Raw genomic sequence first — 57671 nt, 5'->3', positions numbered from 1 at the left:
CCGAAGGGCGGGCCATGGAACACTGGCATCGCGCCGAAAACGAACTGCGCCGGAGAGTGATTGAGCGAATGGCAGCAGCCACTGCTTCGCCAAACCCACCGGCGATACAAGGTCTCTCCTGAGCCCATCTCTTCGTTTCAGGCAGTCGGCGAGCCCCGCTAAAGCAGGCCAGGGCCGGGTAGCCCGCTACGCGCGAACATCCTTGCCATCAGCGGCGAAGAATGGGCCACCGCGGCCGCTTGCTAAATCGCGGTTCCAATTGCACACACGCACCGGATGAACTTGGCGGTGTCAGGCGCATGACCGTTGTATCTCCATTGTACCGCTGACAGGATCGACATCCAGGCTGGCGCAGAAGTCGCCGGATTCCGCAAACCGGAGGGTGAAATGAACCTTGCGGTCCGTAGAAACGGAACTGGTGAGCTGTAGGCCAAACCGCTTGAGCTTGCGATTTTCCAATCGGCTAATCGCCAGACGAAATTGCTCAGAGCTTAATTGCCCACCCGAAAGCCACCGCGCCATGTCGCTCAGTTCCCCCGATATTTCGTGGCAAACTTGGTCAGGTGAAGCTTTATCTTGCATGGCGGTCAAAGAGTTTCCCTTCTGAATCGCCCAGTTGTTCCCGGTCGGTCTTGCTTCACGCCACGAGCGTCATTGGAATTCCTCGTAAGTTTCCTCCGCACATGAACAGCTTCCTTTCTTCGAGGAAAATGAATCAATGGCGGCAAGTGGGAACACCACGACCGCAAACACGCTAACCGGGTGAGTATTCAAGATAATTGGATCGGCGACTCTCGTGTACCCTCTTTGTCCGGCGCTTCCAGGCGGCCCGGAGTGATTGCCAGCCCGCGCTCATCCCTTGACGTGCCGACGGTCCACCCCAAGCTGCCGATACCACTCGCATTGCCCCCGCATGCCTCGCTGAACGAGGGCGACTCCTGCGGCAACCAAGAGCAATTTACCAATCCTGCCGCCGACAAGGGCCACACCAACCAAGATCGCACCGACGAGGCCGGAGACGATCCGTTCATTATCAGAGATGTTCATATCGAGGTCTTTTCTCAGTTCCTGGACAACTGGAGCGTCGGCGAATGGCTGGTAGGTGAGAGACATAGAATTGTACTTAAGCTTCGCGTGAAGGCCGGTGACTGGGCGTGTTCTCGGTTCCGGCGACAGGCCACAGAAATGAAAAACGCCCCCCCATTTCGGGAGACAGAGGTCAGTCAACAAATTGACTGACCTCCATCTCCTTTTGTCCCGTGCGCCGCCAGTCGCGGGTGATTTGGTTCTCTTCCCGAGTCCTCCCGAAAACACCGCAATTTCGCCACGAGGTTACGAAAACGGGTTAAGAATCGAGAACCGGCGCCATGTCCGCACGTTCGAATGCACGCGGAATTATTTAGGAAGATCGACCGAAAAAATTCGTTTGGCGCGGGTGATTGTCAGCGTGTCCACCCCTTCACTGTCGACGCGCTTAAGTTCAAGGCGAATTTGGGTTCCTGGGGCGCCCTGCAAGGCATGAATCAGTTCGAACGGGGTCTTCATTCCCGCGGTGGATTTCCCGTCTACGGATATAATATAGCCGCCGGATTTGATACCGGCATCTGCGGCGGGGCTTTTTAGAATGACGCTGAGAATGCTGCGAAAGTCCCCGCCTGGCACTTGCTTCGTAGTTCCAATAACCACTCCGACAAACCCGCGCTCCTCGAAGCCTATCAACGGAGCCGCGCCTGCAGACTTCTCAATCACTTTCGCGGATTTCAGGTCCACCTGCATTTGGTGCGGCAGATGCGAATAGATAGCGGGGTCGAGCCCGAGACCAATCACCAACATGCCGCTCTCCTTTCCGAGGCAAGTAATCCCTGTAGCATTGACCAAACATATCGGACCTGGGAATAGCCCCGCATGAGGATTCTGGGGGCGAATATCGATCCATATGTCATCCGCTATCAATTCGCCTCCGATAGTCGAGAAAGTAGTCGGAGCGCTATAGTGGACGTTCAGGAATGAGTCTTTCCTGATTTCCGCGACAGGACGCAGAACCGACGCATCGAACCCTTCGGGGTGATTCAGAGAATTGAAATTCGCGCTTCGCACGATAGCTTCAATCTTTTGAATAACTCTTTGAGACTCTTCCGCATCGAGAGGGATCGCCTGGCCGCTTCGTTGGAACGTCAGAGATGCCTCTGCGGCAAAACAGGCACTGCCGAAGAAAGCCATCGCTAAAGCGACATAGAGATTCACCGCGTCTCGTGTGAACATGTTGAACGCATTTCGTCCAGCCTCGGAATGGAGTCAAGCAAACCGGGATGATGGTTGGTTCGGTCATCTTGATGTATGGCACGGCTATCCTGACATTATTGCGGATGAAGCGCCGGCGGCGGAAAAGCGGGCTCGCCTGCCTCTCGTGCAGCAAACCGCTCACTCTCGTCCCCGCCCAGATCGCCGTGGCAACGGGCATCTGCTGTCACTGCGGCGGAAGCATCTTTTCCGGCAAGTCGACCGTTGCACCTCAAAGCCGACCTCAGGGCGCCTTCTCTGTGGATCGGGAAGCTTGAAAGAGAGTCTTCGGGGTACCGTCAAACTCCGGCTTAAAGCACCAGTAGTGCCCATCATCCGACTTTATATGGAGGCGGCCGCATTCCGGGCACTGATACATCGTTCGTTGCCCCTTCGGAATGACGATTGGCCAAACCAGAGCATCTTGCTGCAAAATGTCAGCTGGCACAGGACGCTCCATGAGGCGTTCGATGGCGGCGAACACGGCGTCGCGTGACTGATCAGGCCACGAATATGCTTTGTACGGTATATCGGTTGTCGAATCGGAGATCACGTGGTCACATTGGCAGTGGAACTTCATGGGATGTAGCGATCTAACATGGTAACAAAGTGAAGGTTTGCGATGGGCATACAGCCAGATACCAAGCGCTAACTTCAGATAGCACGCGGACTCCGATGCGCGAAGGCGATTTTACCTACAGCCGCACCGAGAAGTCATCACGCTCATTCACCGACTCCACAAAAGCGGTTAGCAGTGAGATGGTTTTCTCCACATCGGCGAGGTCGGCCATTTCCACGACGCTGTGCATGTAGCGCAGCGGCAGCGAAACCAGCGCGCTCGGGATGCCTTCGCGGACGGTGAAAATCACATCGGTATCGGTGCCGCTGTACCGGCTGCTGCTTTCGTGCTGGATCGGGATCTTCTCGCCGCTGGCGACCTGCAGCAACCGCTCAATCACTTTCGGATGATTACTCGTGCCATGGGTCACCGTAGGCCCCGCGCCTAGTTTGACGTCGCCGTGGACCGCAGGCTCGATGCCGGGAGTGTCCGTGGCATGCGTGACATCGAGCACGATGCACACATCGGGATTCAGCCGGTAAGCCGCCATCCTCGCGCCATGGCCCCCGATCTCTTCCTGCACCGCATTGACCGCGATCACCGTAGAGTTGGGCTTCTGGCGGCCTTTCTTCACCAACCGGGCGAGAACCTGCGCGATGATGAATCCGCCGAGGCGATTGTCGAGGGCGCGGCCCACAATCCGTCCATCGCCAAATTCCTCCGCGCCGTCGGCATACACCGCGGGAATGCCCACTCGGAGACCGAGTTTCGCCACTTCCTCCGCACTGGAAGCGCCGACATCGACGTACAGTTCATGAATCTTCGGCGCCTTCTCTTCGTTCAACCCATCTTTGCGCAGGTGAATGGCGGTATTGCCGATAATGCCCGCCACGGGCCCATTCGTCCCGAGAAAACGAATCCGCCGTCCGCGCGCCGTGGCGTGATCGCTGCCCCCCACGCGATCCAGCCGGAGGAATCCCTCCTTGGTGATCTGCTTCACGATGAAGCCGATCTCATCGGCATGGGCCTCGAGCATCACGCGCTTCGCCTTCTTCCCGCGGCCCACGACCGTCGCCCAGGCGGTCCCGTAAGCGTCGTTCTCCACGCGATCGGCAAACCCGCGAGCGTAATCCGCCCAGACGCGCTGTCCGGCCGTTTCCCAACCGGTCGGACTGGGAGTGTTGAGCAGTTTGAAGAGAAATTCGCGAGTCTTGGGATCCATTGGGGAGGTAGAAAGGGATGAAGTCAGAAGGAGGCTGACTTGGGAAGAAGTGGATTCTGAAAACCATAGAGAAACAGGAGGAGGCATTCAACAAACCCCGACCGAAAGCGCGGTCCTCGCGGTCCTCGCGTGTTGCAACGGATCGCGATCGCCGATCACGGCGCGGATGCGCTTGATGGTTTCTGCAACTGAATCTCCGCCCCCCTGTTCGAGAGCGCCGCACCAGCAGGCCTTCATCAGCACTACCAGGTAATCACCAGATCGAAATCACCGGCTCCTGACGCACGATCTTCAAGTTTAATTACAAGCTTCAGACCATTCGCCTCCGCAGGCTGCTCGAGGATGTTCGCGGATCCCCGCGATTTGGTGAGCTTGGCAGAAACGGTCTTTCCATTGAAAGGCATGAGGGGCGAGCCGAATTTGAAATCCTCGGAAATCCCATTGTTGAAGGCCGCGGTCCATTTGCGACCATTGACCGTGATTCGTTCTGCCGGAGCGCTGCCTCTGGAATCGAGGAACATCTTTCCGTCTTGAATGACGATCCATGCGACGGAATCGATCCTGGCCTTGAAGTCGATGCGGTGAATACCTGTGGCAGTAGCTTCAGCAACGAACGGCTTGGGAGTCGCCGGAGGCGGAGCCGGTTTCGGCGTTGCAGGCTGGGCCACTTTCGGAACCGGAGGAATATCGGCCTTGGGGGCCGGCGGGAGAGAGTCCAGCTTTGTGCCAACCAGCTCTCTTTTCTTCCAGCCGACGACCTTTGTCCCCTGGGGCTTGAGCGGCAATTCAAACCGCTCTTCGTAGTTTCGAAATTTAAGCACAATCGTCTGGTCGACTACCGACCAAGTTCCCGGCCCCGCATCCGACGAAGTGAAGGTGCCATCTTTATTGATGGTGCGAGTAGCCTCCCATCCATTCTTGGGCCACCGAACCTTCCATTCGCCTACCAGCTCCTTAGCCAGTTCCATATCCACCGATCCACTTCCGCTGGTCGCTGCCGACGTTGCAGTGGAGGGGCGATGGCAGAACTCGATCTTGGGCAGTCGCACCACCGCACTAGCAGCACACGAGAGGCAAATTCTCCTGACCATATTAAGCGTCAGCTTGTGGCGGCGCTTGCGATAAATCAAACCCGCAATGCGCCGGTCCCCTTCACGTTCCCTCGGCAGCACCTTTTGGAAATGGAAGAAAAGAGCGAAAGAATGACCACGATGTATTTCGGCTAGTGTGCAGCCTAAAGGGCGGAAATGACGTATTTTGCCGAGCAATAGAGGGTCAGCCAACAATTCTCCCCAGGCTAAAGAAACCGCCCCGTCTCTGCTCACTTTGCCGGGATCGCGAGCAGCTCCGGTTGCGTCCAGGCATCGTGACGGTCGGCGATCGCGGCGCGGATGCGCTTGACGGTTTCTGCCTCGACCGGCGGGGCCGTGTGGCCCCATTCGCGGCGGAGATAGGTGAAGATGGCGGCCAGGGATGAATCGTCGAGCGCTCCCCAAGGGGGCATGTCCAACCGGTACTTTCGGTTGGCGACCTGGATCGGGCCGCGCACCCCATTGATCGCGATGCGCGCGAGACGTTCGACGGGACCATTGACCCACTCGGAATCGACGAGCGGCGGCGCGAGGCCTTCGAGTCCAAGTCCATGCGGCTGGTGGCACGCGGCGCAAGTCCCGGTGAAGAGTAGTTTGCCCTGCTCGAAACGCTGTTGCTGCTCCGCCGTGAGCGGCTCGACCGGCACTTCGACGGCGCCCGGTTTGCCCGGCCAGGTGAACACCGGTGCAGCCTTCCCGAGTGCAGTTTGCAGCGTTTTATTCGACGATTGCTGGAGCCTGGCGAACGCGGCCGGCTCGGCGCCGAGTTTCATCGGGCGGCGCGCCGTGACCACGGGCGTACTGGCCAGGCCGTTCAGCAACGCGACCTGGCGGGAGAGATTCTGCGCCGGCTGCCCGGCGATGGCGTTGAGCAGTCGCTCGATACGTTCGGGATTGCGCTCGGCGAGCACGCAACCGGCGAGGCCCGCGAGCACCGCGTCGTCGGCCTTGTCCGGCTCTCCGGCGAGGAGTGCTTCGGCCAATTCCAATTCGCGGCCGCCCACGCCGGTCAGCAGGGCATCGCGCAGGAAGGCACTATCGGCAGCGCGCCGAGCGAGCGCCGCCATGGCGAGGTCGGCGGCATGATCCCGCGCTTCCCCCAGCGAGAGGACGAGCTGCAACTGCACTTCGGGCGACGACTCGGTGCGCGTGAGCGCGACCCACTTCGTCAGCACTGCGGAGCGATCGCTCCCGTCGAGCAGGTTCTCGCTGACCTGCAACGCGGCGACCCGCACCCGCGGATCGGCATCCTCGAGCGCGTGTCCCGCGACCGGCCACGTCGTCCGTCGCAAGCCATCGAGCGTCCACAGCGCGTGCAGCCGGCCCATCGGCTCCGTTCCTTCCGCGGCCAGTTTTTCCAGCGCCGGCACGACGGAGACATCGCCGCGCTCGACGAGCAAGCGCTGCGCGGTCTCGCGCCACCACTGGTTGGGATGCGAAAGATGCGCGACCCATTGCGCGGGCATTTCTTTCGACATCTGCGGCCTTGGCTGCGGCGGTGCGTTTTCCGGGACGATGCGCCAGATGCGGCCTTGGGGGGCGGACGGCTTATCGAGGCCGCGCGCCCGCACCTGGTCTTCGAGATATTTCGACACCGAAATGCGGTGCTCGATGATCCCGTGATACATGTCGCACACATAGAGCGCGCCGTCGGGGCCGGTGGTGATGTTCACCGGACGAAAGCGCTCGTCGGTGGAAGCGAGGAACTCGCTCCGGTCGTAGGCCTCGCGGGCCGTGAGCCTGCCCTTCTCGGCGGTGACAATGTCTCGCTTGATGAGATTGCCCGCTGGTTCGCAGACAAACGCATTGCCGAGGAAGGCCGCCGGGAAAAGATTGGCGCGATAAATCCACGGCGCGCAGGCGGCGGTGAACTCCATCAACTTGTTGTCGCGCAACATCTCGGGCACGTATCCGCGATTGATGCCGGGGGTGACGTGAGCCGGCCACACGAATTCATCGTGGGCCACGTTCACACTGCGGCCGCCCGGGCGCGGGTAGTGGAGGTTGCGGTTGAGATAGCGCGCGGGAATCATCTGGGCGCCGAGCTGCGCGCTGTTCGAGTTGTAGAAGAGGTGGCCCCAGTCGTCCTGGCTCAGGCCCCACTCGCCCAGGGCGTTGGCCACACCGCGCTCCCACTGCCCGTCATGCCAGCGAAACTTTCCTGCGTAGTGCCCGATATGGATCCAATTATCGAAGCCCCAGAGCGGATTGTTCGGCTGATTCTCCGGCTCGCCCATGGCGATGTTTTTAGGATCGGGGGCAAAGCCGAAATCCCGGGCGAGCTCGACCTTCTCGTCGGCGTGCCCGTTGCCCTTGGTGTCCCGGCAAAACCAGAGATACGGCGGCGCGCCGATGAGCGCGCCATCGCGCACGAGAGTGATCGCGCGCGGCATGACGAGGCCGTCGAGAAAGACCGTGCTCTTGTCGAAGTGCCCGTCGCCCTTGGTGTCCGTGAGCACGGAGACGCGGCCAATGGGGTTGTCTTCGCCGGTGCCTGCGAGATTGGGCATGAAGGCGCGCATCTCCACGACCCACAGGCGGCCATCCGGATCGAATTGCAGGGCCACGGGGCGCTCGACCATCGGCTCGCTGGCGACGAGTTCCACGCGAATGCCTGGCGCCAGGTGAAACGATTTGAGTTCATCTTCCGGCGAAAGCGCGGGCGACGGCGGCACCAGTTCCGGAGGAATAATTTGCACCTGCGGGCGATTGTAGGCGCTCGATGGCGGGGCAGCCGAGGCGGCGCCGGCCACCAACATCAGGGCGAACAGGGGGGCGTTCTTCATAAGTCTAGTGGATGGAACCCGGTTCACTCCTTCAGCTTAGCGGCAGCCTCGGCCTTCGCTTTCGCGAGCACGTCGGCGAGCGCCACGGGCGCGCCGTTTTGCCGCTTACTCTCGTCGGCGGCTTCCATGAACGCAAAAATTTCGATCGTTTCCTCGGCACTGACCGGCGCCGTGCCGCTCTTGAAGAACTTCGCAATCTCACGGCAGAGATCGTTGTAATCGCCGGCTTTCGCCACCGGCAGGATCGCGTTGGCGCCGAAGACCATCGCGCCCATGGACGCCTTGCCCTTGCGAATGCCGCGATAGGCGCCGACGCGCCCATCCTTCCACACGCCGGTGACGTAATCCACCTGCGGGCTCACCGCGCGGGTGACCGTCTGGCAACCGGTGCCCATGAGCGTGTAGAGCGGCTCGACGCCATGAATGCCGTAGAAAAAGAGGTCGGGCATACCGGGGGAAGCCGAGCAAGGTCCCCACGTCGCCGCGCCGGTGACGGCACCGAGCTCCGCGCTGTGGCGCAGGCCCTGGATCTCCGCGCCAAAGCGCAGCGACGAGCTGGAAAACACCGGCACGTGGTGCTGCTTCGCCAGTTCGAAAATCACAATCGCGTCGGCGAGCGAACCGGCGACCGGCTTGTCGATCCAGAGCGGTTTGCCGGCCTTGATGACCTGCGTCGCCTCCTGGAGGTGAATCCGCCCATCCACGCTCTCGAGCATCACGACGTCGACTTTTTCGAGCAGCTGGGGAATCGAGTCCACGATCTCGACGCCCTTCGCGCGAATGGCCTCGGTGAACTTCGCCACCCGGTCCTTGCTCGCCGGCAGATCCGTGCCGCCGGGATAGCCGGCGACGACCTTGATGCCGGCGACGTCCCCCTCGGCCTTCGGATTATTCAAGATGCCGACGAACGCCGGCACATGCGACGTGTCGAGGCCGATCATTCCAGCCCGGATCGTTTTGGAGGAAGAATCCTGCGCACGAATTGAAACGCAAAGGGCGAAAAAACTCAGCGAGGTGAGGACAAAGTGTTTCATCATCGAGAATGGTTTGGGGGGCGCCGCCTCGAGGCCGACGGCGAATTCGAGAAACGCGGACGACTGCTCGTTCGACTCGGACAGGGTGAGGACGATTCCTCCATTTCACCGTCAGTGATCCCGTCTTCTTTTGAGGCAAACCTCCTTAGAGACTGTGAAAAAGTGCCCGCGAATTACGCGAATGACACAAATGGGCGTATTTTTCATTGGCGTCATCTGTGTGATTCGCGGGCCAAATAATCTCGCTGCCGCTTTATTTCACAGTCTCTTAGGCCAGCGCCTCTTTGCAGTACCGGACGCATTTGGCCACTTCGGCGACGGCGTTGGAGCCTTCGGGAATTTTGTACTCCAGCTCGATTTCCGCCGGGAAGGTCCACTTCTCTTTGCGCATCAACTGGAGGACTTCCTTGATCGGGGTCTGGCCCTGGCCCCAGGGCACGTTGCCGCCATCGGCGGTCCGGTCCTTGAGATGCAGGCTGACGATGCGGTCGTGGTACTTCTCGATCACCGGAATGGGCGATAGCCCCTTGGTGCCGGCGACATAGTGGCCGATGTCGAGATTGAAGCCGATATACTTGCCGACCTCGAGAATGGGATCCGGCTTGTCGATCGTGGGAAAGTTGGTCGTGTGATTGTGAAAGCCGACCCAGATCTGGTGCTTCTCGGCGAATGGCGCGACCCGCCGGGCGAGCACATCGTTGCGCTCGGTGGTCACGGCGAAGCAGCCCAGCGCCTTGGCTACCAGGAAGCTGAACTCGATGTCCTCATCCGATGGACCGAAACCCATTTTGTGGATGTGAATGTTGACCCCCGCGTCGTTGTACATTTTACGCAACTCCCGGCATTTGGCGAGTTGCGCATCCCGCTGCGCATCGGTCGGCGGCGGTGGAACCGTGGATAACTCGACCACCGCGGGGGCATTCTTACCCTTGGCACCGGGAATACCGGCGTAGAGTTGGATCGGCCCGCCCATCAACTCGACCTCGCTGATACCGTCGTCGAGCAATGCCTGGAGCGTTTGCTCGGCGGTGGTCGCCATGCTGCGATAGCTGTAAGTGATGCAGCCGATGCGGACGCCGTTGAAGATGGAGTTGGGTTTGGCGGCGGCGGCGAGGGTGCGCCGAGGGAGAGCGAGACAAGCGGCGGCGGCAGCCGCGGTGCCAAGAAATGCGCGCCGGGTGGTGGGGAGGTTGGTGTTCATTTGGAATTTGAATAATCGGAATCGGGGGGACGATGGACGATGCGCAGCCTGCTCCTGCACGGGCGCCGAAAGCAACGCCCAAACGGGGCTGCATTTCAAGGCCCAGAGGGCTGATTGGACATTGGCCTGCATGCCCGTTCATTCCTTTAACCTGGCGGCAGACTCGACCTTAGCTTTCGCGAGCACATCGGCGTAGTAGGCGCCAGGGGGCAGGCGACATATCCTGACAGGCCGTCGCTTTCCTTACCGCCTCACCCGTCCACGCCCAGCGACCCGCGGACGCAAGCCCAAGGTAAGGCGCTCGATGATCTCCCCGATCAAATCATCCAGCGATTCGCCCTTGAACTTGCCATTGGTCGAAAGCGCCACCAATCCCTGTAAGGCCGCAAAGACGACCAGCGCAAAGCGCAGTGGATCCCCGGCGACGACCTCTCCCTTGACCTGTCCCTCGGCAAAGACCGCCAGTGTATGGGCGAGCGCCTTCTCACTGGCCTCCAACAACTCGCGCGGCGCATCTGGACGATGCTTGGCCTCGGACATGAGGACGAGCAGCGCCGGGTGCTTCAGGGCGAAGCTCACATAGGCGCGGCCCAACCTGGTCAGCCGCACATCGAAAGCACCTTCCTCTTTGGCCGCTCGCCCCAGCGTCGCACCGAGCCGCTCGTAACCATGCAGCGCGAGGGCATCGAGCAGAGCCTGTTTGCCGGCAAAGTGACGGCGTGGCGAGGTATGGCTGACCCCCAGTTCCCGGCTGAGTTCGCGCAACGAAAGATTCGAAACGCCACCACTTTCGAGGGCACGCTCCCCCGCGCGGAGCAAGGCTTCGCGCAGACTACCATGATGGTATGGGCGGGGAGACGTTTTCATTGGGGCGGCGGAGCTTACACCGCCGGATAAGAAAGCGCAGCATGTTTCCATTGACAACATTGTTTCCAGCGTCTACATGCCCGGAGCCGCCCGCGAAGGCGGGCGAGGCAAAACACCCACTCATGACTACGTCCGCTTCCGAATTTAACGAACCGCCCGTCTTCTCCCCGGCCGAGTCGGAATCCTCCTCCGCTATTCCTGAAAGGCTGCTGGGCCGGGTGGCCCTGATGGTCACCATCATGTCGACGGTCCTGCTGTCGGCCAACGCCCTGGTCTGCTCCACGCTGAGCCACTTCTTCGGCATTCCTGGGTGGAGCCATTGGCAGATCCTCCCCGCGGCCCTGGCCATCGCCTTCATCGCCACCACCCTTCTCGGCTTTCGTTATTCGAATCCCCTGCTGCGCACCCTCTACACCGTCTCGGCCACCTGGCTGGCGGCTCTGAACTATGCCTTCTTCGCCGCGATCGCCTGCTGGATCGTCGATGGCGCGGCAACCCTCGCCGGCTGGACTTGGCCGCGGTTCGGTATCGCCGTGCTCCTCTTTGGCAGCGCGCTGCTCACCACCCTCTACGGGCTGATCAATGCCTCGTCGCCGCGCGTCACTCGCGTAGTTGTTCCGCTACCGAATCTGCCCGAAGCGTGGGCTGGCCGGACCATGGCGCTGCTCACCGATGTGCACCTCGGCCATCTTTCGGGGCCGGGCTTTCTGCGTCGCATCATCTCCCGTCTTCGCATTCTGCAACCGGATGCCGTCCTGATCAGCGGCGATCTCTTCGATGGCACACCCATCGGCCTGGATCGCCTCGTCGCGCCCTGGCACCGCTTTTCGCCGCCCCGGGGCATTTTCTACGTCACCGGAAATCACGATGAATTCGCGGAGCGCAGCATCTATCTCGATGCCGTCAAACGCACCGGCATCCGGGTGCTGAACAACGAAAAGGTCTCGCTCGACGGCCTGCAAATCGTCGGGGTGCATGATGCGGAAGCCGGCGATCCGGAGCAACTCCGCAGCATCCTGCGTCAGGTCGAGCTCGATGCGCAGCGGCCGAGCATCCTCCTCGCCCACCAGCCGGCAAACCTCGCCGTGGCGGAAGAAGAAGGCATCTCGCTCCAGCTTTCGGGCCACACCCACGGCGGCCAGTTCTGGCCCTGGATCTACTTCGTATCGCGGATTTATGGTCCCTTTGCTTACGGCTTGAGCCGATTGGGCAAGCTTCTCGTCTTCACCAGCAACGGTGTTGGCACCTGGGGCCCGCCGGTCCGCGTGGGCACCAAATCCGAGATCGTGCTCTTCCGCTTCGTCCGGGAAATGTCGGCGAGTTGAGTACCTTCAAGTCGCGTCGCATTGGCTCGGCTCAGAATCGCTCAAGTCACCGTCTTGCCGGGAGATTTCGGCGGGTGGCATCACAAGTAATGAATGACCGGCGCGGTTTTCCCAGCGAGAACCTTCGAACCGGCGTGCTCAGCTGTTTTCCCGCCGTCGTCATTACAGCTGCGAGGAAGTTCTCTTGGAATGGCAGCCACCGCGGAAGCGTTGCAAGCCGAACGCGAAGCCGAGGCTGGCGATCAGCATCGAGAAATCGTTCGGTTCCGGAATCGTCATCGCCCGGAGCGAAACGTCATTGCCACCCGACAATTCGAAAGCCGCGGTGCTTGCATCGTCGAAGTAACTGATCTGATAGGCCTGCCCGTTGCTCGCCGTGATGATCGAGCCGTTGGGCGCGTTGGCAAATCCGGTCGTCGTCATCCCTCCGGAGTTGAGGATGACGGTGAAGATATCGCCGGTCGCTCCCAGATCGTAGGTTCCGCCCAGAGTCAAAACCGTATCGGTGCTGCTGATGAGTGTATTACCCGTGACAATCTGCTGGTCGTAACCGCTGCCGGCGGTCGTCCCATTGATCTCGAGTTGGAAGATCGCGCCGTCTCCAAAGGTCAGGTCCCCGAGGGTCGTCAGGATTCCGGTTGTTCCCGGTGCCTCGCCCGGAGCAAGCGTGCCGCCGGCGTTCACCGTCACTGAACCCGTGGTCGCCGTGCCCAGTCCTTGAGCGCCGCCCAGGATACCCGTGTTGTTCACCGCCACCGTGCTACCATTGAGGCTGCCTCGTACCAGCAACGTGCCCGCGTTCACGTTGGTCACCCCCGTGTAGGAATTGGTGCCTTCCATGATCAAAGTGCCCGTGGTCGTCTTCGTCAGCCCATCGGTGCCGTTGATCGCGCCCACGTTGCGCAGCGTGCCGGACTGGAAGTTGAGATTATTGATCGCTTCGGTCGCGGTTCCGAGATTGTGCCCATTCATCTCGAGCGTGCCGCCATTCAGCGTGACCGTGGAGACGATCGCCGCGTTGCCGGCGCCGGTCGCTTCCACAATGTCACCCGCCACCGACAGTCGACTAGTACCAGTAACGTTGAGCGTCGCATTCGCTACCGACCCAGCCAGCGTCGAGTGGCCCATGGTGATACTCACCCCGCTCGTTTCGCCGACCGTGACATCCGCATCGCCACCGATATTCACCGTGCCGCTGGCGGTGTTTCCCGCCGCTGTCGCGGTGTTACTCCCCATGCTAATGCCACCCGCGCCGATGTCTACATTGCCTCCGAGCAGTTCCAGCGTGCCGGTCGCTCCGCCGGTGCCCGAGGTGACACGACGATCACCGAGCACGACGCCGAGGACATCGAGCACGCCCTGGTCGAAGCGGAAGATACCCGTGGACGAAGCGCCGGAGACCTGCGTCCGCCCACCGATATTGAGCGTGTTCAGTAATAGATCTGCATCGTGACCAGTCAGATCCACGGTCTCGGTTGGGCTCGCTCCCGTCTGCGAATTGCCGTAGGCGACATTCATGATCGCGCGTCCGACCCCATCCAAAGCGCGAACCTTCAGCGTGCCGGTGGTATTACCGGCCGCATAGCCGATACTGCCATTGCCGCGGTTGTTCACAATGCCGAGATTGAAGGTATTGGCGTCGATGATGTTCGTTCCGCTGCCGAGGTTGACTCTCTGGTTATTGTTCGAGGTCACGAAATGGGCGCCGTCCGTGCTGAATACCGAGGCCATGATGGTGTTATTCACCGCGAGGGTCAGCGTCGAGCTGCCGGTGCCGCCACCGCCGGAATCGGTCTGATCCCCGACCGCAAAAGTGCCCGAGCCAAGATTGGCGAAGAAATTGGCCAGGCCGGACATATCGAGCGTGGCGGCGTTGCCGAAGTTATTCGCGACGCTGCCGCCGACCGAAAAGTTCTTCAGCGTCGGCGCGCTCGGTGTGCCCACCTGCAAAGTACCCGGACCGCTGATGGTCAGCTTGGTCGTGGTGTTCGCCGTGGCCACATTCGGTCCCACCGTCAGGGCGCCGTCCACCTGCAACACCTGCCCCGCTCCGATCGTGATCTCATTCACCGCCGTGGTGCTGTTGGTGAAGACGCCGAGATTGAGGACCGTCGTGCTATGCCCGCTCAGATCCAGCGCACCGGCCGTGGTGCTGGATGCGGTGCTGTCGGAAGTACCGAAATCGAGATCTCCCAGCGCCGGCAACGCATTGTTTGCGCCGATCTTCAAGGTGCCCTGCGCGATCACGGTCGGCCCGGTGAAGGTGTTGGCTCCCGCAAGGACCAAGGTGCCCGTGCCCGTCTTGGTGATCGCTCCCCCGCTGATCGCGCCATCGATTTCCAGCGGGTTGGTGGAATTCACCGTAATCGTCGCGACCGGCGCGGTCAGGGCGATGCTGCCCTGGAGAGAAGCGGATCCGGCCCCGGCATCGGCCGTAATCGGAGAGGCCGACGTGATGGTCAACGTCTTGCCATCGTCTCCCTTCAACACCACGGGATCACCGCTCGTGCTGTTGATCGTCAGACTCTGGATGGTCATGTTCGCACCGAGCACCATGTTATCCTGCCCCACGCGGTTCTGCGCCGAGAGGAAGACATCGGTCGTCGGGCCGGGAACGAGTCCGCTCACCGTACCGGTGAGGTCACTCGCCCAGTTGCTCACACCCGCTCCGGACGCGGCCCATTCATTCGAGAAGCCGCCCACCCAGTAGGCCGCGGTCAGTGCCGCCTCCGCCTGGGTGTTCAGTTGCACGAGGGTGTCCGTCTGGGTCAACCCAGTGACAATGAAGTCGGTGTTGTTGAAGACCTTGCCGAGCACGAAATTTCCGCTGCTTCCGTTCGTCGTTAGCAGGCCGCCGCCAGGTGCGCTAATAACGATCGAGTGATCGCCCGCGCCGGTGCTGGTCCCATAGACATTCACCGTCACCGTCCCCGTGACCTGAGCCTTGGCGCCGGCATTCAGCGCAATGCCCGTGCCGCCGCCGCCACCCACCTCGACACTCAACAGATTGTTGCCCCCGAGAGTCAGCACGGTGCCGCTGCTGCCAATCAAAGTCATGCGCCCCGCGCCGGTGCCGGTGCGCAATTGCAACGAGGTGCCATTCGCCAGGGTGAGGCTCGCCGTATTGAGCAGGCTGTCGAGGACGTTGCCCGTGGCGTGGGTCAATCGCAGGCCGCCGGCGTTGACGATCGTCGCCCCGTAGAAGGTATTGGCTCCCGTCAACATGAGCTCGCCGAGCCCGTTCTTGGTCAACGCCACGTTGTATTGAATGACGCCGCCATAGGTCATATCGGCATTGTAGCCATTCCCGACAGTGAGCGTATTGAGGGTCGTCGCGGTATTGGTGATAAAGCCGCTGGAGTTATCGACCGTCTTGGCCGGCGCGCCGAGCTCGCCGACCGTTTGGTTGAAGCCATTCAAATCAAAGACGCCATCGTAGTTCGTCGCCAGCGCGCCTGTGGTCAAAAGGCTGTCGTTGGCGCCGATGCGCAGCATTCCTTGCATCACTGTCGTGCCGCCACTGTAAGTGTTGTGACCGGAGAGCGTCACCGTATCGTAGCCCTGTTTCGTCAAGCCGCCGATGCCGCTGATATTGCCCTTGATCTCCAGGAGCACGCCCGCGGCCGCATTCGTATAGGGCGTGAAGGCGTTGGGTTGCACTCCGTTGTCGAGCCCATTGGCTCCCTCGGTGATGTTCTGGCCAAGATAAGAGTCTCCCGCGAGAATGAAGCTCGTGCCTGTATTCACGGTGCGATAGACGGCGCCCTGGCTGTTATTCGAACGCCAGATATTGTCATCTGTGCGGAGATATCCTTCGATGGAACCACCGTTCAAGGTCACGACCGTCGTCCCAGCCACCGCGTTCGACTGGTCCATGCCGATTTGCAGCGTGCCCCCGCCGAGATTGATGTTACCCGTCCGCGCTCCATCGACCGACCACCGCTCAATCGAACCCGGCAGGTAAGTAATGCTGGAATTGGTTGGCGTATAATTCGCCATGGCCACGTCCAGGATGCCAAACCGATTCACCGTGATCGCGCCGGTGCCCAGGGCGCCGTTGCTGCTCACGCTGATCGCGCCCTGCTCGATATTCACCGGAGCCGTGTAGCCATTGCTGTCGCCGCGGACGTAGAGCACGCCATTGCCCCATTTCGTCAGGCGCCCTGCTCCGGAGATATCGGCCACCGAAAGCCCCACGCTGGATCCGCTCGTCACTCCACCGACCGACGATGCATTGACATCGATGATGCCGTTTCCGTCCAGCGTCAGATGCCCCGCCTGCAGGACAACCCGCAGATGCACGATGTCGAAATGGAGTCGCGCATCGAGCAAATCCCCGCCGGTATTCCGCACTTCCAGGTCGGCGATGGAATTCGAGCGGTCATCCGCCCCCGAATCGTAGCTGATCGTCGCATCATCGACGGCGATGATCTTCCCGGAGGTGAACATCTGGTTCAGGACATTGCCGGTATTGGTCTGCGAGTTGGAGGCGTTATTGATCTGCAAGCGCAGGACCGGGACGCTCGAGGCACTACGAACCAGCGTGACCGTGTTGGACGCCACCGCATTGCCGAGGCCGCCGAAGGACGTCACGGTCAACTGCCCTTCATTTACCACCCATCCTCCGGAGTACCCTTGACCCGGCCCACGGGCCGCGTCGTTTTGATCCTTGTTGATCTGCAACACACCGGTTCCGAATTTGGTGATCGATCCCGCCGTAATGTCGGACATGACCGTCGCCGTGCGGCCACCTTCAATATAGAAGAGCGCTTCTTGATTCCCCGCGACCCCGAAGGTCAGGTTCGGGTTGATCGTCACATTGCCACCCGAGACGATCACACCGCCCATGCTGCTGCCCGATTCCGCAAAGGTGATCGTATTGAACTGACCGGTGCCATTGTTCAGGCTCGCATTGGCCAGACGCAGGGCGTGGATGACCGGATCATCACTCAGCGTGCTGGTCGCGGTCACATTGACAAGGTCCGTGCCGGCGGTGAGTCCCGTCCCGAAAGTCGTTCCGTAATTCTGGGTGAAGGCGGCGTCCTGGAATCCGGTCACCGCATCGTAAGTAACGAAGGTATTGTCCGTCCCATTGACGTAGTAACCCGGGAGCATGCCATCGGCGATCGCCGGCGCGCTGCCGGTGATCAACACGCGCTCACTATTGTTGCCGGCGGCAATGCCGAGACGATTGGCCGCACCGGTCGTGAAGACCATCGTTCCATTTTCCTCCCGCGCAAAGCCCGGCATGCTCAGCTCAACCTGGCCCGTGCCCTGGCTGCTCAGCGCGATTCGCGATCCCGCGGCAAACGTCAGGTCGCCATAAGTCTCCGTGCTGATCGCCCCGCTCCGGCCATTGAAGGACAGCGTCGCGCCATTCAGCGGAACGGCCGTACTGTCATCCCAGCGATCCACATTGACGTTTCCACCGGCATTGTTATCGATCCGAATCGTCGCCCCGGGATGAAACACGAAGGTATTCAGCTTGTAGTTACCGCCTGTCCCGTAGGCGATGGTCTGGCCAAACACATCCACCTGGCCAGTGCCCAGCGGCGACACGTCGGTGGTCGACGGAGTCCACTGCAGGGTGCTGCTCCGCACTACCGTGCTGCCACCGGTGTAATCATTCACATGGCCCAACGCGAGCGTGCCGGAGGAATTCAACGAGCCAACGACGAGCCGGGCAGTGCCGGTGAGCACGTTGTCGAACGAATTGATGTTCAGCGTCTGCCCGCCGCCACTCAGGCGATAGATATTCCCTGCTCCGACGCCGAGAGTCGGCGCGGTATAGGAGTTGTTGCCGGTCGTGCCGAGTTGGAAAGTGCCGTCGCCGATCGCCGAGAGATCGAGCGGGATATTGTAGTTGGTGGGGATGCGCAGCAACCCGGTCGAATCGCTGGTGATCACCCGCGTCGGATCGAGCACGGCAAACGTCAGGAAAGTTCCCAGTGCATTGGGAATGCTGTGCACCGCCACCTGCTGGCCAGGCAGCAGATTAGTCGCGGCCTGCAATTGGATGTTCGCGCCCGGGTTGATGGTAATCAGGCCCGTGCCGGCATTGGCGGTGTTATTGCCCGCAACAATGTCACCGAAGCGTAGCGCGCCGGAGTTCACAAAAATGCCGCCGCTGAAGTTGTTCGCGGAATTGAACCACATCGTCGCCCCGCCATTCTTGACGATGAAATTGTCGCCGCCGCCATCATCGACCTCGCTGCGGAAGACCAGATCGGCGGAACTCACGTTGAAAGTGGGATTACCGAGGAGGGTGGTGGTTCCACCGATTTCCAACGCATAACTATTACCACCCGTCACCGCCAGGGTTTGTGAACCGATCGAGAGGGACGCGAAGCGGATGTCATTCGCCGTCCCCGCCGGGCTGACGATTCCGTTGCGATTAACATCGATCTGCGTGTTGCCGAGAACATGAAGATCGTTGGAGAAGTTGATTCGCTCCCGGGTGGTCGTCGTGTTGTCCGCATCGGCTTGAATGAAGAGCACGCCCCCGAGCAGATTGATCGGCCCGGTTCCCAGACCGCCGGCGGTTATGTCGGTTATTGCGTCGTTAGCCACGGGGTTCGCCGCCGCGCGGACGATGAGATTGCCCACCAACAGATCCGTCCCACCGGTATAGTCGTTGAGCGAATTCAGGTTATTGACCGCCATTTGTCCGTTCCCTGCTTTGACAAATGTTCCATCGCCGGTGAGTTGCCCATCGACGGTGAAGACCGTGCGACGCGTGTTGTTCACGAAGACATCCGGCACATTGAGGATGGAATTGCCGACCGGACCAAAGTCGATCCCGCCTTGTGCTTCAAACTGCATGCTGTTGCCAACCGACAGGGTCAGCGTCTGCCCCTGCTCGCCCGGTGCACCGGCAAAGGTAATGCCACCGGTGATGCCCACAACCTTGTCGCTCACGCTGGTGCCTACGGCACGGTCGAAATTGATGATGCCGAGTAGATTGTCTTGTCCGATCACCACACTGTTATTGAAGAAGGTTCCTCCGTTGGTCGCATCGCTGCGGAAGCCCACGGTCAGACCGTAGCCATTAATGGTGATCACACTCCCCTTTCCTCCGGCGTTCGACGATGGAATCGCCGTCGTTGAACCCGAACGGATGAAAAGTCCACCGCGATTCAAGGCAATGGGACCGCTGAAAGAGCCTTGCTCGGCGTCCATGAACATATTGCCGTCGCCCGCTTTCACGATATCCGTCGCGGTAATCTGGCCCGAGGTGCTCGGGTTGGAGGTGCTGCCGATGACCAGGTTGTTGTTATTGACGATGATGGCCTGCGCCGGTGTGGCGATGCTGCCAAAGACCAATCCGGGAGTGATGTTGATGGCGTTATTGCTCATCAAACCACCGCTGCCGATAATGATCTTCGCGGTCGTATCTCCGGACGAAGTCAGCGTGATATTGGCATCCGAGCGCAACGCATAAGTATTGAGCAGGGCCCCCGGCGCCATGGTGGAAGTGCCGCTGATAAAACTGCGATCGGTGAGCGTCGAACTGCTGGTGGAAAGCGTGCCATTGGCCACCCGGGTGAAGCCGGCATTCACGAATCCGAAATCGCTGTACGTGAGGAACTGCACATCGTGTCCGTTGAACATCCACGGACCAACCATTCCATTCACAATACCACCGGGAATGTTGGCCAGTTGCGATGCCAGATCCGCGCCGGCCACCGTCACCCGCTCGTCACTCCCCAGCGCACCGCTGTTGGCGGATTCGATCGACAATGTCGCCGTCCCGACTCGCGTCAACCCCGCAATGTTGAGTTCCATGATCCGTCCGCCGAAGGCCCGCTGCGGAATCAAGTAAGAGCCTCCGCTAGCGCTCACCTGGCCGACGACCTCCCGTAGGTCTGCCGCAGAGTTGCCAATAACCCGGAAGATGTCGCTGTTGAGATTGACCGCGGTGGTATCGCCCCACCGGCCCTCCACGTTTCCCACTGGCAGGAGATCGAACTGATTGTCGAGATTGATCTCCCCGCCAGGACGAAGGATCGGCGTCGGTCCGCCAGCGAAACTGCCGTTGGTGCCCCCGGCCACGAGAATGCCGAACACATCGTAACCCGAGGTAGCCATGGCGCCACGGAACTCCAGTTGGCTGCCATGATTAACGAGCGTCAACCCGGTATAGCTTTGATCCTGATTCAGGATCACGCCCGCCGAACCCGTCGTGCTGGTCGCGGTGACGCCAAAACTCCCAAAGCCACCGTTGGTGAGGGGCGATCCCACCACGAGGTTGGCCGCGCCGGAAAGTTGGTTGGCCGCCGAGCCAGGTTGCTCGAGTCCGATGTAAAGCGTCCCGCCGCCGCCTCCGAGGCGATAGGTGGGAAGATCATTGCCGATACCGACAAACCCCGCCCCCGCGCCCAATGCTCCGCCGTTGTAGTGACCATTAACGCTCGACGAAACACTGGCTCCCGAGCCGTCACTGGAGGAACCGAGGAACCAGGTGCCGTCCCCGAGTCGGCCGAGGTCGATCGCATGAGTGTAAGTGTCGTTGAGCGCCAGGATTCCTCCGCCCATGCTGCCCGTCAGCGCGCTGGGGTCGAACACTCCCGCCGCACCGCGCGCCCGCAAATTGTAATTGCTGATCTCGGTATCGTCGCCGATGCCGATCATCCCCAACGAACTCAGATTGCTCCGCACGTCCACGATTTGCCCGCCATTGAGATTGGTAATCGCGGTGAAGCGCAGGCTCGCGTTGGGCTGGATGGTGATGCTCCCGCCCGGAAGTTTCGCATTCGGGTTGAGGGTGCGGGTGCTTCCCTGCCAGGAGGCAAAATAAGTGCTCCCATTGGCCAGCACCGTTCCGCCGATCGGGTTGTTCCCGGTCGCGTTGGTGTTGATGTCCAGTTCCGCGCCGCCCTGTTTGAAGAGCGTTCCGTTCCCCGTGATGTTGCCGTCGAAGGTGACGTTCTGCTGATTGAAGGAGAGCGCACCATCGTGGATCATCGACAGGCCATCGGTAAATTCGACGGAATAAGTATTCCCCGAGTTAAAGCTCAAGAACGCGGTGCCCAAGGGACCGCCGAAGCGCAACTGGCCGAGTTGCAGCGTCTTGTTGTTTCCCGCCGAAATCGTGCGCGTATCGAGCGTGCTATTGGCACTGCTCGTGTAGCCCACGGTCGTGACGGGAATGAATGAACCCACGAGCAGGTCATTTGTCCGGAACGTATCGAGCACCTGCGGATCGCTGAGGTTATCGCCGTCGTGGCGCAGGTTCAATGAGGCGCCGTTGAGAGTAATCTCGTTGCCATCGCCCAACGGGTTTGACCCGCCTTGCGACAGGCGCACTTCCATCGTCCCCTGCAAAATCGCCCACCCGCCAACGTCGTTGGCCCCGGCATCGCGATCCGCATTGGTAATATAAAGGGTGCTGCCACCAATCTTGGTCACCGTCGCTCCGCTCCCCTCGATCTTCCCCCCGAGCGCGAGTGCGCGTCCGACATTCAAGATGGTATCTCCCGCGAGGGTCGTCGTGCCGCGAACCAGCAGGCCATTGTCTGTGCCGCCCCCGGTGGACAACACCGGGGCATCGATCGTCAGACTATGAATTGCCTGGAAACCCGCCGTGCCATTGAAGTTGATCGTGCTCGTGGTATTCGCCGAACCGAAGTTATTCAAAGCCGAGATGACAAAGTCGTAGCCGTCGCCCGACCCGAGGCTGATGACGTCGATGTTATCCTCCACTTCGTTCGGGGCGACCGGGTTGCGAATGTCCAGCGTGCCGCCATCGAGAATCACCGGACCGGCGCCCAATGAATTGAACGAATTGATCTGCAAAGCTCCCGTCCCGGTGTAGAGACCATTCGCGCTGGCGATGGGGCCGGCGTCGATCCGCGTGCCCCCGGTATAGGTATTGTTGTAGCCCAGGATGAGCGTGCCGCGTCCGCTGGCAATCAGGTTGATGTCGCCCTCGATCAAGCCGTTGAAGTTGCTCGTCACCCCATTCCGCGTGAATACCTCCAGCGACGCCGCCGCGCCGCTATTCATGACGATCCCGGTCGCAGCACTGGCGACCGCATTTCCTCCCAGTGCACCGACGGTCAGGCTTTGGCCGGCAAGATCGAATGTGCCGGTATCCATCGGCGAAATGCCGACGGCCCCCTGGTTCGGAAGACTGCTCTGACCGGCGAATCGAACAATGCCATCGTTGATCTGCAAGGTCGGCAGCGTCGTCGGAGATGAGGTCATGACATTGTTCGTCCCGGAAATGAGCAATGTCCCCCCTCCGGACTTCGTGAAATTCGCGGCGGTGAAATCTCCCGCCAAAGTGGCGGCACCGGTCTGTCCGTCGCGGACATAGACGATCGCCTCGCCCGTGGAAGTGCCATCGCCGAAATAGAGATCGGGATCAATGACTGGCGCCGCGTTACCGTTCAGAATCAACCCGCCATTGGTGATATTGATCTGCGAGTTGGGTCCGGCAGCGGTGATATTGGAATCGGTGCGCAGGGCCAGCACGTTAAAGGCGCTATTGGGCGCAACCTGACTTCCCCCGGCGATATCGACCATGAGGGTCGCGTCGGAAGTGGTGAACGCACCTTGCGTGCTTGCCGTGTGCAACTGGAAGCCGTTGGCGCCGTAGGTGGCGAAGTTGGCGTCCTGCCCCACTCCGGGCAGTCGAACGAATACCGACGGAGTCGCCAACATGCCATTCGCTACGGGGAAGGCGGCGAAGTTACCCGCGATCAACCGTTCCGTATCGCCGAGAGCGGCGATCGTGGTCGGCAGCAGCGTCAATGTCCCTTGGTTCAGGCGGGCGATCGTCGTGCCAGTCAACTGGGAGGTCGTGGTTCCGTGATTGAACTGGATGTCGGAGTCTCCACCGAAATTCAGCGTGGGAATGGAAAGCGCTTGAGCGGTGGCGCCGCCAACCAAACTCAGCGTGCCATCATACAGAGTGATGCTGGCCGTTCCGAATGGTGTCCCACTCGTGGCCGTGGTGCTGACCGTGCCACCCGACAGTCCCGCAGCCAGGTTGGCGGCGGCCGCCACGGGCGCACCTCCGATCACCAGGTTGGTGATCTGGTTGTTGTTCGCATTCAGGGCCAGAGTGCCCGCGCCCTGCTTGAGCAGTCCGAACGCGCCGGTCACCCGGGTGTTCATCGTAAAGAGCCCATTGGCATCGTCGACTTCGATTGCCCCCGACGAGCTCGTAAGGTTCAGGTTGCGATTGCTGCTCGCGGCATCCCATGTCACCGGCGTCGTTCCCTCCAGGGCCAGCGCACCGGCGCCGCTGATGGTGAAGTTACTCTGCGTCGTAGAGACCCGGCCGAGATTCATGTCCGCACTGAAGCGAATGACACCCGCGGAGAGCGTGATGAGACTCGTCCCCGTCGTCCCAAAGAAGGTGTTGTTTCCCTCGAGCACGAGGGTGCCGGCTCCATTCTTCGTGATCCGCCCCCCCGCGGCGCCGCTGGAGGTGAGATCCCCCAGGAAACTCGTTTCCCCCTGGCTGGCCAGCACGTTGAAGGTCCGATTGCGCAGGCTCGAGTCGGAATTGATGTTGAGATCGCGCGTGAAGGTCAGGTCGTAATGCCCGCCAAAGGTCACGGTCGTATCTGCCGCCGTACTCATTGCCGCCATCGCGTTGACGACCGTGCGATCCGCTCCGTAGGCGACGATTTCTCCACCGGCATTGCCGTTTCCAGATCCAAACGTAAGCGTTCCCGTTCCCAAGGGGCCACTGAGGATCGTCGGGCTATCCGCCGGCCCCGTATAATAAGTATCGGAATTGATCTGCAAACGGCCCGCAGACAGAACGAGTCCGCCGGTGAAGGTGTTCGTCCCGTAACCATTGGCCTGGGCGCTGAGCCGCACAGAACCCTGCACATTCGCATTGCCAATCTGAACAGTGCCCGCCCCGCTGATCGGGCCCTGGATATCGATCACTCCGCCGCGGAAGGTCCCGTTGTTGGTCGAAGTCTCGTCGATAATGATCGTGCCGCTCGTCACGGCGATGCCGCCCGAAATCACCGACAAGGCGAGTGTCTGACCCCGGATTTCATCCGTGCCCGAAGTCATCAGGCTGCGGTCCATGGTAATCTGGCCGCCGAGCAGGAAGCCGCCGGTGCTGCTGAGAATGAGCGGTACATCATTGATGCCGAGGGCGCCGGGCGCATTCGCGTAAACATCGGTCCCAATGCCCAGGAAGCCCGTAGTCACGCTGGTCGTGCCGCGATAGGTATTCATCCCGTTGAAGATGATCGTCTGACTCCCAGTCTTCACGATGTTAGACCCCGACGTTCCATCCCCCGGAGAACCCGAAATCACTCCCTCGAAGCCGAGGTGACCGCCCCCATTCATGTTGAGGGTCACAATTCCACCCACTCCCTGCGGAGCCAGTTTCATTTCGCCGGTCAACGCTGCATTCCCCCCACTGCTCGTGCTGAAGGTATCCCCGATCATGTCCATTTCGTTGGCGATCGTCACCGTATTGTTCAAGGTGAGATTGCCGCCGTTGTGATAGAGAATCCCGGTGCCGAGCGCGTAGCTGTTATTCAGCGTCAGTCCGGCTTGATTGTTGAGCGTCACTCCACCGGAGAAATCGTTGCGGGTGCTCAGGACGATGGAGCCAAAGTTACCATTGATGTAAGCCGGGCCGTTGTTGTCGGATCCCGCCGTTTCCGCGCCGATGACGACACTGGCAGTCCCGGTGAGCACGTTCTCATACGCTCCATTGCCGCCGATCGTCAGATTGCCCTGATTGCCCCCGCCGCCGAGGCGGTAGACGTTATCCGATGCCGGAGCCAGCGTGGGACTCATATAGGTCGCACTGATGGAAGTCCCCAGCCACAGTTTGCCCCCGGCCGCGGCCTCGAGGGCACCCATGTCGATGGGATTGATGTAATTAGTGACGTCGAGCGCGATGACCCCGAGGTAATCTCCGGTGGAGGACATGCTCACCTTCCCTGGCCCGGTGCCGAAGAGATCTGCAATATTCGCGCTGGAATTGTAAGCAATAGCCAAGCCGCCCAAAGCGATGCCATCGCTCTTCAGGGTTACGACATTGGGGGTAATGTTGCTCGCGTCCGCGATCCGCAACATGGCGCCGGGATTGATCGTGATCGACCCCGTGCCAAACGGCTGACCCGTCCGTGTCAGTGAACCGAAAATGCTCGAGGCGGTGTTCGTCCCGCCCTGGTTGATCACCGTGCTGGCGTAGGTATTCGCGGTTCCGGCCATCAGCATGGTGCCGTTCCCGAATTTGGTCAGCGTTCCGCCCTGGACAAGGCCGCCAAAGACGGAGCTCGAATAAGTATTGAAGAATCCCTCGATATAATTGTCGTGCGCACCCAGGGTTGTCGTGCCCGCGACATAGATATTCCCCAAGGCCAGGCCTACCGGAGTCATCGGTCCCAAGTCGGCAAAAGTGAGGTTGTTGATGCGCTGGAAGACGCCGCCATTGGTATCGAGCCGTGAGTCGCCGTTCACGAAAATCGTCCCGCCGATCTGGCTGGTCGCCTCGACGTTGCTCGCCAGGACGGACGAGGTAGCATCGCCGACGCCGGCCCGGATGATGAGACGTGAAGCGTCGCGATTGTTCGCGCCGGAGAGATAGATATCCTGATCGTCAAAGACGCCGCTCACCGGCAGACCGATGCCGCTGAGAGTATTGGTCCCCTGCAGGATTCCCTGGTTGTTGACAATCGGGCCGGTGAAGTGGTTGTCGCCGGTAAGAGTAAGGACGGACTGGCTGTTGCTCGCCGCCGAGTGAGTCAGTCCCGCGGCGTTGATCTGGGCGTTGATGGTCATCGACGAACTGGTGTAGATCAACGCCTCGGCGTTTCCGCCCACGCCGAAATTCACCGTCATGTCGAGCGGAGCCGCATTGGTGGCGGCCGGCGCGGCATTCAAGTTCAGGGTATTGCCAACCGAAAGCAGGGCCCCGCTGGCGATGGTCAGGGTATTGTTCGCAGCGGTTGGATTGATATCCCGATTGGTGCGCAGCGCATACACGCTCGTGCTGGGACTGTTTAATGTCACCCCACCGCCCGCGTTGACGTCGACAATGTCATTCGCGGTCAAAGTGATGGATCCGCTGATCGTGCCGCTTCCGGTGATCACCTTGCTGTAACCCACCTGATTCGCCCCCGGAGTAAAGGTGCCGTTCGACGCCACGCTGCTGGCTCCTGGGCTTCCGCTGGTAACCAGGGTCTGGAAACCGGTATTCGCCGCCGTCGGGTTGTAAGTAACAAAGCTGTTCGCGCTGGCGTCGATGATCCAACCCGGCGCCATGCCGGAATTGACGGCTCCCGCCCCCATCGACGTCGTGCCCCCCAAAACAGTAGCGGCGCTACCCGGAGTGTTGATAATCAGATGATCATATCCCGCCCCTTCCTGCAATTGCAGGGTCGTTTGCGCCGGAATGCCAAGGATATTGGCAGTAGTTCCGCCTCCCTGCAGCGCCTGGATCTGCAACACCCCATGGTCCACGCGTGGCAGATCGTTCACGATGAGTGTCACCGTTCCCGAGTTATTGGACCGGTCGAGCAAAATGCGACTGTCCTTGGAAACGGTGAAAGTGCCGACCCTTTCCGACGAGTCGAGGTTGGCCGCGCCATTATAACGGAAGCTGCCACCGTTCAGATTCAACCCACCACCATTGGCGTCGGTATCCGCCCACCGGCCATTTCCTCCCGCCTCTTGCCCGGCGAAGTCGGTGATATTGATGTTACCGCCCGGCATCAGGATGTAGTTATTCGCATTCTTGCCGGTGGCGGCATTGAAGTAGGAGGCTTCGAGCCGGTTTTCGAGTTGCAGGGTTCCGTAGATGATCACATCCGTCGGGGCACCCGTCACCGTGCCATCCGCAGAGCCCAAGGGAGTGCTTCCGGCAGGAGAACCGCCCACCCCGAGACTGAGTCCCGATCCTTTGCCAATCCAGGTGCCACCCGTATAGCTGTTGGAGTTGCGGAGGATGACCGAGTTGCCGGTCATACCGATCGCGCCTCCGCTGCCGAAGACGCTGTTGAGCGAACCTACCTGCACCGACGTGCCCACACCGGCCAGGTCGTTCAGGACATTGTCGACCCCGATGAAGGCGAGGTTGCTCACCCCGCCCGCGAGGCGGTACGTCCGCGGAGCCACGCCATTGCCCACGCCAGGAATCAAATTGGAAGCCACGTAAGCGACTTCCGTATTGATGCCCGAGGTCAAGAAGGCACGCCCATCTCCGATGGTGGACATGTCGAGGGTCTGGGTGAAGAAAGGGTTGGAAAGGGCAACGCCCAGCGAACCGTACGCATTGCTGAAATTTGCCGCGGTGAGTAGCGACGAGGGATCGAAGGAATTATCCAGCGCCACCACCCCGAGGCTGTTGTAGTAACCCAGCACGTGCAATTGCGCCTGTCCGGGCACGCTGCTGAAAGAACCCGGCTGCCACGTCGGATCGAGGCCGGCAATGCGCAGCATCGCACCCGGAAATACGTTCACCCGCCCCGTGCCCAGCGGGGTCCCCGACGTCGCCGTAATCTGCAAGGACCCGCTGACGATATTCGTTCCACCACTGTAAGTGTTGTTCGACCCGTTGATCGTCGCCACGCGCTGGATCGCCGTGCCGTATTTATTGAGCGCGCCCGCTCCGACGATCTGCCCGTCGAATTGGATATTTCCGTTCGCCTGGTCGCTCAGGCTGTTGATGGCGGCATAGTCGCCGGCGATCGTCGTCGTTCCGGCAACTCGGAGACCGTAGTTATTGGCGCCGGAAATCGACAGCGTATTCTCGCTCAGCGTCAGGTCATTGATCTGCCAAACGTTGCCCGTGTTCGGACTCGAGAAACGATCTACATTGATCGTCGCCGGACCAGCAACGACAACATCCACGCCATCCGTTTGTTGGTTGCCAAGGATGATCGTCCCATTGATGCCACCGCCGTCATCGCGCAGGTCCAATGTACCTCCGAAGAGGGTCACGACACCGGGCGTGCTTCCATCCGCTCCACCCAGGGCGAGAGGATTTTGGATTTGCAGGGTGCCTTGATTGAGAATCGTCCCACCGCTAAAGGTATTGTCTCCCGCCCGCGGCGCCGCGGTGCTGAAACCGCCGAGAATCACCGTGCCGGCGCCGTTCTTCACGAAGGTCAACTTGTTCGTCGGTCCATCCATGATCCGTCCGGCAAAGATGGAGGAACCGAAGGTAACCGTCTGCGTCGACGGCGAAACGTTCGCATTGTTCCCAGGGGCGGCGATGGTGATCTGCGTGGGCGAATCGATCGACTGAATATAAGCTCCTCCCGCGATATTCGTTCCTGAGACCGACATCCCGACCTGCAGGTCCGCAGTCGACGCCAGGCCAGTGATGACCTTGTTGGTGTTCTGTCCAATCACCCCTGCGCGAGAAGGCGGCACCGCCACGGTCGCCGTAGGAGCGAAGATCGTCAGCGAGGCGTCACTGCTTCCCGTGTTCGTGATAATCCCGCCGCCCACGCCGGCGGTATTATACAGCGAGCTAAACCGCGCGTCGTTACCATTCAAATCCAGCGTGCCCTGTCCATTCAAGACGAGGTCGGTCGCCAACCGGGCGAATTGAGCTCCAGGTGCCACTTCCAGCGTTCCTTCCTGAACCGTAAGAGCGCCCAGAATGCTATTGTTACCGCCGCTAAAGACGACTTTGCCGCCGCCGAATTTCGTGAAGCTATTGGCCAGCAAATCGCCGGCCAGGGTCAGCGTCACATTCGGGGCCACATAGAAGACGCCTTCCCCAGACGCGCTGGACACCTGTCGCGCATCGGCACTCGTCGGGTCAATGATCAAATTGCTACTGATGCGCACGTTGCCGTTAACGATCATCCCGCCTTCCCGGGAATTGCTGATCGAACCGATCTTCAATGTGCCGCCCGTAATATCCCCGCTGGTCCGAAGGGCATAGAGGCTATTCACTCCCGTGAGGACCGTTCCGCCGATTCCTACATCGCCGACAACGGTCGGTGTATTGAAGGTCGCCGGAGTCGCTCCAATCGCCGTGTACCCGGTGAACGCGACGATGCCGTTCGTGGGATCGTTCGTCGTAAAACTGGCCAGTCCCGCAGCATCCGCCGTGACGACGCTCGCCGGGAAGATTCCGTTGTTCACCGCATTGGCGCGCGGCGCCGCACCGCCAAAGGTAAGATAGGTATTGGCCGCCGTCGCATTGGCGCTGATCGTAATGGAGGTCGGCGAATTGATCGCCGTGATCGTCGCGTTCGCCGGGATGCCTTGACCGGTGACCGTCATCCCCACTTCGAGATCCGCCGTGTTCGAAACGGTGACAATATTCGATGTCGTGGTGACCGCCGTTCGGTCGGCGGCAAAGTTCATATTGTCCGGCAAAATGCGAACCGCGTTGGTGTTTCCCGCACCGCCGAGCGTGCTCGTTCCCGCGGAAATGACCAGGGTGCCGGTGGCGATACGATCAAGGGAAGTCGGCGCAAACTGGCTGCTAAAGCCGTCCGCACTCTGCAGTTCGATATGGCCACCGCCCAGAAAATTGGTCAGCGGTGTCACGACTGCTTGATTCGCTGTCAGATTTTGGAGACGCAGCGTGCCCCCGCTCAGGTCAATTTCACTCGCCGCCGCCGCGACCGGGGTATTCGAACTCGACTGAAAGACACCATTCGTGACCACCAAACGCTTGAGCGAGTTATTCGAGTTATTGATGAAGGTGCCAGCCCCGGTTTTGAGAATGGTAAAGATCCCGGTGCCGTTGTTGTTCAGAAGGCCGGTCGATGTGAAAGTATTCTCATCGGTAATGTTCAAGCCGAGCGAAGTGGTGATGTTCGTGTTAGGGAGGATGTTGCGCGCGGAAGTAAAGGTCCCATCCACCCGCAGGGTTCCGCCTCCGGCCACGATCTGTCCATTCACCGCCGGGTCGCCTAAGTTCACGTTCGCGCTGATCTGCAGGATACCATTATTGATCTGGACCGCGTTACCCCCGCTGTTCGCATTGGTTCCGTTCAGGATCAGCGTTCCGAAGCCGTTTTTGATGAACATCCCGGGCCCGCTGATGATGCTGCCGAGATCCGAACCGTTCGGCCCCACCTGGGTCAACGTCCTGGCGTCGCCCACATCGAAAGTGCCGTTTCCGACCAGGATGTAATCGCGGTCCGTGCTCATCGATTGGTTCCACACGCCGAGAGCACCGCCATTGAAGGTGATCTGCGAATTGACCGAGATATCGGAATCAGATTCCACCACAATGGTCCCGCCATTCACGTTCGTAAAGCCGCTGTAGGTATTGTGGCCGCGGAACTCGATTGGACCACTTCCGGTCTTGGTGATGCCGTTGAGCGAGGCCGTCCCCGCCCCATCGATAATGTCGCCCCCTATGATCGTCATCCCGGTGGTATTGTTCACCGTGAATGTTCGGGTCACCCCCACCTGGTTATCCGCCAGTGGGAACGTGCCCGTGAGAACCAGGTTGGTCGAACCGTCGAAGGTCGCGTCTCCCGTAAAGCCGACATCGTTGGACAAAGTAATGACCGGCGTCAGGAAGGGCAGACCGGTGTTCGTCGGCGCTTGCAAGGCGCCGCCATTGAAAATGATTTTGCTCGTCCCCAACGCGTTGTTATTGCCCACGGAAAGATCACCGGGACTGGCGAGGCTGCCCGTGATGGCGCCGCTATTCAGGATCGTCGGGCCTGTGTAATCGTTCACGTTCACGATCTGGACGGCCCCCTGGCCGTTGGAAGCGTTGTTATTCTGACCGCCATTCTGGAGGACGAAACTCGCCCCTTGGGTGACGTTACTAATCGCGCCGATCTGTACGGCATTGTTGCCGGTCAACTGGTTGGCCGCGCCGGTAAAGTTAAGGAAGCCACTGCCACCGCCACCCAACCGATAGACACCGCCGGCGAATTGCTCGGGTGCATTGCCGTCAAGACTGGGAATCAGGCTGTTCACCGCGGCCGGCGTCAGGTTGCCGCTGAAGTTGCCTCCAATCGCCGTCCCAAGAAACGCAGTGCCGCCTCCCAATGTCGAAAGGTCGATGTCGCCACTGTAACCCATCGCATCGATGGCGAAGACCGCGCTGAACGGTCCGCCCAAATTGCCGCTGTTGAAATTCATCGTCCCCGTCAGACCGCCGTTGACGCCCACGTTTCCGCTATAGGCGAGCGACAGAACCGCGAGTCCGGCCAGGTCGCTATTCAAAGTCAGGACATTCCCGTGAATGTTATCCGGGCTGGCGATCCGCAGGATACTTCCAGGATTGACCGTGATCGCGCCCGTGCTGAATGGCGTCCCCAGCGCCGTCAGCGACTCCAGGGTTCCACCATTCACTGTCGTGCCGCCCTGGTAGTCATTCGCACCATTCAGGAACGCCGTAACACCCGTCTGGCTCGTGCTTCCGCTCCACTTATTAAAGGCGCCCACGCCCGTCACTTTCCCAGAAACCAGGACGCGCGCACGGACGTCGTTGTTCCGGTCGGCCCGCGTTTGGTTCCAATTGACATCGCCATTCAACACCAAGTCTCCGGAAACGGAGAGCCCTTGCGCGATGTTGAAGACGATTGGATCGAGATTGCCGCCCGCTCGAGGATTGATCGTCACATCGCCCACCATCGGCATCTCTACGTCGCCCGCGGTAACGGTGCTGTCACCATTCACGATGAGGTCATTCAGATAGCGCACACTGCCGCCGTTGTCGTAATTCAGGGTCCCGGCGTTCAACACGATCGGTCGGTAATTGAACGCGCCTACGGTCCCCTGCAAAGTGCCCTGGTCGACGGTCAGCGTCCCATTGAGGTTCACGTTGTTGCCTGTCAGCACGAGGGTATTCGGGCCGGTCTTGGTCAATCCCGTCGCCGAGATCAAACCGCTGAGCGTCGCCGTTTGGCCGCCAGTCACATAGATCATGGCTTCGCGATTTCCGCCCGTCCCGAAAGTGAAATTGGGCGTATCGGTGCGAGCGGTCGCCAGATTGAGAATCAAGCCGGCGCCATCCTCCGCCGACGCCCCACTACCGATGGTAATCGTATTCGTCCCACCCAGCGTGTTGTCCCCAATGCGCAACGCATAAACACTCGCATTCGCGGTCGTATTGAAGCCCGCATCCACCGTGACGATCTGCGAAGCCGTAGCCGCCTGAAGCGTGGCGGCGGTCGTGGCCTGAACATCGAAGGCCGCAGGAGCCACGCCGTCCGGTCCGTAGGTCACAAACTGTTGCCCATTGGCCGTGAAGGATTGCCCGGTGGCATTCGTAGTAGCCGGCCGACTGATCTGGAACGAGGTCCCATCAATAATCGAAACGATCGACGCGCCAGTGGGAATATTGGCACCGGTCACAATCATGCCTGGAGCCAGGCCAACTGTGCTCGTCACCGTAACTGTCGTGCTGTTCGCGGTCGTCGCGCCGCCAGCCAATGGGACATTCGAGACATCGAGGAGATAGGGCGCCAGCATGCCATTCGTCACCACCGGTGCGGCCCCGTTCAGATTCGTAATGAAGATGCGGATGTCACTGCTCGTTCCCGCCGAAGGTTTTCCGAGAACGGGCTGAGTCGCCCCGGTATGCGCGAAGGTGATCGAGCCGTTGTTGACCCGATTGACATTGGTGAGAGTGAGAATGGCATCCTGATCGGTGGTCGCTGTGGCAGCCGACGTCACGTTGACGGCGTTGGTCGCCGAAAAATTGAACTCTCCGATGGTTTGCGAAGAGATTAGTGGCGCGCCGGTGACATTACCGCTGTTGTAACCGGCGAACGAAAAGGTGCCGCCATTGAAGTTCAGCACGACGGTGTCTTTCAACCGTTCGTTCACGGTCCCGATTCCCGCAAATTCGTTACTGGTCACGTTCAAATTCAACGCGCCATTCGCACCACGCGCCTGCGAGACATTCAGTGTCGTCTGCGCCAGTTGTGCAAAATCGCCACCCGTCAGATTCAGCGTCCCGTAGACATCGATCACGGGCTTGGTCGCGCCCGTCCCAAGAGGCAAGGCATCGGGACTCGCCGCCACACTCGCGGTCAACGTACTTCCACTGTTCACCGTCGTCAGGCCGCCATAGTTCTGCGAATCGCTAATCAGCACCGTGCCGGTCCCATTTGTGATGCTGACAATGTTTTGAATCGGTGTGCCGACCACCAGCGAAGCGTTGTCTCCGGCGTTCAAGATATTGGGAATCGAGAGCGTCAGTGTGACTCCGCTCGAGGCATTCGCTCCCAGCCGGTATTCATTGTCGGGCCCTGGGGTTAACTGGCCCTCAAAGCCGTTCAGCGTTGTATTTACGATCGCACCCAAAAATACCTTTCCTGTGCCAGCCGCTCCGGTGCCAAAATTCGCGAAGTTGAAATCTCCCAGGAAGGTCGTCGTCGGAGTGTTGATCTGCACGGCGGCCCCATAGGGGCTGATTTTCATATTCTGGAGCGCATCTGTGCCGGGAGTGAAATCACCGTCCAGGCCGAGCACACCGAACGCCGTCGAACTGCTCTGCAGGAAGAGTCCGGCTCCGCTGGTCTCGATCGAGAAGAAATTCAAGTTGTCCTCGATACGCAGCACCGCGCCGGGACTGACAATCACCCTGCCCGAACCGAGCTGCGAAGAGGTGTCGCCAAGAGCCAGCGTACCCTGCAGGACATTCGTTCCGCCCGCGTAATCGTTGTCGGGGCCCCCGAGCGCATTGTAAACGAAAAGGGTTCCGGAACCGATTTTGTTCAAGGCCCCAGGTCCGGTGACCATTCCCCCAAGAGTTGTCGCACCGGCGGCGTCGAAGATACCCGCGGAGGGATTGAACGTCGCATTGATGGTGGAAATGGCGCTGTTCAGCGTCGTCGTCCCCATGAAGCGCAGGCCGTACCCGTTGCCATTGGTCGTCGTCAGGGTGTTCGACCCGAGGGTGAGCGCTCCTAATTCGATCACCCCGCTGCTGCCCGTGGTGGCATGGTCCACATTGATCGTCGCGTTTCCTTGCAAGAGGATGTCACTGTTATATTGCGCAACGCCGCTGTTATTCAGGAAACGCAGGGTCCCGCTCTGCAGGGTGATCGGTTGAGCGGTTCCGAGACTCGTGGTGCCGTTCGGCGTGACATCGACATCACCGGAAAGCGTCAGCGTTCCACTCTTCAATGTCGTCGTTCCGACAAACCCGCTGTTATTCCCGAAAACGGTCAGGGTTCCCCCTCCTGCCTTCACCATTCCCTGATTGCCCACCAATCCCGCCCCTCCTGAAACCCCGATCGTCGCGTTCGCATTGGCCACGATCACCGGTGCCGGATCTCCGTCCGCCGTCTGGAGCGTCAGGGTATTCGTGCCGGACGGCTTTACCGTGTAACCGCCGGTATTGAATGTAATGCGTCCAACCACGATCGGCGCCCCAAGCGTGACACTTCCACCACTCGTTCCCCCGAAAACGGCACTGTCGAAGTTATCATTACTCCAAGTGGTGTCAGTCGCGACACCGTCCCACCAGTTATTCGTGGTGGTATCCCAAGTCCCCGCTCCGCCGAGATTCGCCTGAGTCGCGCTATTGTTTCCCGTCGCGTTGGTATCCGGGTCCCAAAAGAGGACATTGGCGGAAATCGCCACGCCCGCGAGCAAAACGAAGGTGAGAGCAAACCACCAAAATCCCTTGCGAAGGCAGAGTGCTCCGATGGCCCGTACGGGGGTCGACTTTTTCATAAAATGGGGGCCCTCTTAGGGGTTGAACTGCTTTGTTTTGACGACGCGGAACCGGTAAATGTCCTCGAGCGAGGCATCGGGTGCGTTGATGTTCGCGTCACTGAGTTTGGTTAAGAGGCGAGGATCCGAAGGGTCGATGTAGCGTTCAATCGTCTCCGATCCTCGATATTCCCCGAGTATCTCATCGACACCTTCCCGCCATTTCGAAAAATCCGAACTAGGCCCGCCGACCTGCCGTACCGTCTGCACGCGCACGTGAACCGTGTAGGTATTCGATTTGGTCGTAATGCGCGGATACAAATCCGCGTATGGCTTCTCGCGCACGTTGTCCCCGGTCAGGGTGCGCTGCCGCCAGAAATTGATGATATCGGCTTCCCCTGAAGGACTTCCCGGCGCGTCATAGATCGTATCCGGTTCGTAGGTGGGCGCCCGGAACTTTGGAGCTATTCCCGGCCCCGTCGGGTAAAAGAACCGCTCACAAATCTGGGAGGCAGATTTGAAGAAACCCTCGTTCGGAGTGGTCTTGTAGTGACTGAAAAAGCTATCGAATGCTTTCAGAGTCTCGTCTCGATCGATTCGGAACCGTGGATTGTCGCCGGGGTTGGGAAGCGGTTTTCCGTTTGCGCCCGTCTTGTAAGTAGTCAATAGCGACGTACTGATCGCCGTGACTCGGAGCGAAGCCAATGCCGCTCTTAGCGCCGTGCTCCTCTTGATATAAGGGAAGGGCGCGATTTGGTAATTCAGGTTGACGCGACCCGCCGTGGAGAGCGGTTCACTAATCAGATACGGCTCCACAAACGGCATCGTGAACAAATCCAGCAGGAGATGATCACGCGGCGTGACCGTATTCCCGGGATGCCTCTCACCGACGGTATTTGGGCAGAATGCAAGTGTCTCCCATCCCCTGGCGGGATGCGTGTCGGTTGGGCGGGAAAGCAACGAACCGAAAAGTACCGGAGATGGCATCTGTCGATTGGGCGAGAAGTAGATATCGCCCGGCGGCTCGTAGGATTGATTGCCCGCGTAAGGGATGGGATAGATCCATTTCTGCTTCGCAGTGTCGAAATACTTAAAGATAACGTTCCCCTCATCCTGCTTGTTTGCGTAGGGACCATCCGGAAAGACCCCCAGACCGGTGTCAAAATCGCCCGCACGCCCGTCGGATCGAACGACTCCGTTCACTCCGCCATTGGGGGGATTGGCCGTCGGCGTCCCCTGCGAATAAGGCAATTCCATCGACCGGCTCGACGGAACTCGCAAGGTCGCCTGGTTAACGTGATTTCCAAATGCAGTGGTCTCGGTGAGGGTTCGGTTCTGGACCTCCGGAGGGACCGCAGTCGTCTTCGCATCGATATCCCAATAGGGCATGTTATAAACGTAGGTGTTGCCATCCGACGCCCGCAGGCCCTGGGCAAAACGGTAAGTGGAATCAAAGTAATCCGGATGCGGTTTGAATTCCGTGTTCGGGACATCTGTAGTCAGCGCGAGAAGGCGCATATCTCCCGACGTCGTCGTGCCGACAGGCGTGGTGTGATTTCCATATACCAGGCTCCGGATGACATCCCCCGGCTGGATGATCTGCCTCCAACGGTCGCCCCCATAAATGCCCGTCGTCACGTTCGGGATTGTTCGAATCCTGCAATGACCACCGGGATTCTTCCCATCAACGCCGCCCCCGAGGGGATCGGTGAAATCCAATAGATTTTGCGCGGACTCGAGCCGCCCCCCTGCATTAACCGTCGCACTCTGGGTTACCCTTGACGAATCCCCCTCTGGGCTGAGCCGGTACCATCTCCGCGGCACGGGGCCAGCTAGCCGAGGGAAAATTCAGCTTAATGTTTTGCAGAACCTGCGTCGGACCAAATTTGATGGTCAGTTGAATCTCACCGCCCCCGAAGCCGAATGTCGCCTGGTTGAACGGTACTTTCGCCGCACCGGTGGACGCAAACGCATAGTTGGTATGGTGGTTGACCAACGTATGCATGAAGCCTTCGTAGCCGCCGAAGTTTCTCCCTCCCCAAGTCGATCCGGAGACGGATTGAATCGTATTCGACAGCGTGCCGCCCGGCCAAATGCAGGCCCCATTCACACTGAATCGATCCAAACCGGTAACCTCAAAGACTTCCTTCTCGGCGTCCGCCGTCGGCGAGACAATCGGCGCATAACCCTGCATCGGGTGAAAGGTGGAGAAGAGCAGAAAAGCCCGGACGTAGCGGTCGGTAATCTTGTGCTCACGATCGGCCGGCATCACTTCCCCTTGAAAAACGCCGGCACGGAATGACCGCGCCATCCACATTCTTCGCCCCCGCGGCTTCCACGCCAGAGCAATAGAACACCAGCGATGCTTCCGAAATCGTTGCCGCCCGCCCGAACCCGCCGATCTTCTTTCCGGTCCCGAAAACATCCGCGCGTGAGGGCGCGACGACACCCGCTTTCGCATATTGATACGACGTCATCCCGGTCGTCGTGTCCCGCAAATTGGCGATGCGTATGTAATCGAAGATCTCTCCTAGAATCATGTCGCGGTTGTCCGTCCCATACTTCGACTCGAAGTTTCCGCCGAAGCCAGGGATGGGCCGGCTCGTCAACTGCCGGAGATACTTCATCAACGCGACATTCTGGCTGTAAGCCGTCTGCTGGATGTCGTTTGTCGTGCTCAACGCCCCGGAGCTGGCCAATGAGCGGGTGAAGATGAATTTCTTGGCTCCGATCGTGGAACAGAACGCGATCGCGCGGTCAAATCCGTTCCGTCCGGTAGCTTCGTCCGCGGATTGATTCACCGGCCAAATAGTGACTCGAGGAAGACCGAACAAGTTCAGGTCGGGAGACCGGCTGTACGGCGTCAGGAAGAACTTCGTCTTTTCCAGAATATCCGGGGTAATCGCCCCATCGGTACCGACGTATTTGTCATTCGTCTCCCGCTGTCCTCCATTGACCGGAGATTCAGAAAATAACAGTTCGTCCAGCGAGGCGTAGAGACGCTCCGGCTTCAATTGCAGCTCAACCGCCGTCGCGACGTCTGTTCTCACCGTGCCTCCCAGGGAGCCTCCACCATTAATCCGCGGCACCAGTTTGTAGATCTGCTCTGAAGTCAGCAGATTGCCCAAAACCGCGCCCAGCGAGGTCGTGGCGGGATGTCCGGGATAACGCTGATATTCTTTTTGGAACGGTTGCGCCGCGGCCAACCCACCGGCGCCCACGCCGGGAATTAGCGCACCATTATTCGGATTGGTCTGACCAATGTCGAAATTGGTGTAGAACCGGGGCGTGTCCCAAAATGAGCCGGCATAACTGTCGAGTGTGTAGCCGTCTGTGAAACCGGTCTTACTTTGCTTTCCGTAACCACCGGCCGTGTTGACGTTGACCTTCGAGCTGTCATCATCCGCCCAGAAGGCGATCCGCCCCACGATCGGATTGTCCTTGGTCGGGAGGAGGGCCTTTGACCCCGCGCCGCTCCAGGAACAGCCGGCACCTCCACCGGACGGCGTGTAATTGGCGTCCGGCGTGGTCAGCGTCCCATCCCGAAGGACATAGATCCATCGGGTAGGCATCGGAACCCGCCAACTATCGCTACCTCCCCCCGCCACTACTTTGTCGATGTCCGCCGTGAAATCGAATCCCTCGACCAAGGGAATTCCATTAACCGATTCTTTCGCCCGAGGATCAACGATGGGAAAAACGGGACTCAGCGCTCCTCCAGTTCCAGCCGTGTTAACCAGAACCGGACTATTGAGATCCGTGAAAATCGCGGGATACTTGTCCCAGTCAACCGGAGTGTCGCTTCTGCTTCCATCGGGGTCTGCCTGGTACGAAGGTCCGACCGATTCCGGGTCAAAAGTGACAAGCTGCGTCTTCCCAACGACCATATTTCGCGCGGAGTAGAGTTTAAAAAACGCGTTGGCTTTCGGCGACGCCCCTCCTCCGTCGCTAAAAGTCCGAATCATTCCAGGTTGCGAAGCCCAAGCCGCGCCCGGTTGCACAGTCGCCTCCCGAATCTGGCTCATCACGAGATTGACCGCGGTCTCGGCCAATTGCCGCGTGGAAGCCTGGCTCGCAAAGGTACGCGAAGCCCGCGTTTCCGTGCTGATGCTGCTAAAGAAAGCGATCGCCAGAACAGACAATAGAGTTAGAAACCCTAGAACGATGACCAACGCGACCGCGCGGAGATTTTTCGAAGCTTTCATAATCATTTGGTCTGCGCTACACTCCATTTCGCCCCGCGGATCAGGACATTAGTGGTAAAAATTCGATAAGTGACCTTCGCGTTTACCAACCGCTGCTCCATCGTTTTGATGTCGCTATCATACTGCGTCTGCTGGTTCGACCGGGTCCCCGGTGCACAGGCGACTTGAAAAAGCCCATCCGTAAATTGATGGAAGTTCCCGCTCGCGCCCCGATCCTCTATTCGTGCCGCGGATTGCTCGTCGATCGCTACCAAAGTGACTTGGACGATCGGGGGCAATTGATTCTTTGGATTGATGGTCGCCGCATCCGTCGGATCATTTGGGTTAGTTACCTTCGCGCCCTCATTGAGGATGATAGGAGAAGTAGCTGACCCAAACCTTGCGGACTTAAAGGAAAGAAGCGACGAATCATAGGTGTAATTCGGGGAGAGAGGTGACCGCCCGAGATCGCGGCGGGCGTTGGAATCCATCGCGGATAATTTCGGCCAGATGATCAGCCCCACGATATTTTCGGCGATCGACCGTACCGGCCTGGAGGAACCTTCCAGAGCCGTCCGAAACCAGCGTAGTTGATCTCCGGTCACCGGGCTCGGAGCGCCCTTTGGATCCAGGTCGTAGACGGACATCGCCTCCGCCGGTTGCATCAACTCCATCAATCGCCCCCGGCGACGGATCGGCACCCGGCCTTGGAGAAAGCTTGGCCGCAACAGCGTGTCGTCGCCCTCTTCCACGAAATAGCCCCAGGTATTCAAGAGGTTCTTCATCGAACCCAATCCCGCGCGGTCCTCTACCACTCCAAGTGGCGCCTGAAAAAACACCCCGTGAGTAAATCGATTGCTATCGGGTGCGAGTTTGGCGATCGAACCCGAGATAAAGCGCAGTTGGGATTGCCGGAGGAAATCCTTGGGCGCCTGCCGTCCTCCGATATTGACGTAATAGAGATCCCAATAGGTGTTCAACGTCGCCTGGCTAAGCTTCCGCGTCATCGACTCGAACCCGTCCCGTGCTGCCTGAAACGCTTCTACTTTACTCGATGCATAACGCCACGTCTGGGAAAACTGGTTCACCATCGTGGTCAGAATAACCATCAACAACGAAATGATGGCCGTGGAGACCATGAGTTCGACCAGTGTAAAGGCGAGATATGCACCGCCGAGTTTGCGCTTCGACGTCTTCATTGGTTTCGGGCGATTTGAGCGGAGTAGGTGAGAAAACTGACACCCGGTGTTTGCGTGAATAACTGCCGATTCGGCTCGTTTGCATCGTCGTTGCCGGCGGTGCTAATCTTGATCGCGCGGTTGCTGGGATTTCTCGCTACCTGAACGGTGAGCGTCGCGAGTTCCTTTCCGCCGCCGATCCCCGCCAATGTCTCCGGCACCGGGCTCTGCGGCATGACTCGAACCAGAACATGATATACGACTCGCGACTTTTCGTCGTCTGAGAGTGAGCCCGGATTGAGACGGGCCGTCTCCGATAGCGGGACTACTTCCTCTCCTCGCTCGTCGAAGTATCGAAATTCGGGTTGAGCGACCCTTGGCGCCCTGAAAGCGAAGTAGTTGTCATTCGACTGTTCACTCGGCACGTCCGCCTTATCGATCAACGTGTCGAAATCGGTTTGTTGGGCGTCCGCGATGACTCGGTGCGCAATCTCGGCCGAGACAGTATTGTCGATCGTCTGGCGAAACTGGCTCATCCCGGCGGGCAACAAGCCCAGAATCGCGACGAAGGCGAAGGCGACGATCCCTACCGCAAGAACGACCTCCACCAGCGAGAATCCGGATTGCGCAGAGCGGGAGTGTCTGGAGACACTACGATTGGTTGCGACTTTCATAATGTTCTGGGGTTGTTTCCGAGCGGTGCTGACTCGGTTCGTTCGTAAATTCGCTTTCCCGCCTTACCCTTTCCTTTCCGCAACATTACCGGATGGTAATACCAATCGGGGCGTTCTTCGGAAGCCTGCGCGCGCATAATGCCACCCCGCATGGCGATAAACTGGACATCCCCTAATGCTTCGATTGAGGGCATTCGATGTTCAGCGGCAGGCTGGCTTCGAGATGATCGTCGAGGTACAGCTCCATTCCATATTCCCCCTCGTCTCCCAAGCACAGGTCTTGCAACTTAACGAGAATGTTAGTCACATCGGAGGAATTTCCGTTACTCGCACCGACGACAAAGTCGCCACACAGTTCCTCCAATATTGGACGTCCATCTGCATCGATCAATCGAATGACGCAGCGATGGACGCCCTCTTCGTCCGACCAATATCTCAAGCGTATCGCCACAGTGAGTAGCGGAAGCACGACTGGCAAAGCCGCAACTCGAATGGTTTCAAACGTTCCGAGCAGATTCAGTCTTCCATCAAATTCCTGGGCGGTTTCACACAGGACGAACACTTCGATCCTCAAGGAGGTATTTTCCCGATCCGGGCTCAACAACATCGTGTTTGGTTTTCTCATGACGACTGGAGATCCATCACCTCAGAATGAATTTTCCGTTCTGAGGGACGCCGGCACTATAAGTGCCCCATCCTTGCCGCACCCTTGCCGCCGGATTACGAAAGAGTAAGGTCCCGCTCCAGCGCCTCGGTTTTGGGAATCGGGAAGATAACGGTAAAAGTAGACCCTTGATCGGGCATACTCTCCGCCTCAACGGCCCCTCCGGCGGCCTCCACAGCCGCTTTGACAAAACTCAGACCGAGACCGAGTCCTTGTTTGGACCGGCTACGATCGCCGCGGAACAACCTTTCCCAAATCTTCGGCAAATCCTCGGGAGAAATTCCGAATCCAGAATCGTGCACCGAAAGCCAGACGAACCTTTCGTCGGTTCGCCCCTCGATCTGTACCGACCCGCCTTTCGGAGTGTATTTAAGGGCGTTGTCGACGAGGTTGGCCAGCACTCGCAAAAGAAGCAGCGAATCTCCTCGGACGATACAATCATCCCAGACATCCTGAGTTAGGGCGATTTCCTGCTCCTCAGCGACCTCCGAATAGAGATCACGAACATAAGTCGCCGTCCCCACCAGGCTGACCAACTTAACCGGTGTCTTGGTGAGACCGGCCTCGGCCTCCGCGATATCCATCAAGGTATTCAGAATCTCGAGCATATGATCCGACTCCTCGAGGCATCCGATCAACGCCTCATGCAGAGCGACCACATCACCGGTCTCTTCGAGGCAAGTCTGTGCCCGATTCCGCATGCGAGTCATTGGCGTCCGAAGGTCGTGAGCCACATTGTCCAGCGACTCGCGCATGGTCTTGAGGAGACGCTCGATTCGACCCATGGTCGCGTTGAAAACTCGCGACAACTCATCCAATTCATCGCCGGTTCCACTTTCCGGCGTGCGCATGGAAAACCTCGCCGTCTCCTCGATTTCCCGGACGGTGCGAGTGAGAGACCGAAGAGGGCGTAGTGCTCTCCTGGCAAGGAGCGCTCCACCGGCGAAACTGATGGGCATGGATATCGTCAACATGACCAGCATGACGAGGCGGTATTGTGCCAAAAGCGCGAAGGCCTCCTCGGTCGATTTCCCAACCTGGATCAGCGTGCCATCCGGCAAACGCGCCGTCGCCACGAGAAGCGCATAGCCTTCCGGTGAAGGTAGCGAGGTCCACTGCAGTTCGGCCGCATCGTAAGGCCGCTCGCGCAGCTGATTCGGCCCGAACTCAGACCAATCGTCTGCATCCCTTTCGAAAAGCGACTGGTTATCCTTCGACGCCACTCTCAAATAGTACGCCTCTTCCGCACGCCCCTTCCGCAATGAGGCCAGATCGACGACACCAGCGAGACCCGAATGCTTGTAGACCGACGAATACTGCTTCAGGCGAAACAGCACATCGCCACGATCCTGTCCCTCCACACGGCTGCGTAGCGCGAAATAGCTCAACACCAAAACCGCAGATAGGATGACGAAAACCAACATGGAGTGCCAGACTGCCAGGCGTACATCCAGGCGTCGCCAGGGCCGGCTATTCCGGGCGGAAGACATAACCGATCCCACGCAGGGTATGAATCAATTTGGTATCGAAACCCCGGTCCAATTTGTTGCGGAGTCGGCAAACCAGAACGTCCACGACGTTGGTTTGCGGGTCGAAACTATAGTCCCACAGACGCTCCAACAACTGCATCTTCGTCAAAGCACGGCCGCGATTACGAACGAGCAATTCGAGCAACGCAAATTCCCGGGGCTGCAGGTCAATTCGCCGCCCCTCACGTTTTGCGATATGGGCCAGAAGATCGATCTCCACTCCAGCGGACTCGAGTCGTTCCACCTCCGCCTCCCGACTCACCCGCCGGACGATCGCTTCCACACGCGCCAGCAACTCCGATATCGCGAAGGGCTTTTGCAGGTAATCATCCGCCCCGCTCCTTAAGCAGCGCACCTTGTCCTCCACGGAGTGCTTTGCGCTCAAGACGACGATGGCGACCGGCGTTTTTCCTTTCCGAATCCGTTCGATCAAACTGAGGCCATCCATTTTGGGCAGCATCAGATCGATCACTGCCGCGTCGAATGGCGCGGTCTGCAGTTTCTGCAGCCCGTCCTCCCCATCCGAGGAGATTTCCGCCAAATAGCCGTTTTGCTTGAACCCCTTCGCAACAAACGAAGCAATTCGGCTATCGTCTTCGACTACGAGGATACGCATGTTGTAGAAGAGACTCACGCGCGCTGGTCTGGCAAGTCGTTCACCCTAACTTATTCAGAGCATTTCCGCCTCCGCGCCAGGTCGCGAATTTCCTGACTAGGTGTCACGATTTTGGCCAGGCGCTAATATTTCTCGATCGGTTGGGGCAAACGGGCCCGAGCCACTCGGGTTCAAAATTTACCAGCCGTCATTCTCGATGCGTTCGCCGGACCGCATGGGAGGTGAACAACCGCGCTACGCCGCTTTAGAACGCCACGCGAAAGCCGCCCGTGATGCTGGTCGACTGGTAATTCTTCCGTCCAACTTCGCCGTCGTAGTAGAAGTAGGTCGACATCCGGTCGTTGAACTGGATGGCGAAGCCGGCGCCGAGCAGCGCGCTGTCGCGGCCAAGTTGGGGGCCGTTGACAAGGAAGGAGTTGCCGGTCCCGCCGCCGAAGCTGGAATTGAGGGCGTAAGCAGAGTCGCCATACTCGTGCTGCCAGGCGGCGCGGAGCTCCGGCTTGATCAGGACGCCGCCGACTTTCCAATCGTAGCTGGCCTTGAAACCGAGCGCGGTGCGCAGGGATTCGCCTTTGCCGCCGTGGATATTCAACGGAGCAAGCGAGCCGTGCTCGGTGAATTCGTTGGTGCCGATATAGGTGTAATTGAAACTGGCGGCGGGGCCAAAAGTCAGGCCGCCTTTATTGAAATCGTAGCCGGCGCCGAAGAGCGCATTGAGTTCGCCACCCGCCGTGTCGCCGCGGGCTTCACCCTGCAGGGCATTGCGGCGGGTGTCGTAGCTGTTGTAACCGCCGAAGGCTGCCAGGTCGGCATAGAAGCCCCTGGCCGGACTGGGCGTCGGGGCGGGAGCCTCTGGCGAGGAGTCTTTCGACATCATCGGCGCCGCGGTCGTCTGCTCGTTTGGGAAGAACGTGGCGTAGATACCGATCTTACCGCCATTGACCCACACACGACCGCGATCGGCGAGGTCTGCGCTGGTGCCGGTATAGCCGGCAGCCAGGCCGATGGCGAAGGTGGAAGTGACCTTGTAATCCATGCCGAGGGTGAAGCCGCCGCTGCTCAAGTCATAACCACGAGCGTTGTCGGTATTGCCCACGCTGACCCATTCACCAGTGCCGGAGAGGAAGGCGCCCCAGCGGTTCCCGGCGGGGGCGACGACGTCCCTACTGTCCTTTTGGTCGGCTACGTCCTTTTCATCATCGGAAGGACCGGTAGGGTTGAAAGAGCCTAAAGGACCAGCGGAACCGAAGGTGCCGCTGTAGCTCGGACCGGCACCGTTGACGGCGAGCCCCGCGGCACTGAAGCCGCTGGAGCCGCTGGAGCCGCTACGGATATCATCATTGCGGCGCTGGATGTTTTGCGACTGCACGCCGGCCAGGGAGGTGCCGATAGTGAAGATGGAGGTCAGTTCCTCCGGAGCAATCTTGTCGAAGTCACCAGGCAGCCCGGTGAGTTTGCGGTAGTCGAGATAGTCGATGAGCGAGTTCGCCCTCCTGGCGTTCACCACATTGTCCAGCGCTTTTGCCACGGAGCGTTGGTTGGAAGTGAGTCCCGAATTCTGCGCGAACGTCTCGAAGGAACCCTGCACGGCTTCCAGCGCGACACTGTTTTTTCGATAGACCACCGTGGGCTCGAGAATGGTGTCGCTGGTGAAATCATTCTCCACCGTGGCAAACCTGCCGTTCACGCCTTCGTTGGCCGTCAGGAAGGTGACCGGCTTGTTGCGCTTCAGCTTGAAATGATTGACTCGCACGAGTTGCAACGCGCCGTCGAGTTTCGCGGTGCCGTCCACGCTCAGCAAATCGTGCTGGTTAAGATCGCGCCCACCGATTTCGATCTTTAGAAGACCAGCAGCGGTCTGCGTGTAGTTGCCAGTCACGTGAATGTGTCCCGGCGAGTGACCAGGGCTGACGATTCCGGCATTGAAAAGGTTGCCAAGGATGTTTCCGTTTCCGCCGAGAAAACCCTTGGGGAGCACATTCAGTTGATTGACGTCCAGCGTGGCGTTCTCGAGATCGATGCTCGAATTGCCGACGAGGTTCACCGGGCCGGTGGTCACGTGCAGCGTATTGAAGATCTTCAGCGAACTGTCGGGAAAGAAGGTGAGCGTGTTGACCGTATTGCTCTCCGTCGGGCCGCCCGTCGTGACCGGCCCATTGACGATAAAATCGGCAAAGGTCGGAACTCCTACCGGTGCGCTATTTTGGAGCAGGGGCCCGGTCATCGTAACGCCCGTGACGGTGAACTGCACGTTGGTGGGATTGAGCAAAAATGTCCCCTGGACGAGAAAGTTGGAATTCAGGGCAAATGCACTGAAGTCGCTGACGACAAAGTTCGTTGGGTTGACGAAATTGACGAGGGTGTAGGTGGTTCGCTGCAGGCCTGTGGGGTCGATTTCGAAGGCTCCCCCGCTACCGGCATTGACGAAGGAGGAAGCAGAATTGATCACGTCGCCAGCCGCCGGCTCGAGGCTGATTCTGCCCCCGCTCCAAAGCAGCGAATCGACGTTCAGGGGCCCTTTCACCTGCAACCTGCCGCCCTGGATCTGGACCGAGCCAGCCCCCAAGGCGGAGATGTTCTGCGTGCGTAACGTCCCATTCTTGAGGACAGTGCCGTTGCCGTAAGTATTGGCCCCCGTCACCGTGAGCGTGGTTCCGACGCCCTCCTTGTCCAACTCGAGGTCGCCGGTAATCAGGCCGCCAAAGGTGCTGTTCGTGGTCGTGCTGCTCACCGTGAAAATGGCGCCGCCAAAGGTCGACTCAATGATATTGCTGGCGCCGCCGGCGTTCCCAGCAGCGACAGAGATGCTGTTGACGGTCTGCGCGGTCCCGAAGATATCCACGTCGCCAGCGAGCGCGGAGTTGGCGGTCCCGAGGATCAAGTCCGTCGTCGCCGGCAATGCGCCGCTGGTCAGCGCAGTGAGGCGTCCCTGCGCCACCGTCGTGCTGCCGGTGTAGGTATTGACCGCTTCCAAAACAATGCCTCCCTCGGTGCCGTTAAACGTGCTGGGCGCGGCATTCACCACGATCCCGCCGTTGCCCTGAATGACGGCGTTTACGATCAGATCCCGAACCTGAACATTTTGACCGGCGATATTGAAGGTCCGCGTGGCATTTCCCAGATCCACCGCCCCGCCACCGATTCCATCCTGGATAATGGGCGCAAAATTATTGCCCGGCTTGAAGACCGAGTCGATGACGTTGACGTCGCCGGCCAAAGTCAGCACGCCGCCATTCACATCCACCGTCGATTGACCGAGCCCGATTTCCGCCACGAGGGTGAGGCCGCTGACGGTGAGACGATGCCCGTTCAAATCGAGAACGGCGTTGCCGGTGCCGGTAGGCGCGTTGACGGTGCTCGCGCTTCCTGCGGGCACCGCATTATCGGCGCCCAGCTTCAGCGTGCCGTCCTGAATCTGCGTCGCACCGGTGTAGTTGTTCCCACTGTTGCTGAGAGTCAGCAGGCCCGCGCCGGCTTTGATCAGGCCATTGTTGCCACCGAGCACCCCGGCGATCGTGGCCACCCCGGTGCCGTCTACGGTGATCGTATCCGAAGCGCCGCCGAGCGTGAGGTTGGAATTAATCGTCAGGTTCGAACCACTGTTCACGGTGATTCCGGTGCCGGCATCGCCCGCGATGGTCAGGGTGAAGGGACCGCCCGCGCCACTACTGATGGTTACCGGATTCGGATCACTGACCGTCAGGCGATGGATGGTGAAATTCGCTCCCAGCGTTGTGTTTTGGTTGACTGCACCAGCGGCGGAGAAGGTTACATTGATAGGGGCGCCGGGAATCAAGCCGGCGTCGATCGTGCCAGCCGCCGCGGTCGCCCAGTTCGTATTGCCGGCATTGCTCGTCGTCCAGGTGCCATCCTGATCACCCGTCCAGAACGCCGATGGTGGAGGAGCGACCCGCAATTCAAAGGCGTTGATGATCGCCTCGCCTGCGGAGTTGAAGACGATCGCCTGACTGGTGCTGTCGGCGACAAATGTGCCGATGGCAAACTGGCCGATGCCACCGACCGCATTCGTTTTGTTGGAATCCAGCGTCACCGTGTTTCCGGCGGTTGCCGTGGTCAGATCGTTGGCAAAGCTGGAACTGGAGATATTGGCCCACCACTCGAATTGGTAAGTCTGGCCGACGGAAAGCCCGCTCATGGTAAGCGTGAAAGGAGTGGCGACAGGGACCGCCCCTCCCTCACTCTGGAGGAGGGCCTGATAGGATGCGGACAGCCCGGTAAATGGCGCACTACCCGAGCCTGCGGCATTGCTCGCGCCGACGATGGCGCCGGAGGAGAGACTGAAATTTCCCTGCGCACCGCCGGTGCTGCCCGCGTTCAAGACAAACTCGGTGAAGGTGACGCCATTGACGGTCGGGCTGCCGGCGTCGGCGGCACCCACATTGAAGGCCCCGACCAACGCGCCGCCGGTGCTCACCTCAGAATCTCCTGAAATACTCGTTGCCGCCCCCCAAGTAATGCTCGCCGCGGGTGCGACTGCGGGAAGCCAAAATGCGATCCCGATCAGAAAGGCGGCAATGCTCTGCGCGAGTGCCTGAGGGCGCCGGAGGGGAGCGGTCGCGACGACCGGAGATTCGGCGAATCGTGCGTCAAACAGGCGGCTGGCGCTGAAGGGACGGCACACGGATTTGTTGCGGGTAGGATGATTCAATTTGTCGAGTTGGTTGGTGATGGATCGGGCGACAGAACCGGGGAGCCACACGCCTTGAGAGTGCGACGGTTCCTCCACGTCTGAGCCTTCGTCGCGCGATCAACGCGATCCTTACAAAAAGCTTCCGAAATTATGCCGTTTGGTTTTGGCCCCTGTTCTGCAATGAACGCCACGGCTTCACGGCTCCCGCGTTGGCCGGCCCATTTCGTCGTTTTAATGCATTGCCAGTAGTGTTAGCCGTGAGAGCCTGCGTCTCATGTCAACGCGCACTAATCGAGTCGAAGTAGCATCGAGCCCCGCTCCCGTTGCGGAGAGCGAACTCGCCGCACGGCTCGTCGAAAACAGCCCTGATTGCATCAAGGTGCTCGATCTCGAAGGGCGCTTACTTTCCATGAATGCCGGTGGAATGAAATTGCTGGAGATTTGCGATCTCCAGTCATTCATCGGCGCATCGTGGATCGATTTTTGGCAGGGCGCGGATCGCGAAGCGGCGGAAGCGGCGGTGAGCAAGGCACGCGAGGGCAGCGTCGGCAAATTTGTCGGCTACTTTCCGACTAGGCAGAGCCGCACGCCAAAATGGTTCGATGTGGTGGTCAGCCCAATTGCCGATGAATCGGGCAAACCCGAAAGACTGCTGGCATCCTCCCGTGATGTGACCACTTACAAGCGAGCCGACCGCGCTCTGCGGGCGCTGGCCGAAGGCACCGCCAGCGCCACGGGCGACGAGTTCTTCCGCTCCCTCGCACGCTACGCAGCGCAAGCGCTCGGTGCTCGCTACGCCTTCGCCGCAGAAACGTTGAGCGAACTCGAATCACAATCGCTCGCCTATTGGGAGGGGTCCGACTTTGGGGCAGGCTTCACCTACCGCTTTCCCGGCACCCCGTGCCAACGGGTCGCGGCCGGTCACGTGTGCATGACCACCTCCGGTCTGGCCGCAAAATTTCCCGAGGACGTCTGGTTGCAGCAGATTGGGGCGGAAAGTTACGTCGGGGTGCCCATGCGCAACGCCAGCGGCCGCACGATTGGTCACATCGCTGTTCTCCACACCCAGCCGATGGAGCCGACCGAGGAGGACATTGCGACGTTGAAGATTTTCGCGGCCCGCGGCTGCGCGGAACTGGAGCGAAAACAGGCCGACGACCGTTTGCGGCAGGCACACGCCGAACTTCGGCGCACCCACATCGAGACGGAAGCGCTGCTCAACATTACCCGAGCCATCGGACATCACCTGCAACGCGACGTCCTTTTCGGCGCGCTCGCGGAATGCCTGCAAACGGCCGTGCCTACGGACTGTTTTGGCATCGCCCTGCCGGTGGCGGGAGCTCGCATTCAAGCCCACATCCTGAACCAGAAGAACATTCGGTCGGAAGGTGCGCCGCCCACTTTACATGAGGCGAAAGGCTCAGCGGCGGAGTGGGTGATGAAGAATCGCGAGTGGTATGTGGCCGCGACGCGGCGGGAGGTTTCCGAACGTTTTCCGAAAACTTCCGAGATGATGCAGCGGGAGCAAATGGAATCCGCCTGCGTCCTGCCACTGGTGGCCGGCGACCGCGTGCGCGGGGCCCTCTTTTTCCTGGCCGCGGGAAAGGAATCGTATGCCGCACTCCAACACGCTTTCATGAACCAAGTGGCCAGCGCGGTGGCGGTGGCGCTGGACGATTGTCTCGTGCAGGAGGAAATGCGCCGCCTTGGCGAGGAACTCGCGGCGCAGAAGATCGCCCGGCTGGAGCAGCAGAAGGAAGAGGTCACCCACGAACTCGAGGAAACGAGCAAGGCACTCGACGCGAGCGAGGAACGCTTTCGCGACTTGTTCGACGAGGCGCCGATCGCCTACGTCCATGAAGAACTTGATTCTCATTTCATCCGCGCGAATCGCGCCGCGATACGGATTCTGGGAATTAAACCCGAAGACGTGCCGCACACTTATGGCAAGACCTTCGCGCCTGATACGCCGGACGCGCAGCGCAGAATGCGCGAGGCATTTGAGTCCATCGGCCGCGGGACGGACACGAGCGGTGTGGTCCTGGAAATGCGGCGGAAGGACAACGGCAAGCCGTTTTGGATCCAATGGTGGTCACGGCCTGATCCCAGCGGAAAATATACGCGCACGATGTTTCTCGATATCACCGATCGGGTGCTGATGGAGCAGGACAAAGCACGGCTCGAAGCGCAGAACACTTACCTCCAGGAGGAAATCCGCAGTCAGCACAACTTCGTGGAGATCGTCGGCAACAGCCCGTCGCTGCTCCAGGTTCTCCGGCAAGTCGACCGGGTTGCCTCGACGGATTCCACCGTGCTCATTTGCGGTGAGACTGGCACAGGCAAGGAACTGATCGCCCGCGCCATTCATGATCGCAGCCCCCGGCGCGAACGGCCACTGGTCAAGGTGAACTGCGGTGCGATCAGCACGGGCTTGGTGGAGAGTGAACTTTTTGGTCACGTCAAGGGGGCCTTCACGGGCGCGATCGCCAATCGGGAAGGACGTTTTGAACTCGCCGATGGCGGCACTATTTTCCTCGACGAAGTGGGAGAACTGCCGCCGGAGACGCAGGTGAAATTGCTGCGGGTGTTGCAAGAGCAGGAATTCGAACCGATTGGCAGCACGAAGACCGTGAAAGTCGACGTGCGGGTCATTGCCGCGACGAATCGCGACCTCGAAACCATGGTGCGCGAAGGGAAATTCCGCAGCGATCTGTTTTACCGTCTGAACGTCGTTCCCCTGACAATGCCGCCACTGCGCCAGCGCGCGAACGACATCCCGTTACTGACGATGTTCTTCCTCGAAAAATTTGCCCGCAAGCTGGGAAAATCGCTAGGCCAGATTGCCGAAGAAACCATGGCTCGGTTGTGTCAGTATCCGTGGCCGGGGAACATTCGCGAATTGCAAAATGTAATCGAGCGGGCCGTGGTTTTATCGACCGGATCGCTACTCACCGTGGAAAAGGGAGCATTGCCCGGCGCAACTGGCGTAATGGCGCAAGGGCCTGGCTGGACACCGGAACGAGCGATGATCGATGCGGCGGAGCCGTTGTCGACGCCATTGGGGGCGACGTCAGGGAATGCGTTGGAAGACGTGGAGCGGCAACATATCGCATCTGTGCTCCAGCAGACCAACTGGCGCATCGAGGGAGCGAATGGCGCGGCCAAAATCCTGAATCTCCAGCCAAGCACTCTGCGCAGCCGGATGCAAAAGCTCGGTATCGTGCGTCCGGCCAGGTAGGATAAGCGGGAAGCCACGAAATCGCGCGGGTGAGCCACGAAAGCTCGTGGCCACGGAGTTCGTGGGTCGAACAGCAGGGATCCTCTTCCAGGCGGAAAATCGGAAATTTTCCGGAGTAAACGCGGACCTTTCGCCGATCGAATCGGTTCGTGGCACGTCGGTTGCGAATAGCGCGGCTCGCAACGCAAACCGAATTCTCATGCTCCGAATTTCTGCCATTTCCGAAAGCGAAACCGCAACCACTCTGCGCCTGGAAGGTCATCTGGCCGGACCGTGGATTGTCGAGTTTCGTGATGCTTGCGAGCGGTCGCTCGCTACCGGCCGCAGGGTGACGATTGACCTCGCCGGGGTCTCCCTCATCGAGCGTTCCGGATTCGATTTATTGGTCTCTCTTTCCCGCCGCGCAGTGGCGCTCGTGCACTGCTCGCCTTTCCAGGAGGAGCAGTTGCATCGGGCCTTCGAGACCAGTTCCGAAACCACCGCCCCCCATGAACCAGCCTGAACTCGTGACCACGGCGCCATCCCCAGTGCTACCCCAAGCCGATCCCGATTGTTGGGTCGACGCACATGGAGATTGCCTCTATCGCTTCGCGCTCCTCCGCGTGCGCAAAGAAGAGGTCGCAGAAGATCTCGTGCAGGAAACACTGCTTGTGGCTGTTCGGACGCATGAAAAATTCGGCGGGCGGTCAAGCGAACGCAGTTGGCTCGTGGGCATTTTGAAGAACAAGATTTGCGACCACTTCCGCAAGCTGGGACGCGAGACCAACTTCACGGATTTGGAATTTTTTGGCGACGCACATTCAGACCGCTTCGACGGTGAGAATTACTGGATACACGAACGCGGCCCCTCCGAGTGGAAGCCCGAAGGTGAAGAAGCGATGAAGCGCGCCGAATTCTGGCAGGCGCTGGAAGCGGGACTCGCCCGCCTTCCCGAGCGCATCGCGGCGGTGTTCACCATGCGGGAAATTGACGATATTCCGAGCAAGGAAATCTGCGTCACGCTCAAGATCAGCGAGGCAAATCTTTGGGTCATGTTGCATCGGGCGCGCATGGCACTGCGGGAACATCTGGAAACGAGCTTTTTCCAAGGACAGGGAGTCGCGCGGCTATGATCGAGACGACGAATTGGCGGAGATCCCCCCTTTCGCGAAGAAAGAGTGTAAGTTTTTTGCTTCCCGTGCCACTAATTTGGCGATGTCTTCCGCACCTGCCGACCACCAGCCTTCTTTCTGGCTCAGCGCGAGAATTGCCGGGGTGGTCTGGCGTGTCACCCCGGATTGTCGGGAGGTAACTCGGCTCACTTCGGAAGATCGCGATCGCGAACTGCCATTCACCACCCGCACCCAGTTGGGTCTGCACCGCTGGTTCTGCAAGGACTGTGCACGCTATGCGGCCCAATTGGATTTGATCCGCGATGCCGCGCAGCGTCTGCCGGAACACCTGGCTAAATCGAAACAGCCAGTCCTGGCAGGCGACGCAAGGTCGCGCTTGAAGCAAGCGCTCCGCGAACGGATTCGCGAATAACTTCCAAAATCCAAAAGGTATCGATGCCGCTGTCAGGAAACGCGGCAGGAGATCGACGAATCGGGCATGATTCGCGCACCTGGCAACCATTGGCCCGGGCATGCTGCTCCGATTCCGATGCGCGGAAAGAAAACTCACAAACGCGTGTAAGGAACGCGCGCCGCTGACGACAAACTGCGCATGAAATTCACGCCCGTCACCGCATACACTTCACTGATCCGGCTCTGTTCTTCGCTTCAACCTGCGCTGCTGTTCGCGCTGCGGATCTACTGGGGCTGGTCGTTCTTCCAGACCGGGAAGGGCAAACTCATGAACCTCGACCAGACAACGGAATTCTTCGCCACGCTTCACATTCCGTTTCCTGGAATCAATGCCTCGCTCGCGGGCGCCACGGAATGCTTTGGTGGACTGCTCTTGCTGGTTGGCCTGGCGTCGCGCCTCGCCGCGCTCCCGCTCGTCGCCACGATGATCGTCGCCTATTTGACGGCCGAGATCGAGGTCGTGGAAAACATCTTCAACGATCCCGACAAGTTCACCGCGGCGGACCCGTTTCTGTTTCTATTAGCGACGGTTATCGTCCTGGTTTTCGGACCCGGCGCGCTCTCTCTCGATCGCTTGATCATCCGCCTCCGTCACAAGAGATCGGCGGCTTCAATGGCCGTTCCCGTCACCGCGCCGACCCCGGCCTGAAACGCACCCATTTTGCGTTCCTGAACGCGGAAATCCCCGCGCACAGGGAACGCGAATAACAAAACAAAAAACAAACACACATAACCACGATCATGAAAAATCAATCCACCAGCAAAGCGCTGCTCGCCGGCGCCGCCATCGCGGGCCTTCTCTCCGGAGGCTTCACCGCCCAACTTCACGCCGCAACCACGACGGTCAAGAGCGGCGCGCCCAATGCCGGCGTCCTCGCCGATGATAAGAAGGGCGAGACGCACGACTGCTCGGGGAAGAATGGCTGTAAAGGCAAGGGCGGCTGCAAGACCGGCGACAACGGCTGCGCCGGCAAGAATTCCTGCAAGGGCAAGGGCGGTTGCGCCATGAAAGATGGCAAGCCCGTCCACGGCAAGTAAGAGCCGGCGAGCAAATCTCTCCGGGGCTCCGGTCGCGATCTCTGGCCGGGGCCCCGCATCTCCCAACTGCAGCTTCCGAATGGCGATTGCCGATTGCCGATTGAATCGCGACTCACACTCACCCCAAGTCAGCAATCGCCAATCGAAAATCGACAACCCCTTTTTCATGCCCGCCAACCGCTTCAACGCGTTCACCGAATACGGCATCGGCATCGGCCTGCGTATTCCACACTACGGCCAGATCCTCGAAAAGAAACCGGTCGTCGATTGGTTCGAGATCATCTCGGAGAATTACCTGGTCGATGGTGGGCGCGCGCTCCATGTGCTCGACCAGATCCTCGAGCAGTATCGCGTCATTCAGCACGGCGTTTCCATGTATTTCGGCAATGCCGCGCGGCCCAACCGCGGCCACCTGCGCAAACTCAAGGGGCTCGTCAAACGCACCGGCACACCCTGGCTGAGCGATCACCTCTGTTGGGGTAGCGTGGGCGGACGCTTTACCCACGACCTTCTCCCGATGCCTTACACTTGGGAAGCCGTGGAATGGACCGCGCGCAACATCCGCGAAGTCCAGGACACCGTGGGCATCCCTGTCGCCGTCGAGAATGTCAGCAGCTACGCCGAGTTCCATGCCTCGGAAATGACCGAGTGGGAATTTCTTGGCGAAGTGGTCGAGCGGGCCGATTGCGGCATTCTCCTCGACGTCAACAACATCTACGTCTCCTCGAAAAACCACGACTTCGATCCTTACGTCTACCTCGACGCGGTGCCTGTCGAACGCGTGGCGCAGATCGACATCGCCGGCCACACCCAATACGAGCGCTACCTTCTCGACACGCACGATCATCCGGTGCTCGACCCGGTGTGGAAAATCTACGCCCATGCCATCGGTCGCATCGGCCGGACGGCCACGCTGCTGGAATGGGACGACCGCATCCCCAGCTTCGACGAAGTCCATGCCGAAGCGCTCAAGGCCAACCGCTACCTGCCCCATGCCAATACCATCGCGGCGTAGCCGGCACACTCGCGCGCGCAATCCTGCTCAGCCAAAGCTCGGCGACATTCAGCGTGCCATCGCAGGAGCACTCGTTCGTTCGCTCAATTCCGACGAGCGCATGCGGCCCGCGAACGCCGGGATAGCCGAGCGCTTCATCAAACCCAATGATCGCCTGAGCGCTTTCGAGCGACTCCAAATCTACAACCAACAATACTGGTGGCGGCTGCTCGGCGCCCTCGGCGAAGATTTTCGTGGCCTGCGCGCGGTCCTGGGCGAAGGCAAATTCGAAAAGCTCGCCGTCGCTTACCTCGAAGCCTGCGGATCGCATTCCTGGACTTTGCGCGATCTCGGCTCCCGTCTCGTCGCATTTCTGGCAGAGCGCCCGGAATACACCTGCCCCCGGACGGACCTCGCCCTCGACGTGGCTCGAGTGGAATGGGCGCGCGTCCTTGCGTTCGACGATCCGGAAAAGCCGACGCCCAAGGCGGAGCAGATTGCCCAAACGCCTCCCGATCGCCTGCGACTCCAACTCCAACCGTATCTTAATCTGCTGGAGCTTGGTCATCCCGTCGATGAACTCATGCGTAAGCTCAAACGAACCGGAGCCGTTGCAGTCAGCAATGCGGTGTCGATCGCTGCCCCCCGGCAGCGCGAGACAGTGAGCATCCGCCGAAGTCGCGCGCCCATTCATCTCGCGGTTCACCGGGCCAACTTCTCCGTCTACTACCAACGTCTCGATCCCGAAGCGTTCCGACTCCTCCAGGCGCTACGCTCGGGCGCAACACTGGCGGACGCCTGCGCGACGGCCTTCGCCGAAAACAAAAAACCGCCCGAGCAAATCGCCACCGATATCAAGGAATGGTTTGCCCGCTGGATGGAGTTCGGCTGGTTCAGCCGGTAATCGTGCAGCACACTCTCTTGGATTCACCCCAAGCCAAGAGCGCTCTTCTTACCACCATCGCCTATTCAAGCAGAGGTTAGCTCACAATTTGTGGCCAGCACGGTTGCTGCCATCGCGGCGGTGCCGAGGACTGGCGGTGGCAATTTGTTCACAAGGCAAGATCCCCGAGCCCCGATAGTCACCCAGCCTCCATCGATGCGTTAAAGCTTAAGCAGCGGTAGCCCCGTTTTGGGATCAGTCTCGCGCTGAAGGTGTGCAGGCGACTCAATCAACACCAACTCGAGGGTCGGACGAACGTGCGCTTCCAAAAGATGGCCTCCATGAGCGGTTCCGTCACGTTTGCCCAGAACAACGTGGGCATGGATTTTTCGTTCCGTTCCCGCGAATGCCACATTTCCGATGAGCGAAAGAACCTCGACCTGATCAGCTATGGGCAGATGCTTGTAATCGCGCCGCTCCAAATCGAAGTATCCCAGGGTTACGTTGGCAAAAGCGCCGATTCCACTGAAATGACTGCTCTGAATTTTTTGCTCTTCGGCAAACGTCAGGAGATTGCTCACCACTTCGTCTCCTTCGTCGAAAACCAATGCAAAAGTCCTTTCGGGATCGGTCTGTAAAAGTCTTGCTCTCATGGTCAGACTGATTCGTCGTCCGCGAGTGAATTGCGCGGGCTTCCTTTTCCCGTAAAGCCGCATCGATCGAAGGAGGGCTCTCGAAAATCCATGCCGGTATGGACCAATGAACTCACGGCCTTGCTCATGCTGCTGAGCCCCGCCGAAATACGCTAAAGACTAGACGTGGAATCCCCCGCCAAGCCGTCCAAGCCAACTCGCAGGCGCTTGATTGTCTTTCCGAGTCCTCCCGAATCGTCCCAAAATTCTCAACCGGGTTACTTTTGAGCACTATTCTTCCATCCGTAAGCGCCAAACCGTGCCAGTGGACCTGGGTGTGATTGAAAGTGGTGCCAGCTGGTTGGGCATCCTGACAATGATGTGTACTTTTGCGTGCAGGTGCTTAAATGTGATCGTCCATGCAAACAACTCATGGCCAGTCGTCCGATCCCCAGCGGGAGAAACAATTGTTGGAGAAACTGCGCAGTCACCCTGAATTGCTGGAGCGATTTGAAGCGATTCTGGACCTGACGGAATCCCCGAGCGGCACGGCGGACCAGATTGAGGAGTGGTTGGTCGCCGAAGTGCGGCGCTTGGGGAACAAGGCGATGCAGGCTTGGGCGCAGAGCGCCGAAGAGCAAGCGGCGGAGGATCTTCGGCAAAAGACGCCAAGGGCGAGAGTGCGAAAAAAAAGACCCTGAGTTGGTGGTGCAGCTTTGGAGCGGTCTGCCTGCAGGAGCGGATTTGGCAGGCTCCAGGGCAGAGCTATCTGCGACCCTTTTTGGGCCGGACGGCCATCACGGCCCGTGGCAAGTCCCGACGTTTACAGCGGGTCTTGAGCGATTTTGGCGCGGAGCATTCCTTTCGGCAATG

General features: G+C 59.6%; 31 protein-coding genes (1 of these 31 running past the window's edge). 11 read left to right on the top strand and 20 right to left on the bottom strand.

Features of this window, described 5'->3' with window-relative positions; all coding sequences use genetic code 11:
- Nucleotides 1-122 carry the 3' portion of a DUF2934 domain-containing protein gene (locus CFE428DRAFT_RS41445; protein WP_083805399.1) on the top strand. The gene continues 79 nt to the left of window position 1, outside the view, so only the last 122 of its 201 coding nucleotides appear in the window; the start codon falls outside the window, past its left edge; it ends in the stop codon at nt 120-122.
- Between the two features lie 169 nt (nt 123-291).
- On the opposite strand, the gene CFE428DRAFT_RS29250 is transcribed toward CFE428DRAFT_RS41445, so the two are convergent.
- From CFE428DRAFT_RS29250 to CFE428DRAFT_RS29200, 9 genes are all read right to left on the bottom strand, one after another.
- Complete coding sequence (locus CFE428DRAFT_RS29250; protein WP_042726050.1) at nt 292-582, bottom strand: hypothetical protein; 291 nt, start codon at nt 580-582, stop codon at nt 292-294.
- A gap of 270 nt (nt 583-852) precedes the next feature.
- Complete coding sequence (locus CFE428DRAFT_RS41440; protein ID WP_420196902.1) at nt 853-1047, bottom strand: YgaP family membrane protein; 195 nt, start codon at nt 1045-1047, stop codon at nt 853-855.
- Nucleotides 1048-1395: 348 nt separating this feature from the next.
- The gene (locus CFE428DRAFT_RS29240; protein ID WP_131989334.1) at nt 1396-2244 is read right to left on the bottom strand and encodes a PDZ domain-containing protein; all 849 of its coding nucleotides are present in this window, start codon (nt 2242-2244) and stop codon (nt 1396-1398) included.
- Nucleotides 2245-2975: 731 nt separating this feature from the next.
- Nucleotides 2976-4061, bottom strand: a complete 1086-nt coding sequence (locus CFE428DRAFT_RS29230; protein WP_006983328.1) for a M42 family metallopeptidase — start codon at nt 4059-4061, stop codon at nt 2976-2978.
- A gap of 242 nt (nt 4062-4303) precedes the next feature.
- Nucleotides 4304-5386: a hypothetical protein gene (locus CFE428DRAFT_RS29225; protein WP_237705579.1), complete on the bottom strand. Its 1083-nt coding sequence runs from the start codon at nt 5384-5386 to the stop codon at nt 4304-4306.
- Entirely contained in the window at nt 5383-7938 is a 2556-nt protein-coding gene (locus CFE428DRAFT_RS29215; RefSeq protein ID WP_006983326.1) for a DUF7133 domain-containing protein, read from the bottom strand. The genes CFE428DRAFT_RS29225 and CFE428DRAFT_RS29215 overlap by 4 nt, the downstream gene beginning before the upstream one ends.
- 23 nt (nt 7939-7961) lie before the next feature.
- Nucleotides 7962-8879: a Gfo/Idh/MocA family oxidoreductase gene (locus CFE428DRAFT_RS29210; protein WP_006983325.1), complete on the bottom strand. Its 918-nt coding sequence runs from the start codon at nt 8877-8879 to the stop codon at nt 7962-7964.
- A 361-nt stretch (nt 8880-9240) separates the two neighbouring features.
- Nucleotides 9241-10173 (bottom strand): sugar phosphate isomerase/epimerase family protein, encoded by a 933-nt coding sequence (locus CFE428DRAFT_RS29205; protein ID WP_042726045.1) that lies wholly within the window; start codon nt 10171-10173, stop codon nt 9241-9243.
- A 243-nt stretch (nt 10174-10416) separates the two neighbouring features.
- Nucleotides 10417-11040, bottom strand: coding sequence for a TetR/AcrR family transcriptional regulator (locus tag CFE428DRAFT_RS29200; RefSeq protein WP_006983323.1), 624 nt, complete (start codon nt 11038-11040; stop codon nt 10417-10419).
- 122 nt (nt 11041-11162) lie between these two features.
- On the opposite strand from CFE428DRAFT_RS29200, the gene CFE428DRAFT_RS29195 reads away from it, so the two are divergent.
- Nucleotides 11163-12365 carry a metallophosphoesterase gene (locus CFE428DRAFT_RS29195; RefSeq protein ID WP_006983322.1) on the top strand — a complete coding sequence of 401 codons (1203 nt, stop codon included), beginning with the start codon at nt 11163-11165 and terminating at the stop codon, nt 12363-12365.
- Between the two features lie 162 nt (nt 12366-12527).
- Here the strand turns inward: CFE428DRAFT_RS29195 and CFE428DRAFT_RS37965 are convergent, their stop codons facing one another.
- The 10 genes from CFE428DRAFT_RS37965 to CFE428DRAFT_RS29145 form a co-directional block, all read right to left on the bottom strand.
- A complete protein-coding gene (locus CFE428DRAFT_RS37965; RefSeq protein WP_006983321.1) occupies nt 12528-34973 on the bottom strand; it encodes an autotransporter-associated beta strand repeat-containing protein in 22446 nt (7481 codons plus the stop codon).
- A 15-nt stretch (nt 34974-34988) separates the two neighbouring features.
- The gene (gene vccA / locus CFE428DRAFT_RS29185) at nt 34989-36590 is read right to left on the bottom strand and encodes a Verru_Chthon cassette protein A (RefSeq protein ID WP_006983320.1); all 1602 of its coding nucleotides are present in this window, start codon (nt 36588-36590) and stop codon (nt 34989-34991) included.
- 115 nt (nt 36591-36705) lie between these two features.
- Nucleotides 36706-37224, bottom strand: coding sequence for a hypothetical protein (locus CFE428DRAFT_RS29180; RefSeq protein ID WP_157447678.1), 519 nt, complete (start codon nt 37222-37224; stop codon nt 36706-36708).
- Nucleotides 37205-39157: a Verru_Chthon cassette protein A gene (vccA, locus tag CFE428DRAFT_RS29175; RefSeq protein WP_157447677.1), complete on the bottom strand. Its 1953-nt coding sequence runs from the start codon at nt 39155-39157 to the stop codon at nt 37205-37207. The genes CFE428DRAFT_RS29180 and vccA (CFE428DRAFT_RS29175) overlap by 20 nt, the downstream gene beginning before the upstream one ends.
- A gap of 2 nt (nt 39158-39159) precedes the next feature.
- Entirely contained in the window at nt 39160-40275 is a 1116-nt protein-coding gene (locus CFE428DRAFT_RS29170) for a hypothetical protein (protein WP_157447676.1), read from the bottom strand.
- Nucleotides 40276-40331: 56 nt separating this feature from the next.
- On the bottom strand, nt 40332-40988 hold the full coding sequence (gene vccB, locus CFE428DRAFT_RS29165) for a Verru_Chthon cassette protein B (RefSeq protein ID WP_006983316.1): 657 nt from the start codon (nt 40986-40988) through the stop codon (nt 40332-40334).
- A 172-nt stretch (nt 40989-41160) separates the two neighbouring features.
- On the bottom strand, nt 41161-41613 hold the full coding sequence (locus tag CFE428DRAFT_RS29160) for a DUF6941 family protein (RefSeq protein ID WP_042726042.1): 453 nt from the start codon (nt 41611-41613) through the stop codon (nt 41161-41163).
- A 95-nt stretch (nt 41614-41708) separates the two neighbouring features.
- Nucleotides 41709-43076, bottom strand: a complete 1368-nt coding sequence (locus CFE428DRAFT_RS29155; RefSeq protein ID WP_006983314.1) for an ATP-binding protein — start codon at nt 43074-43076, stop codon at nt 41709-41711.
- Nucleotides 43077-43122: 46 nt separating this feature from the next.
- A complete protein-coding gene (locus CFE428DRAFT_RS29150; RefSeq protein ID WP_042726055.1) occupies nt 43123-43797 on the bottom strand; it encodes a response regulator transcription factor in 675 nt (224 codons plus the stop codon).
- Between the two features lie 244 nt (nt 43798-44041).
- A complete protein-coding gene (locus tag CFE428DRAFT_RS29145) occupies nt 44042-48232 on the bottom strand; it encodes an autotransporter outer membrane beta-barrel domain-containing protein (protein ID WP_157447675.1) in 4191 nt (1396 codons plus the stop codon).
- 490 nt (nt 48233-48722) lie between these two features.
- On the opposite strand from CFE428DRAFT_RS29145, the gene CFE428DRAFT_RS34720 reads away from it, so the two are divergent.
- The 8 genes from CFE428DRAFT_RS34720 (at nt 48723) to CFE428DRAFT_RS29105 (ending at nt 56187) form a co-directional block, all read left to right on the top strand.
- Nucleotides 48723-51686: a sigma 54-interacting transcriptional regulator gene (locus tag CFE428DRAFT_RS34720; RefSeq protein ID WP_006983311.1), complete on the top strand. Its 2964-nt coding sequence runs from the start codon at nt 48723-48725 to the stop codon at nt 51684-51686.
- A 46-nt stretch (nt 51687-51732) separates the two neighbouring features.
- Nucleotides 51733-52188, top strand: coding sequence for an STAS domain-containing protein (locus CFE428DRAFT_RS29135; RefSeq protein WP_042726039.1), 456 nt, complete (start codon nt 51733-51735; stop codon nt 52186-52188).
- Complete coding sequence (locus tag CFE428DRAFT_RS29130; protein WP_006983309.1) at nt 52175-52798, top strand: sigma-70 family RNA polymerase sigma factor; 624 nt, start codon at nt 52175-52177, stop codon at nt 52796-52798. The genes CFE428DRAFT_RS29135 and CFE428DRAFT_RS29130 overlap by 14 nt, the downstream gene beginning before the upstream one ends.
- Before the next feature lie 82 nt (nt 52799-52880).
- Nucleotides 52881-53210, top strand: coding sequence for an anti-sigma factor family protein (locus CFE428DRAFT_RS34715; protein WP_049975788.1), 330 nt, complete (start codon nt 52881-52883; stop codon nt 53208-53210).
- A 180-nt stretch (nt 53211-53390) separates the two neighbouring features.
- On the top strand, nt 53391-53900 hold the full coding sequence (locus tag CFE428DRAFT_RS29120; RefSeq protein WP_006983307.1) for a DoxX family protein: 510 nt from the start codon (nt 53391-53393) through the stop codon (nt 53898-53900).
- Nucleotides 53901-53992: 92 nt separating this feature from the next.
- Nucleotides 53993-54289, top strand: coding sequence for a hypothetical protein (locus CFE428DRAFT_RS29115; RefSeq protein ID WP_006983306.1), 297 nt, complete (start codon nt 53993-53995; stop codon nt 54287-54289).
- Nucleotides 54290-54455: 166 nt separating this feature from the next.
- On the top strand, nt 54456-55304 hold the full coding sequence (gene bufB / locus CFE428DRAFT_RS29110; protein WP_042726052.1) for an MNIO family bufferin maturase: 849 nt from the start codon (nt 54456-54458) through the stop codon (nt 55302-55304).
- Nucleotides 55282-56187: an HvfC/BufC family peptide modification chaperone gene (locus CFE428DRAFT_RS29105; protein ID WP_042726038.1), complete on the top strand. Its 906-nt coding sequence runs from the start codon at nt 55282-55284 to the stop codon at nt 56185-56187. The genes bufB and CFE428DRAFT_RS29105 overlap by 23 nt, the downstream gene beginning before the upstream one ends.
- 200 nt (nt 56188-56387) lie before the next feature.
- Here CFE428DRAFT_RS29105 and CFE428DRAFT_RS36325 read toward each other — a convergent pair whose 3' ends face one another.
- A complete protein-coding gene (locus CFE428DRAFT_RS36325; RefSeq protein WP_083805402.1) occupies nt 56388-56819 on the bottom strand; it encodes a PPC domain-containing DNA-binding protein in 432 nt (143 codons plus the stop codon).
- A 398-nt stretch (nt 56820-57217) separates the two neighbouring features.
- Between CFE428DRAFT_RS36325 and CFE428DRAFT_RS29095 the strand changes: the two genes are divergently transcribed.
- A complete protein-coding gene (locus CFE428DRAFT_RS29095) occupies nt 57218-57499 on the top strand; it encodes a hypothetical protein (protein WP_006978743.1) in 282 nt (93 codons plus the stop codon).
- Nucleotides 57500-57671 lie beyond the last annotated feature (172 nt).

The sequence above is a fragment of the Chthoniobacter flavus Ellin428 genome (assembly GCF_000173075.1).
In the GTDB taxonomy this organism is placed as follows: Bacteria; Verrucomicrobiota; Verrucomicrobiia; order Chthoniobacterales; family Chthoniobacteraceae; genus Chthoniobacter; species Chthoniobacter flavus.
Note: the sequence above shows the minus strand (reverse complement) of the source record. Positions and strands in the feature narration are given on the sequence as shown.

Excerpts from the sequence above, each read along its gene's own strand:
- CFE428DRAFT_RS29205 (WP_042726045.1), bottom strand. The coding sequence starts at position 10,173 with ATGAACACCAACCTCCCCACCACCCGGCGCGCATTTCTTGGCACCGCG.
- CFE428DRAFT_RS29195 (WP_006983322.1), top strand. The coding sequence starts at position 11,163 with ATGACTACGTCCGCTTCCGAATTTAACGAACCGCCCGTCTTCTCCCCG.
- CFE428DRAFT_RS29105 (WP_042726038.1), top strand. The coding sequence starts at position 55,282 with ATGCCAATACCATCGCGGCGTAGCCGGCACACTCGCGCGCGCAATCCT.
- CFE428DRAFT_RS29150 (WP_042726055.1), bottom strand. The coding sequence starts at position 43,797 with ATGCGTATCCTCGTAGTCGAAGACGATAGCCGAATTGCTTCGTTTGTT.
- CFE428DRAFT_RS29170 (WP_157447676.1), bottom strand. The coding sequence starts at position 40,275 with ATGGTCTCCACGGCCATCATTTCGTTGTTGATGGTTATTCTGACCACG.
- CFE428DRAFT_RS29230 (WP_006983328.1), bottom strand. The coding sequence starts at position 4,061 with ATGGATCCCAAGACTCGCGAATTTCTCTTCAAACTGCTCAACACTCCC.
- CFE428DRAFT_RS29200 (WP_006983323.1), bottom strand. The coding sequence starts at position 11,040 with ATGAAAACGTCTCCCCGCCCATACCATCATGGTAGTCTGCGCGAAGCC.
- CFE428DRAFT_RS29215 (WP_006983326.1), bottom strand. The coding sequence starts at position 7,938 with ATGAAGAACGCCCCCCTGTTCGCCCTGATGTTGGTGGCCGGCGCCGCC.
- vccA (WP_157447677.1), bottom strand. The coding sequence starts at position 39,157 with ATGAAAGCTTCGAAAAATCTCCGCGCGGTCGCGTTGGTCATCGTTCTA.
- CFE428DRAFT_RS29155 (WP_006983314.1), bottom strand. The coding sequence starts at position 43,076 with ATGTTGGTTTTCGTCATCCTATCTGCGGTTTTGGTGTTGAGCTATTTC.
- CFE428DRAFT_RS29120 (WP_006983307.1), top strand. The coding sequence starts at position 53,391 with ATGAAATTCACGCCCGTCACCGCATACACTTCACTGATCCGGCTCTGT.
- CFE428DRAFT_RS29095 (WP_006978743.1), top strand. The coding sequence starts at position 57,218 with ATGCAAACAACTCATGGCCAGTCGTCCGATCCCCAGCGGGAGAAACAA.
- CFE428DRAFT_RS29250 (WP_042726050.1), bottom strand. The coding sequence starts at position 582 with ATGCAAGATAAAGCTTCACCTGACCAAGTTTGCCACGAAATATCGGGG.
- CFE428DRAFT_RS36325 (WP_083805402.1), bottom strand. The coding sequence starts at position 56,819 with ATGAGAGCAAGACTTTTACAGACCGATCCCGAAAGGACTTTTGCATTG.
- CFE428DRAFT_RS41440 (WP_420196902.1), bottom strand. The coding sequence starts at position 1,047 with ATGAACATCTCTGATAATGAACGGATCGTCTCCGGCCTCGTCGGTGCG.
- CFE428DRAFT_RS34720 (WP_006983311.1), top strand. The coding sequence starts at position 48,723 with ATGTCAACGCGCACTAATCGAGTCGAAGTAGCATCGAGCCCCGCTCCC.
- vccB (WP_006983316.1), bottom strand. The coding sequence starts at position 40,988 with ATGAAAGTCGCAACCAATCGTAGTGTCTCCAGACACTCCCGCTCTGCG.
- CFE428DRAFT_RS37965 (WP_006983321.1), bottom strand. The coding sequence starts at position 34,973 with ATGAAAAAGTCGACCCCCGTACGGGCCATCGGAGCACTCTGCCTTCGC.
- bufB (WP_042726052.1), top strand. The coding sequence starts at position 54,456 with ATGCCCGCCAACCGCTTCAACGCGTTCACCGAATACGGCATCGGCATC.
- CFE428DRAFT_RS34715 (WP_049975788.1), top strand. The coding sequence starts at position 52,881 with ATGTCTTCCGCACCTGCCGACCACCAGCCTTCTTTCTGGCTCAGCGCG.
- CFE428DRAFT_RS29160 (WP_042726042.1), bottom strand. The coding sequence starts at position 41,613 with ATGAGAAAACCAAACACGATGTTGTTGAGCCCGGATCGGGAAAATACC.
- CFE428DRAFT_RS29130 (WP_006983309.1), top strand. The coding sequence starts at position 52,175 with ATGAACCAGCCTGAACTCGTGACCACGGCGCCATCCCCAGTGCTACCC.
- CFE428DRAFT_RS29210 (WP_006983325.1), bottom strand. The coding sequence starts at position 8,879 with ATGATCGGCCTCGACACGTCGCATGTGCCGGCGTTCGTCGGCATCTTG.
- CFE428DRAFT_RS29115 (WP_006983306.1), top strand. The coding sequence starts at position 53,993 with ATGAAAAATCAATCCACCAGCAAAGCGCTGCTCGCCGGCGCCGCCATC.